Source organism: Paenibacillus lautus, from assembly GCF_050482385.1.
Taxonomy (GTDB): domain Bacteria; phylum Bacillota; class Bacilli; order Paenibacillales; family Paenibacillaceae; genus Paenibacillus_AQ; species Paenibacillus_AQ lautus_B.
The window spans coordinates 115,343-173,013 of the sequence record NZ_JBCNHV010000029.1 but is presented as its reverse complement, the minus strand read 5'-3'; the positions used below and the strand labels follow the sequence as shown (position 1 = coordinate 173,013).

50 protein-coding genes (2 of these 50 running past the window's edge) are annotated in these 57,671 nt (G+C 48.6%); 9 read left to right on the top strand and 41 right to left on the bottom strand.

Going from position 1 to position 57,671, the window contains the following annotated elements:
* Positions 1 to 606 carry the 3' portion of a polysaccharide deacetylase family protein gene (locus ABEW73_RS30515; protein ID WP_430165253.1) on the top strand. Its footprint begins 243 nt before the window's first position, so 606 of the gene's 849 nt are visible here — the last part of the coding sequence; its start codon lies beyond the left edge, outside the window; it ends in the stop codon at positions 604 to 606.
* Between the two features lie 92 nt (positions 607 to 698).
* Here the strand turns inward: ABEW73_RS30515 and ABEW73_RS30510 are convergent, their stop codons facing one another.
* The 3 genes from ABEW73_RS30510 to ABEW73_RS30500 form a co-directional block, all read right to left on the bottom strand.
* On the bottom strand, positions 699 to 1,430 hold the full coding sequence (locus ABEW73_RS30510; protein WP_430165256.1) for a 3D domain-containing protein: 732 nt from the start codon (positions 1,428 to 1,430) through the stop codon (positions 699 to 701).
* 184 nt (positions 1,431 to 1,614) lie between these two features.
* The gene (locus tag ABEW73_RS30505) at positions 1,615 to 2,337 is read right to left on the bottom strand and encodes an amino acid ABC transporter ATP-binding protein (protein ID WP_215154946.1); all 723 of its coding nucleotides are present in this window, start codon (positions 2,335 to 2,337) and stop codon (positions 1,615 to 1,617) included.
* Positions 2,324 to 3,766, bottom strand: coding sequence for an ABC transporter substrate-binding protein/permease (locus ABEW73_RS30500; protein ID WP_430165259.1), 1,443 nt, complete (start codon positions 3,764 to 3,766; stop codon positions 2,324 to 2,326). The genes ABEW73_RS30505 and ABEW73_RS30500 overlap by 14 nt, the downstream gene beginning before the upstream one ends.
* Positions 3,767 to 4,324: 558 nt before the next feature.
* On the opposite strand from ABEW73_RS30500, the gene ABEW73_RS30495 reads away from it, so the two are divergent.
* Positions 4,325 to 6,073, top strand: a complete 1,749-nt coding sequence (locus tag ABEW73_RS30495) for an alpha-glycosidase (RefSeq protein ID WP_430165262.1) — start codon at positions 4,325 to 4,327, stop codon at positions 6,071 to 6,073.
* Positions 6,074 to 6,227: 154 nt separating this feature from the next.
* Here the strand turns inward: ABEW73_RS30495 and glgA are convergent, their stop codons facing one another.
* Both glgA and glgB read right to left on the bottom strand, forming a co-directional pair.
* On the bottom strand, positions 6,228 to 7,667 hold the full coding sequence (gene glgA, locus ABEW73_RS30490; protein WP_430165265.1) for a glycogen synthase GlgA: 1,440 nt from the start codon (positions 7,665 to 7,667) through the stop codon (positions 6,228 to 6,230).
* A complete protein-coding gene (glgB, locus tag ABEW73_RS30485; protein ID WP_430165267.1) occupies positions 7,664 to 9,640 on the bottom strand; it encodes a 1,4-alpha-glucan branching protein GlgB in 1,977 nt (658 codons plus the stop codon). The genes glgA and glgB overlap by 4 nt, the downstream gene beginning before the upstream one ends.
* A gap of 224 nt (positions 9,641 to 9,864) precedes the next feature.
* Here glgB and ABEW73_RS30480 point away from each other — a divergent pair, with 224 nt between their 5' ends.
* Entirely contained in the window at positions 9,865 to 11,079 is a 1,215-nt protein-coding gene (locus ABEW73_RS30480; RefSeq protein WP_430165270.1) for a glucose-1-phosphate adenylyltransferase, read from the top strand.
* A gap of 152 nt (positions 11,080 to 11,231) precedes the next feature.
* Here the strand turns inward: ABEW73_RS30480 and ABEW73_RS30475 are convergent, their stop codons facing one another.
* The 6 genes from ABEW73_RS30475 to ABEW73_RS30450 all read right to left on the bottom strand — a co-directional run bounded on the left by ABEW73_RS30475 (position 11,232) and on the right by ABEW73_RS30450 (position 17,538).
* The gene (locus ABEW73_RS30475; RefSeq protein WP_430165273.1) at positions 11,232 to 11,762 is read right to left on the bottom strand and encodes a GNAT family N-acetyltransferase; all 531 of its coding nucleotides are present in this window, start codon (positions 11,760 to 11,762) and stop codon (positions 11,232 to 11,234) included.
* Positions 11,763 to 12,010: 248 nt separating this feature from the next.
* On the bottom strand, positions 12,011 to 13,465 hold the full coding sequence (locus tag ABEW73_RS30470; protein WP_430165276.1) for a sensor histidine kinase: 1,455 nt from the start codon (positions 13,463 to 13,465) through the stop codon (positions 12,011 to 12,013).
* Positions 13,462 to 14,160, bottom strand: a complete 699-nt coding sequence (locus ABEW73_RS30465; RefSeq protein WP_098743304.1) for a response regulator transcription factor — start codon at positions 14,158 to 14,160, stop codon at positions 13,462 to 13,464. The genes ABEW73_RS30470 and ABEW73_RS30465 overlap by 4 nt, the downstream gene beginning before the upstream one ends.
* Positions 14,161 to 14,163: 3 nt before the next feature.
* Complete coding sequence (locus ABEW73_RS30460) at positions 14,164 to 15,408, bottom strand: FG-GAP repeat domain-containing protein (protein ID WP_430165279.1); 1,245 nt, start codon at positions 15,406 to 15,408, stop codon at positions 14,164 to 14,166.
* Between the two features lie 145 nt (positions 15,409 to 15,553).
* Positions 15,554 to 16,273, bottom strand: coding sequence for a phosphonate ABC transporter ATP-binding protein (locus tag ABEW73_RS30455; protein WP_430165282.1), 720 nt, complete (start codon positions 16,271 to 16,273; stop codon positions 15,554 to 15,556).
* Between the two features lie 83 nt (positions 16,274 to 16,356).
* Entirely contained in the window at positions 16,357 to 17,538 is a 1,182-nt protein-coding gene (locus tag ABEW73_RS30450) for an MFS transporter (RefSeq protein WP_213644986.1), read from the bottom strand.
* A gap of 129 nt (positions 17,539 to 17,667) precedes the next feature.
* Here ABEW73_RS30450 and ABEW73_RS30445 point away from each other — a divergent pair, with 129 nt between their 5' ends.
* The gene (locus ABEW73_RS30445; RefSeq protein WP_430165286.1) at positions 17,668 to 18,585 is read left to right on the top strand and encodes an ArsR/SmtB family transcription factor; all 918 of its coding nucleotides are present in this window, start codon (positions 17,668 to 17,670) and stop codon (positions 18,583 to 18,585) included.
* Between the two features lie 16 nt (positions 18,586 to 18,601).
* On the top strand, positions 18,602 to 19,339 hold the full coding sequence (locus ABEW73_RS30440) for an HAD family hydrolase (RefSeq protein ID WP_430165288.1): 738 nt from the start codon (positions 18,602 to 18,604) through the stop codon (positions 19,337 to 19,339).
* Positions 19,340 to 19,408: 69 nt separating this feature from the next.
* Here ABEW73_RS30440 and ABEW73_RS30435 read toward each other — a convergent pair whose 3' ends face one another.
* The 8 genes from ABEW73_RS30435 to pdhA form a co-directional block, all read right to left on the bottom strand.
* A complete protein-coding gene (locus tag ABEW73_RS30435) occupies positions 19,409 to 21,700 on the bottom strand; it encodes a DNA topoisomerase 3 (protein WP_430165291.1) in 2,292 nt (763 codons plus the stop codon).
* Between the two features lie 116 nt (positions 21,701 to 21,816).
* Entirely contained in the window at positions 21,817 to 23,304 is a 1,488-nt protein-coding gene (locus tag ABEW73_RS30430) for a glutamate synthase subunit beta (protein WP_430165293.1), read from the bottom strand.
* Between the two features lie 311 nt (positions 23,305 to 23,615).
* Positions 23,616 to 24,104: a dihydrofolate reductase gene (locus ABEW73_RS30425; protein ID WP_430165295.1), complete on the bottom strand. Its 489-nt coding sequence runs from the start codon at positions 24,102 to 24,104 to the stop codon at positions 23,616 to 23,618.
* A 59-nt stretch (positions 24,105 to 24,163) separates the two neighbouring features.
* Positions 24,164 to 24,958, bottom strand: a complete 795-nt coding sequence (gene thyA / locus ABEW73_RS30420; RefSeq protein ID WP_430165298.1) for a thymidylate synthase — start codon at positions 24,956 to 24,958, stop codon at positions 24,164 to 24,166.
* 195 nt (positions 24,959 to 25,153) lie between these two features.
* The gene (gene lpdA, locus ABEW73_RS30415; protein ID WP_009589200.1) at positions 25,154 to 26,569 is read right to left on the bottom strand and encodes a dihydrolipoyl dehydrogenase; all 1,416 of its coding nucleotides are present in this window, start codon (positions 26,567 to 26,569) and stop codon (positions 25,154 to 25,156) included.
* 3 nt (positions 26,570 to 26,572) lie between these two features.
* Positions 26,573 to 27,892, bottom strand: a complete 1,320-nt coding sequence (locus tag ABEW73_RS30410) for a dihydrolipoamide acetyltransferase family protein (protein ID WP_430165301.1) — start codon at positions 27,890 to 27,892, stop codon at positions 26,573 to 26,575.
* Positions 27,893 to 27,921: 29 nt separating this feature from the next.
* Entirely contained in the window at positions 27,922 to 28,899 is a 978-nt protein-coding gene (locus ABEW73_RS30405) for an alpha-ketoacid dehydrogenase subunit beta (protein WP_009589183.1), read from the bottom strand.
* Between the two features lie 167 nt (positions 28,900 to 29,066).
* Positions 29,067 to 30,134, bottom strand: coding sequence for a pyruvate dehydrogenase (acetyl-transferring) E1 component subunit alpha (gene pdhA, locus ABEW73_RS30400; protein ID WP_076321344.1), 1,068 nt, complete (start codon positions 30,132 to 30,134; stop codon positions 29,067 to 29,069).
* A gap of 256 nt (positions 30,135 to 30,390) precedes the next feature.
* Between pdhA and ABEW73_RS30395 the strand changes: the two genes are divergently transcribed.
* Positions 30,391 to 31,119, top strand: coding sequence for an alpha/beta hydrolase (locus tag ABEW73_RS30395; RefSeq protein WP_430165304.1), 729 nt, complete (start codon positions 30,391 to 30,393; stop codon positions 31,117 to 31,119).
* Between the two features lie 304 nt (positions 31,120 to 31,423).
* Here ABEW73_RS30395 and ABEW73_RS30390 read toward each other — a convergent pair whose 3' ends face one another.
* Positions 31,424 to 31,888 carry a low molecular weight protein-tyrosine-phosphatase gene (locus ABEW73_RS30390; protein ID WP_430165307.1) on the bottom strand — a complete coding sequence of 155 codons (465 nt, stop codon included), beginning with the start codon at positions 31,886 to 31,888 and terminating at the stop codon, positions 31,424 to 31,426.
* Between the two features lie 85 nt (positions 31,889 to 31,973).
* Positions 31,974 to 32,621 (bottom strand): trimeric intracellular cation channel family protein, encoded by a 648-nt coding sequence (locus tag ABEW73_RS30385; protein ID WP_430165628.1) that lies wholly within the window; start codon positions 32,619 to 32,621, stop codon positions 31,974 to 31,976.
* A gap of 139 nt (positions 32,622 to 32,760) precedes the next feature.
* Between ABEW73_RS30385 and ABEW73_RS30380 the strand changes: the two genes are divergently transcribed.
* Positions 32,761 to 33,405, top strand: coding sequence for a thiamine diphosphokinase (locus tag ABEW73_RS30380; RefSeq protein WP_430165310.1), 645 nt, complete (start codon positions 32,761 to 32,763; stop codon positions 33,403 to 33,405).
* 268 nt (positions 33,406 to 33,673) lie between these two features.
* Positions 33,674 to 34,168 carry a C40 family peptidase gene (locus ABEW73_RS30375; protein WP_430165312.1) on the top strand — a complete coding sequence of 165 codons (495 nt, stop codon included), beginning with the start codon at positions 33,674 to 33,676 and terminating at the stop codon, positions 34,166 to 34,168.
* A 50-nt stretch (positions 34,169 to 34,218) separates the two neighbouring features.
* Here ABEW73_RS30375 and ABEW73_RS30370 read toward each other — a convergent pair whose 3' ends face one another.
* Entirely contained in the window at positions 34,219 to 34,941 is a 723-nt protein-coding gene (locus tag ABEW73_RS30370; RefSeq protein ID WP_430165314.1) for a response regulator transcription factor, read from the bottom strand.
* A gap of 220 nt (positions 34,942 to 35,161) precedes the next feature.
* Here ABEW73_RS30370 and ABEW73_RS30365 point away from each other — a divergent pair, with 220 nt between their 5' ends.
* Complete coding sequence (locus tag ABEW73_RS30365; RefSeq protein ID WP_430165317.1) at positions 35,162 to 38,512, top strand: discoidin domain-containing protein; 3,351 nt, start codon at positions 35,162 to 35,164, stop codon at positions 38,510 to 38,512.
* Positions 38,513 to 38,606: 94 nt separating this feature from the next.
* On the opposite strand, the gene ABEW73_RS30360 is transcribed toward ABEW73_RS30365, so the two are convergent.
* From ABEW73_RS30360 to mutM, 19 genes are all read right to left on the bottom strand, one after another.
* Positions 38,607 to 39,680: a ThiF family adenylyltransferase gene (locus tag ABEW73_RS30360; RefSeq protein ID WP_430165631.1), complete on the bottom strand. Its 1,074-nt coding sequence runs from the start codon at positions 39,678 to 39,680 to the stop codon at positions 38,607 to 38,609.
* 182 nt (positions 39,681 to 39,862) lie between these two features.
* Positions 39,863 to 40,672, bottom strand: a complete 810-nt coding sequence (locus ABEW73_RS30355) for an aminoglycoside phosphotransferase family protein (protein ID WP_430165320.1) — start codon at positions 40,670 to 40,672, stop codon at positions 39,863 to 39,865.
* 392 nt (positions 40,673 to 41,064) lie between these two features.
* Positions 41,065 to 42,618 carry an ABC-F family ATP-binding cassette domain-containing protein gene (locus ABEW73_RS30350; protein WP_076321167.1) on the bottom strand — a complete coding sequence of 518 codons (1,554 nt, stop codon included), beginning with the start codon at positions 42,616 to 42,618 and terminating at the stop codon, positions 41,065 to 41,067.
* A gap of 122 nt (positions 42,619 to 42,740) precedes the next feature.
* Entirely contained in the window at positions 42,741 to 43,736 is a 996-nt protein-coding gene (locus ABEW73_RS30345) for a hypothetical protein (protein ID WP_430165323.1), read from the bottom strand.
* Positions 43,723 to 44,277, bottom strand: a complete 555-nt coding sequence (locus ABEW73_RS30340) for a hypothetical protein (protein ID WP_098743283.1) — start codon at positions 44,275 to 44,277, stop codon at positions 43,723 to 43,725. Before ABEW73_RS30340 ends, ABEW73_RS30345 begins: the two co-directional genes overlap by 14 nt.
* A 5-nt stretch (positions 44,278 to 44,282) precedes the next feature.
* A complete protein-coding gene (locus ABEW73_RS30335) occupies positions 44,283 to 44,678 on the bottom strand; it encodes a hypothetical protein (protein WP_430165327.1) in 396 nt (131 codons plus the stop codon).
* A gap of 24 nt (positions 44,679 to 44,702) precedes the next feature.
* Positions 44,703 to 45,161 carry an ABC transporter permease gene (locus ABEW73_RS30330; RefSeq protein WP_430165330.1) on the bottom strand — a complete coding sequence of 153 codons (459 nt, stop codon included), beginning with the start codon at positions 45,159 to 45,161 and terminating at the stop codon, positions 44,703 to 44,705.
* 74 nt (positions 45,162 to 45,235) lie between these two features.
* Complete coding sequence (locus ABEW73_RS30325) at positions 45,236 to 47,308, bottom strand: hypothetical protein (RefSeq protein WP_430165332.1); 2,073 nt, start codon at positions 47,306 to 47,308, stop codon at positions 45,236 to 45,238.
* The gene (locus ABEW73_RS30320) at positions 47,298 to 49,208 is read right to left on the bottom strand and encodes an ATPase, T2SS/T4P/T4SS family (RefSeq protein ID WP_430165335.1); all 1,911 of its coding nucleotides are present in this window, start codon (positions 49,206 to 49,208) and stop codon (positions 47,298 to 47,300) included. Before ABEW73_RS30320 ends, ABEW73_RS30325 begins: the two co-directional genes overlap by 11 nt.
* Positions 49,195 to 50,064: a hypothetical protein gene (locus ABEW73_RS30315; RefSeq protein WP_430165338.1), complete on the bottom strand. Its 870-nt coding sequence runs from the start codon at positions 50,062 to 50,064 to the stop codon at positions 49,195 to 49,197. The genes ABEW73_RS30320 and ABEW73_RS30315 overlap by 14 nt, the downstream gene beginning before the upstream one ends.
* Positions 50,061 to 50,768 carry a hypothetical protein gene (locus tag ABEW73_RS30310; protein WP_430165341.1) on the bottom strand — a complete coding sequence of 236 codons (708 nt, stop codon included), beginning with the start codon at positions 50,766 to 50,768 and terminating at the stop codon, positions 50,061 to 50,063. Before ABEW73_RS30310 ends, ABEW73_RS30315 begins: the two co-directional genes overlap by 4 nt.
* A gap of 53 nt (positions 50,769 to 50,821) precedes the next feature.
* Complete coding sequence (locus tag ABEW73_RS30305) at positions 50,822 to 51,931, bottom strand: SAF domain-containing protein (protein ID WP_430165344.1); 1,110 nt, start codon at positions 51,929 to 51,931, stop codon at positions 50,822 to 50,824.
* Positions 51,932 to 51,959: 28 nt separating this feature from the next.
* Entirely contained in the window at positions 51,960 to 53,426 is a 1,467-nt protein-coding gene (locus tag ABEW73_RS30300; protein ID WP_430165347.1) for a serine/threonine protein kinase, read from the bottom strand.
* 159 nt (positions 53,427 to 53,585) lie between these two features.
* Positions 53,586 to 54,662 (bottom strand): SAM-dependent methyltransferase, encoded by a 1,077-nt coding sequence (locus ABEW73_RS30295; protein ID WP_430165350.1) that lies wholly within the window; start codon positions 54,660 to 54,662, stop codon positions 53,586 to 53,588.
* A 5-nt stretch (positions 54,663 to 54,667) separates the two neighbouring features.
* Positions 54,668 to 55,441 (bottom strand): ABC transporter ATP-binding protein, encoded by a 774-nt coding sequence (locus ABEW73_RS30290; RefSeq protein WP_430165353.1) that lies wholly within the window; start codon positions 55,439 to 55,441, stop codon positions 54,668 to 54,670.
* Entirely contained in the window at positions 55,438 to 55,785 is a 348-nt protein-coding gene (locus ABEW73_RS30285; protein ID WP_430165356.1) for a thioredoxin family protein, read from the bottom strand. Before ABEW73_RS30285 ends, ABEW73_RS30290 begins: the two co-directional genes overlap by 4 nt.
* A complete protein-coding gene (locus tag ABEW73_RS30280; protein ID WP_430165359.1) occupies positions 55,782 to 56,120 on the bottom strand; it encodes a cyclic-phosphate processing receiver domain-containing protein in 339 nt (112 codons plus the stop codon). The genes ABEW73_RS30285 and ABEW73_RS30280 overlap by 4 nt, the downstream gene beginning before the upstream one ends.
* Positions 56,121 to 56,137: 17 nt before the next feature.
* Complete coding sequence (locus ABEW73_RS30275; protein ID WP_430165362.1) at positions 56,138 to 56,986, bottom strand: deoxyribonuclease IV; 849 nt, start codon at positions 56,984 to 56,986, stop codon at positions 56,138 to 56,140.
* A protein-coding gene (gene mutM / locus ABEW73_RS30270; RefSeq protein WP_430165634.1) for a DNA-formamidopyrimidine glycosylase crosses the window boundary here: on the bottom strand, positions 56,976 to 57,671 show its 3' portion. The gene runs 123 nt beyond the window's last position; the window shows 696 of its 819 coding nt (coding positions 124-819); its start codon lies beyond the right edge, outside the window; it ends in the stop codon at positions 56,976 to 56,978. The genes ABEW73_RS30275 and mutM overlap by 11 nt, the downstream gene beginning before the upstream one ends.

The window sequence follows — 57,671 nt, the reverse complement described above, 5'->3', positions numbered from 1 at the left end:
AGCGGACCCCGGGTCAAACAGATCGCTCTGACCTTTGATGATGTTCCGGATCCCCGATTTACCGGAAAAGTACTCGACATCCTCAAGGAGTTTCAGGTAAAAGCCACATTCTTTGCCGTGGGGGAACGGGCCAAAAAACATCCCGATCTTACGAAACGAATCCATGAAGAAGGTCACGCCATTGGCAATCACTCGTTTAATCACGCACAGCTGAACAAGCTGAGCCTGGACAAATTCAAAGGCCAAATCGGACGTACCAACACGATCTTGAAATCCCTAACCGGAGTGGATCCTCGGCTAATTCGTCCGCCTTATGGCGATATTAATGAAGAACAGCTTCAGTGGGCACGCAAAAACGGATACAAAGTCGTGAATTGGAATGTCGACTCCCTCGATTGGAAAGGGCTGCGTAAGGAAGAGGTTAAAAGCAACATTTTATCAGCGGTCGGGCCAGGCTCGATCGTACTCCAACATGCCGGAGGTGGCGTGGGATCCAACCTAACCGGAACGATCGAAGCGCTCCCGGACATTATTACCGAGCTGAGGAGTAAGGGATATAGCTTCGTCACACTCCCGGACATGTTAGACGTGTCAGAGTCGAGATAGATCTGAATAACAAAAAAAGACGGCTGACTGGAGTTTGGATCCAGTCTAGCCGTCTTCCGTGTTAGAATTGTTATTCATGAGGATGGATTAAATTATTCGATAATGAACAATTTAATATCCTGAATGCCGAATTGATTCACGGATGATTTTGAACCTGGGATGAAAATATCAATCCTATTCCCTTTAATAGCCCCGCCAATATCACGAGCTTCTGCCACAAATGCCTTTTTCGGCAGCCCTGGATGCTCATGTCCTGTTACAAGCACCTTGGTACCGAGCGGAATGATCTTGGGATCGACAGCGATGGTACCGAGCTCAAGGGAATTTCCGAAGTAATCAACAGCGCCCCAACCACCGTTCTCGCTTGCTGCAGAAGAATAGGCAGTAGCCTTGACCGACAATGTTTTGCTGTAATTAAACGTCTTGCCCCATGCTTCCACCACGTTCTTTTCAGGGGAAACGCTCAAGCTGGGCGTAAATCCGGAGGTTCCTGAAGTGATAGGTGCAGCAGATGCCGTCGAGTTCATCGATACCGTCGATGGAATGGTGATTTTTAGCCCCTGGTATATATTCGTTGCCTTAATCGTAGGGTTAGCCTTCATCAGCTTGTCCATGTTTACACCGTACTGTTTAGATAAGAAGTAGAAGGTATCGCCATTCTTCGCGACATGCACTGCGCTTGCATGTGCCTGCAGTCCCCCTCCGGCGAAAGTCAGGCCGAGTACAACGGCGGTAGCGGTAAACCATTTTGCTGTTTTTCCAGCGATCTTATTATTTTTGTTAAGTCCATAATTTCTAGTCCATGATTTCATTTGTTGTAACATCTAAGATGCCTCCTTGTATGTAGCCTGGTAATTCGGATGTAATATGTCAACGAACATCAATATATCACAATTTTGTAACCTATACTGCAAGCAATTGTTACCAATAAACAAACAAAAACAGCGCCAATTCCTGAAAGGATCAGGTATGGCGCTGTTTTTGTTTGTTACAATGCAGATATAAAAGTTACAAAACCTTACTTAAAAACTCTTGCGTACGAGGATGAGTCGGATTGCCAAACAGTTGGTCCGGCGTGCCTTCCTCTACGATTTTACCACCATCCATGAACAGGATCCGATCCCCCACTTCCCGAGCGAAGCCCATCTCATGGGTGACGATGACCATTGTCATCCCGCCTTCGGCAAGTTTCTTCATTACTTCCAATACCTCCCCCACCATCTCAGGGTCCAGTGCGGAGGTTGGCTCGTCAAACAGCATGACATGCGGCTGCATCGCGAGTGCGCGGGCAATGGCAATTCTCTGCTTCTGTCCACCGGACAGTTGGGAAGGATATGCCTCCTTCTTGTCCTGCAGGCCAACCGACTTCAGCAGCTCGTCTGCAGTAGCCTCGGCTTCCTTTGCCGAGACACCCTTCACCTGAATAGGAGCAAGCGTAATATTATCGATGACCTTCTTGTGAGGAAACAAATTAAACTGCTGAAATACCATGCCCATTTTCTCACGGGTTGCATTGATATTGTGATTCTTGGCGGTGATCAGCTCACCCTCGAACGAAATTTCGCCGCTAGTCGGCACTTCAAGCAAATTGAGACATCGTAAAAAGGTACTTTTACCGGAGCCGCTCGGTCCGATGACAACCACTACTTCTCCTTTTGCAATCTCAATGTCAATGCCCTTCAATATTTCCAGCTTGCCAAACGATTTATGAAGATCCTTAACGGTTATCACTTGCACTCAACTTCCTTTCCCAGACACCCAGAAGCTTCGAAAGAACGAATGTCAGTATAAAGTAGATCATGGCCGCCACAAGCAGCGGATTCAATGCCGCAAAGGTACTGCCGCGCAAAATCTGGGCTTGATACATTATGTCCGCCACACCGATGAAGGAGACGATGGAGGATTCCTTGATGATGACAACAAACTCATTACCGATTGCAGGCAAAACGCCTTTTAACGCTTGCGGCAAAATAATGTGGCGCATCGCTTTGCCCTTGGTCATTCCGAGAGAGCGTGCAGCCTCCAATTGACCGCGGTCCACGCCTTGAATGCCGGCACGGAATATTTCAGCTAGATAGGCAGCGCTGTTGATAGAAAGCGCCAAAATACCTGACTGGATCGGTGAGAGTTTAATATCAAACGCCGCCAAGCTGTAATGGATAATAAACAACTGGACCAGCATCGGCGTGCCGCGGATGATCTCGATATAAGCGGAAGCCAAAAACTTAAGGATTTTTACACCCGACATCCGCATTAAAGCGATAATCAATCCGAGAATGAAACCGAAAAATACACCAAGAGCCGAAATAAGCAACGTAAACTGGATCCCCTTGGCGTAATAATCACGGTACTTCCAAAAGAATTCGAATGTGTTCAGGTTCTCTGCCTTACGACCGGCAGCCAGGTCACTGGCCTCGTCGACAAACTTCTGGATCTGGTTATTCTCCTTCAAGCGCTCGAGTGTAACATTAATGCTCTTGAGCAGCTCTTCGTTCCCTTTGCGCACCCCGATGGCATAAGCGTCATTCTCAGCCGTCGGTTTAGCGTCCGTGATCACCATGGTCGCTTCATTCATATTCGTCTTCGCAATTGGATACTCGGCGAGAACCACATCCACACGCTCGGATTCCAGCTGCAGCAGCAAGTCCGGGATTTTATCCAGTGATACCACATTGGCTTTCGGGATTGTCTTTGCAATGGACTCCTGAATGGAGCTCTTCTGAACCCCGATGCGAGCACCCTCCAGGCTTTCAAGCGTGTTGAACTTGAGTGCATCTTCCTTACGGACGACCACCGATTGTTCCGCAGCATAATAAGGCTCGGAGAAATCGATGCTCTTTCGACGCTCTTCCGTCGGATTCATGCCCGATATGACAAAATCCACACGTCCGCTCGTCAGCTCCGGCAAAAGCGCATCAAAGGAAGTGTCCTTAATAATGAGCTCGGCACCAAGATCCTTGGCGATTTCCTTCGCAATATCGATATCAAATCCGACGATGGTATCCACGCCATCTATCGTTTTATGGAACTCATAAGGTGCATAATCGGCACTCGTGCCGAGAATCACCGTTTTCTTCTCACCCTCCGCATGAACGATACTGCCAAAAGACAGCACGACCACCATGAACAGGGTCATCCACGCTGTAAATTTACGTTTCATATGTCTCGTTTCTCCCCTAACTGTTACGAATAAATTCAACCATAGAAAAAATGCAACTGAGTCATTATAAAACAGGATGCATGAATATGCAATGAAAATTCATGGGTTCTCATGATCAGCACCCTTATATTAAACCCTACATATTGCGTCTACCCCACTATTTTAATACAATGGTCAATTCAACATACCCGTAGGGATTATGTTACTCATGATTCTTTTAATCATTTAAACAAATAAATAAGAGGGGTGAATCGATTGAGAGTCCATATTGTGGAAATCACAGCGCTATTTTAACCATTACAGGCCGTTCAATTTTCCCTACATATAAATGTAAATACAGGACTTTAGTATCAACAGAAGTGATACGAGGATCTATAGTGAGCAATCTTCCGATGATGCATAATCTATCCGTCCCCTTCCCATCTTATAATTGCGCGTAACATGCGGTACTTGATATATAGGAAGGCTAACCGTGCGGTCTCTTTCACTCCATGATTCATGCAAGCCAGCAGTTGGTTATTAATTAGCTATAGCTTTACTCATATAGGAGGTGTAACCATGCTGTTAGAAGCACTGTATCATGTTCCAAGAGATAAATGGGCATATGCATATGATACGAAAACCATTCATCTTCGGATTCGAACCAAGAAAAACGACATTGATTCTGTTGTTGCCATGACTGGCGACAAATATGATTGGGACCGTACGTACTTCGAGATCACCATGGAAAAGGCCGCCTCGGATGACATGTTTGATTACTGGGAATGCGGAGTCAGGCCGAAATATAAAAGACTATCCTACGGCTTTCGGATTCATGCCGGAGATGAGACGGTTTATATGGTGGACAACGGAATCGGATGGGACTATCCTTATCCGCCTGCCGGTTACTTTGAATTCCCGTACATACATGAAGTCGATGTATTTAAAGTACCGGAATGGGCCAAAGAAGCCGTGTTTTATCAAATTATGACAGAGCGCTTTGCTAACGGAAACCCGGCCATCAATCCTGAAGAAACCAAAGCTTGGGGAGACAAGCCGGAGGTGGATAATTTCTTCGGCGGTGACCTGCAGGGCGTGCTGGATCATCTGGATGATCTCGTTGACCTGGGCATTAACGCCATTTATTTTACTCCGCTCTTCCTCTCCCCCTCCAATCATAAATATGACACGGTTGATTATAAACAAGTGGATCCGCACTTTGGCGATAATGAGTTGTTGAAAAAAGTAGTAGATGTTTGTCACGCTAAAGGCATTCGAGTGATTCTCGATGCGGTATTCAATCACTGCAGCGAGGAGTTCCCTCCCTTTCAGGACGTGCTGAAGCACGGCGAAAAATCGAGATATGCCGGATGGTTTCATGTGAACCAGTTTCCTTGCGAAGTCAAGGATGGGATTCCCAGCTACGACACTTTCGGCTTTTTCGGAAATATGCCGAAATTCAATACGGCCAATCCCGAGGTAAAAGCGTATCTGCTGGGTGTAGCCGAGTACTGGATCAAAGAGATCAATCTCGACGGCTGGCGTCTGGACGTTGCCAATGAAATCGACCATCATTTCTGGCGGGATTTCAGACAGGTTGTCAAGAAGGCCAACCCTGAGGCTTATATCGTAGGCGAGGTCTGGTCGGACTCCTTAATCTGGCTGCAAGGTGACCAGTTTGATTCCGTCATGAATTATCCTTTTGCCGATAAGGTGCTGGAGTTCTTCAACGGCAACATGGACGGGCTCACGTTCGCCAACCGTATCGGCTCGATCCTGATGCGTTATCCGCAGCAGACCAACGAAGTGGTCTTTAATCTGCTGTGCAGCCACGATACGCCGAGGCTGCTTACCCGTGTGGGAGAAGATATCCGGCGCATGAAACTCACCGTTGTATTCCTGTTTACATTCATGGGTACGCCGTGCATCTTTTATGGCGACGAAATCGGATTGACCGGTGACGGAGATCCCGATTGCCGCAAATGCATGGAATGGGATCCAAAGAAACGAAACCAAGAGCTGTATATGTTTTATCAGGGGATGATCGCGCTTCGGAAAAAGCATAAGGCGCTGAGACAGGGACGCTTCCGCTTCCTGCAAGCGAATCTCCATGATCCTTGCATTGTGTACGAGCGTGCGGACGAAACCATGCATTTTATCGTCTGGATGAACAACAGCAACTCGAAACGCACCATATCACATCCTATCGTCACGACCGATTGGATTGATGCCGAGACAAAAGAGCCCGTGAAGCCGGTAAACGGGACAATGCATATCGATTTAGATCCTTATGCATATCGAATTTTATGCCGGCGATTGAAACATTAGTAAACTCATCTTATGTGGTACAAACCCCCATATTTAGGAATATGAAGCTTCAGGCCAACTGGCACCATAACATCTAAGCGAGCTTTAACGAGCACAGGGGTACAAGGACAGCACATTATTTGGCTATCCTTGCACCCCTGTGTCTTGTTATGGTTCATGCATGAGATTGGGTGATTTGATGGTATATCTCCTGATATTCCTTTGCCGAAACGTTCCAGCTATAATCCCCGGCCAATGCGTTCCTAGTCACTTTACGCCAGTGTTCAGGCATGCGGTAAATCGAGGTCGCGCGCCGGATCGTGTTCATCATATCATGTGCATTGTAATCCTTGAAAGAGAATCCATTCCCTTCCCCCGTATACTCGTCGTATGCATGAACTGTATCATTCAGTCCGCCTGTTTCGCGGACAATCGGCACACTGCCGTAACGCATGGCGATGAGTTGGCTGATACCGCACGGTTCAAATTTGGAAGGCATCAGGAACAAATCGCTGCCAGCGTAGAAGCGCCGCGATAAGGGTTCATTGAACCGAATCTGGGCCGACATTTTATTGGGATACCGATTTGCCGCTTCCTTGAACCAATGCTCATACGACGGATCACCCGTTCCCAGAACGACAAATTGAATCTCATCATAGTAGAGCAGCTCATCCAGAATCCGGATGACCAGATCGAGCCCCTTCGAATCGACCAGCCGCGTCACCATCGACATCAACGGAATATGCGGTGCTACCGGAAGATTCAACTCTTCCTGCAAGGCAATTTTGTTCTGCGTTTTCTTATTCAGACCGCTCCGGTACTTCATCGCGATGTGTGGATCGGTCGCCGGGTTGTAGCTCTTAGTATCTATGCCATTCACAATGCCGCTCAATCTCGAGCCTTGGGCTGACAAAAGCCCGTCGAGTCCGTATCCGTAATAACCGGTCTGGATCTCCGAAGCATAAGTCGGGCTCACCGTCGTTACATGATCTGCATAGACGATTCCCGCTTTCATGAAATTCACGTTTCCGTAATATTCTACGCCCTCCGCTGTAAAATGACGGCTGTGGATCCCGAGCAGATCGACCAGCACCTCGTACGGATATACACCTTGATACAACAAATTGTGGATTGTGAATACGGTTCGAATGCCCGCATAGTAGGGATCATGGCGGTAGACATCTTCAAGGAGCAGCGGAATCATCGCCGCATGCCAATCATGGCAGTGAAGCACGTCCGGCTGAAAGTCGATTACCGGCAATATTTCGAGGACAGCGCGGTTGAAGAACGAAAAGCGTTCGCCATCGTCCATGTAGCCGTAAATACCGTCGCGGCCAAAATAATATTCATTGTCTACAAAATAAATCGTAATCCCGTCCTCAACCAGGGACTCGATGCCGCAATACTGCTCGCGCCAGCCTACCCGAACCCGGGTTTCCCCGACATGCGCCATGCGCTCCCGATAGTCGTCAGGAATGCCGCGATATTTGGGCAGAACCACCCGAACATCCTCGCCCATGGCGCGAAGGGATTTCGGCAAAGCAGCGATCACATCCGCCAATCCGCCTGTCTTGATGTACGGTCCACATTCTGAAGCTGCAAATAACAATTTCAATCCTGCTTCCCCCTTTGGATTCGTTTGGTTTTTCGCGCTGTCTTCTCTTTTACTGCTTCTACTTTCAGAGAAACGTCCTCTCGATCCTGCGACTTTCTGGAGCGCGGCTTTTTCTTTAACACCACCATGCCTAGTGGAGGCAGCTTGATCTCCAGGCTGTGGGTTTGACCATGCCAGGCCTTCTTCTCCGCTTTTAAGTCTTCGTCGTTGACCCGTCCGGAGCCGCCATAATCGGTGTGATCGGAATTCAATATTTCCACGTACTGTCCCGCTCTCGGTAAGCCGATCCGATATTGGTCATATGCCCGGGGCTGAAAATTAATGACGATAATCAATGTATCGCCAGGTTTTGTGCCCATTCTCATGTACGATAAGACACTCTGCTCATGATCATCGGCGCTAAGCCACTCAAAGCCTTCCCACCTGTGATCCTGCTCCCATAGCGCCTTCTCCTCTACATACATGCGGTTTAACGCTGCCGTATAAGCCAACTGCTTGCGGTGGCTTTCGTAGTCCAGCAGCAGCCAATCCAGCTGTTCCTCATCCTTCCATTCAATGAACTGGCCGAACTCTCCCCCCATAAACAGCAGCTTTTTGCCGGGCTGGGTGATCTGATATCCGAGTAAAATCCGGAGTCCCGCAAACTTTTGTTCATAGCTGCCCGGCATTTTATTAAGCAGTGATTTCTTCCCGTGGACTACTTCATCATGTGACAGCGGTAATGTAAAATTTTCTGAATAGGCATAACAAATGGGAAATGTTAGTAAATTATGATGGGTGGGCCGCTGATCGAATGCTTTCTCCACATAGGACAGCGTGTCATTCATCCAGCCCATATTCCATTTGTAATTAAACCCGAGACCCCCTTCGTGCACGGGTGCTGTAACTCCTGCCCATGCGCTGGATTCCTCGGCCATCATCAAGGCATTTGGGTAATATCGAAACACAGCTTTATTCAATTCCTGCAGAAAGGATATCGCTTCGAGATTTTCCAAGCCACCATGTTCATTAGGTCTATACTGACCTTCGCGCTTCTCAAAATCGAGCCGAATCATGCTTGTCACAGCGTCAACACGAAGACCATCAATATGATACATATCCATCCAAAATAAGGCATTGGAGATGAGGAATGAAATCACCTCAGGCTTGGCATAATCGAAAGACAGTGTTCCCCAGCCCGGTTTCTCTGCTTTTTGCGAATCTGCGTACTCATAAAGAGGAGCCCCGTCAAACAATCGAAGCCCGTGGGCATCCTTGGCAAAATGTGCGGGCACCCAGTCGAGCAGCACGCCGATACCAGCTTGATGCAGCTGATCAACAAGATACATGAAATCATGGGGACTTCCGTATCTGCTGGTCAGAGCAAAGAATCCGGTTCCCTGATACCCCCATGAAAGATCGTACGGATGCTCAGCCAAGGGCATGAATTCCACGTGGGTATAACTCATCTCCAACAAGTAGGGAATCAACTGGTCCGCCAGTTCGCGGTATGTATAGAACGAGCCGTCCTCTTTTTGCCGCCAGGTTCCAAAGTGCAATTCATATATGTTCATCGGCTTGGTGTAGGGGGATCTGTTCTTTCTTCTCCATGCAGCGTCATCCCAATGATATCCAGAGAGATCGGTCACAACCGATGCCGTTGCAGGTCGAACTTCGGCATGAAACGCGTAGGGATCCGCCTTCAAGAACGTTTCTCCATACGGTCCGGTGATATGATATTTGTAAAAAGTTCCAGTCTTCATCCCAGGGAAAAACCGACTCCAAATTCCCGAATCGGGTATCCTATATAACGTGTCCTGGGAACCGTCCCAGCCGTTCCAGTCTCCAGCAAGACCCACCTGCCTTGCATTTGGAGCCCAGACCGTAAAACGCACGCCTTCATCTCCATCTTCTGTAGCACGGTGTGCACCCATGCATTGGTAACTGTGATACCAGGTTCCTTCATGGAATAAATACAATTGTTCCGGAGTCATGTTTCCTTCCCTAACTGCTTGGTTCAATCATCGTCACCCGCTTTTTCTTAAAAATCCATATATTATTAGTGCTATTACCCCATTCTAACCATGTTGAAAATAAAAAATGTCCCTGAAAAATAATTTTGTAATTTTCATTTTACTTTTTCAATATAATCGTTTCAAACCCCGGGAATGTCGTTTATGTAATGTACAACGTGAAAATACATTGGGAGGGAAACGTGATGAAGAGAAAAGACTGTATTGCTATGCTTCTGGCCGGTGGAGAGGGTAAACGATTAGCTCCCCTTACGTCCAAGCTGGCAAAACCCGCCGTTCCATTTGGCGGACATTATCGTATAATCGATTTTCCTCTCAGCAATTGTGTGAACTCCGGAATCGATACGGTTGGAGTGTTAACACAATATGAGGCAGAATCATTACACGAACATATCGGTGAAGGTGAACCCTGGGGACTAACACATACAGGACGTGAAGGCATCGCTCTGCTTCCATCCAACAGCACACACCAAGATGGATACTTGGGTACAGCAGACGCCATTTATAAAAACATTCCATACATCGATGATCAAAATCCCGAACATGTCCTTATTCTATCCGGGGACCATATTTATCAAATGGATTATCGCGAAATGCTTGAAGCCCACATACAGCAAGCGGCACCTGCCACGATCTCCGTGATGGAAGTGCCCTGGGAAGACGCCAGCCGTTTTGGTGTCATGAGCGTTGACGACAATCTCAATATCATTGAATTTGCCGAAAAACCAGCAGAACCGCAAAGCAACCTCGCCTCGATGGGCATTTATTTGTTCCGTTGGGACTATTTGAAGCGGCACCTCATTGAGGATGCGGCTGATCCCAACTCCAGCCATGACTTCGGGAAGGATGTCATCCCTAAGATGCTGTCCGGAGAAGAGTCGCTGCTTGCATTCCGCTTCCAGGGCTACTGGCGCGATGTGGGCACCGTAGAAAGCCTCTGGGAAGCCCATATGGATGTGCTTAGCCAAAACGGGCTTGTTCTGGAAAGATCCGAGTGGCCCATGTATACCCGTACATGGAAGACCAAACTTTCGGCAGCGCGGAACCGCAATACGGAATACACAGACTGCTTGATTCATGACCAATGCACCTTCGAAGGAAAAGCCAAGAGCTCCGTTATATTCTGCGGTGCAGAGATCGGCAAATACTCCATCGTCAAGGACAGTGTGGTCATGCCGAATGTCAAAATCGGCAAGGGCGCTCATATCGAGCATGCCATTATCGGCGAGGGAGCGATCATCAAGGATGGAGCGATTGTAAAGGGATCTCCCGGCAACGTTGTGGTTGTTGGACCTTATGAGACCGTACTTCCGAAACCAACCATTCGTACCCAACCGTCCCGACTGCTTCAGGATGTATACGAAAAAGGACGCTTGCGGGCTAATGTCTCTTCATCCTAAACGAGTTCTTCAACAACATATTGACTCTGAGTTCAATTTCTTCAGACTTTTATACAAAAAAGCGATCCGTGACGGATCGCTTTTTCTCATGTATCGTGCCCTGCTGACTGTGTTTCAAGCGCATGCGACTTAGGTTTTATTAAAGTGTGAAATTATGAAATAAATCTCTTCTCATATAAATTCACGACACGACCACCCATATCCTGCTCAGCCACGAACTGAAATCCTTGGCGCTGATAAAATTGATTCAGCGTTGGCAGATGGGTTACGCAATCCAGTCTGAAACCCTGTTTACCCTTGGATATCAAATACGATTCCGCAAAGGAAATCATCTTGGTTCCAAGCTCCAGTCCCCGATAGGCGGCGCGTACGGTCAGCCGATGCAGATAACCATAGGCCGGATCATCCCGCTCTCCCCAATAAGCTGGATCTCCATACTGTAACGTGAACATGCCGACGGCCATGTCTTTATGCCATAGGATAAACACTTCACGCTCCTCCAGGTACTGCTCCATCAAGTCCAAGGAGAAGAGAGAAGGAATCCACTGCTTGCGCCTTTGCTGTTCCATCACCTCTGCCGCTTCCTTGAGCAGCGACAGCATCTCTCCTGCCTGTTCCGCCTCAGCCACTATTAATTCAAACAGACCTTGCTCAGTAGAAAACGTTGCTGCTGTGTGTCCCAATTCCGCACTCCCCCTTTTAACAACCCCACAAAGTGGAGTCTATGCTTCGATGCTTATTCCAAATACTTTGCGGGGACCCCAAAACACTGCCCCACAAAGTGGAGCCTATACCTCGATGCTTCATCCGAATACTTTGCGGGGACCCCAACCAATGCCGCAAAACATATAATTGCGAATACAGTACGCTTCGCTGAAAACTTAACAATTCTGTACTTTTGAGAAAAGCTTTGCCGGTAACCCGGCAAAGCTTATACGGTCGGTCCGGCTACGTCATCCTCACCGTTCTCTAATCCGCCGGCCATCGGTATTTTTCCTTCAGGCAACGGCAGCTTGACGATAACGGATGTTCCGTGCCCGAGCTCGCTTTCCATCTCCATCGTGCCCCCATGGAGCTCAATGAGCTGCTGCGTAATCGCAAGGCCCAGTCCCGTTCCCCCGTTAAGCGGATTAACCTGGAAGAACCGATCCTTTACCCGCCGAAGATGTTCGTCCGATATGCCAATACCGTGATCTTCCACGGTTACGATCACAAACTTGTCTTCCATAGCGAAGGACAGGTTGATCACGCCGTTCTCATGCGAGAATTTAATCGCATTATCCACAATGTTCAGAAACACCTGCTTCAAGCGGTTGGCATCCCCATAGACAATCGGTTTTTCATCGGTCTCCAGTTTGATCTGGATGCCCTTCTTCTCGGCCTTGGTCCACAGATTGAGCATAATCTCTTGCAGAAGCTCCCGTAAATTCACGATACCCTTCACAAGCTTCATCTCATTCTGCTGGAGCTTGGAGAAGTCGAGCAGCTCTTCAACAAGACCGATCAAGCGATCGGTTTCCTTGGAAATAATCTGCATCCCGATCTTCGTTTCTTCCGGATCATAGCCGCCGGAGTCGAGCGTTTCACTCCAGCCCTTAATGCTTGTGAGCGGAGTCCGCAGCTCATGTGAAATGGATGAAACAAAATCATCCTTCACCTGGTTGCTTCGTACAATTTCCTGCGCCATGTAGTTCAGGGTTGACGATAGCTCGCCAAGCTCGTATTTATAATCGCCTTTGATTCTCACGTTAAACTTGCCCTTGGCCATCTGCGCAGATACCGTGGTAATGTTGTTGAGCGGCTTTACGATGGAGTTGGCCAGTCCAATGCTGAAGGCAAGCACGAGCGCTAGCACGCCCCCCCCGATGCTGACGGCAAACAGCGTGATTTTCATCAGCTTGTCGTTAATGAACTCAAGCGAAGTCACATAGCGAAGAATGTACGTTTTCTCAAATCCGTTCGAAACGGTTTGAGATACAGCCATTACGATCTGCCCCGTACCTTGCTGCTTACCAATCCAATGGCCCGTATTGCCTGCAAGCGCTTGGGTGACATCACTGGTCTTGATGGTCTGCTCTATTTCGAAACCGGTGGATGTGGAGAGAACTTGACCACCCGGATTCAAAATTTGAAGCTCCGTTTTATACAATTCAAAATGGCGAACCATCTCGCTCAACTGGTTAGCGTTCTCCGTCGACGTCAATCGGAAGGGCTGATAAAAAGCGTTGGCGGTATTAATATGATTCACAATATGATTGTATACCGTATCGTAATAATACGATCGTAAAGCGAATAGAAATATAACCTCAATCAGCAGCAAGGCGATGAACACTACCAGGAAGTAGTGCAGCACGATTTGCCGCCGAATGCCTTTTTTGATGATCATTGTCCCTGACCCTTCCATTTATAGCCGTGTCCCCATACCGTCTGGAGGTATTCCGGCTCGGAAGGATTGCCTTCGATTTTTTGGCGCAGTCTCCGAATGTTCACGTCCACGATTTTGGGGTCACCCATATATTCTTTGCCCCATACGTGATCGAGCAGCACATCACGACTAAGCGGCGTGTTTTCTTTCTCCAGGAAAAACTGCACCAGCGAAAATTCTGTTGGCGTCAGCTCCACCGGCTGCCCGTTCTTCTTAAACTGCTTGGAGATCAGATCCAGCGTAAAGGGACCTGATTGAAACGATACCTTGGCGGCTCCCGCACGCTGGACATTCACCCTCCGCAGTAAAGACTGCAGCCTGGCGATTAACTCCGTCGGACTGAACGGTTTGCTTACGTGGTCGTCGGCACCAACGGAGAGGGCATACACTTTATCCTGCTCCTGAACTTTTGCGGTCAGGAAAATAATGCCGATCCGCTCGTTCGTTTCCCGAATTCTGCGGCATACTTCAAATCCGTCAATCCCCGGCACCATGACATCAAGCAAGGCGATATCGATATCTGGCGTCGTTTGCAGCAAACGAAGGGCTTCGTTGCCGTCCCCAGTCTCCAGAACGTCAAAGCCGTTTCGTTTCAGATTAATTACGATAAAACTGCGGATAGATTCTTCATCTTCTAATATGAGCACTTTACTCAAGGTCTAGTTCCCCTTTCTTTCGATAGGAGCCACATTATTACTGTTTGGCTTTTTATCTTTTTTACTCAATTTCAGATCGCCATGACTGCGATAAGCAATTACGCGGTTTTTCTCCTTCACCAGAATCTCCCAATCAGATTCGGCTTTCCCCCACTGGGCCTTTGAAAAGAATTTAATCTCGGCAACGGACTCTCCCGTGTCGGTCGTCACAAAATTCAAATAAGCATTTTTGTTGGATTCCGGCGTGATGGTAATCTTATTGTACATGTCTGGCGGAAAGTCCAGATAGAAGCGATTGTTCATATCGTAGTACCTTTGGAGCACGAATTGAAGCCCTTCTTTTTCGTTGGTCTCCCGTACCACTCCGTCCCACTGGAAGTACGTGGTGAAGAACGGGATCTCATCCAGTATAAGCCGATCTTCCCAGCCGCTCGGTCTCGTAAGAACACCAAACTCTAAAATACCGTCATCATTTACATCTTCGCTCTCTACAGGCAGTTCCTTGTAGGTAAGCAATTCATCCTGGAGGACATCAATAAACTGGTTATCCTCCATAATGATGAGCTTGGAATAAGAAGAGCTGGATACAACCGAAGCGTCCAAGATGATACCTTCTTTGTCCTTGGCCACTTTACCTGCGACAACATTGTAATAACTTTCGATATTCGGCCCCAGATCCAGCTTGTTCAGCTCGACAAAGGCGTCCTCGAATTTATCGTATTGATAGGTGCTGATATACGAGAGCTCTTTCTGCTGAAGATAGACAACCGTAATATCGTTGATCTTATCCCCGTTCATGTCTCCGATATTAAAATGAGTATATGGCAAAGCCGGTATTTTTTCGAGCGAATCCCCCGAGAATGAATACACAGCCAGCAGGTTCTGAAGATTCTCTTCTCCGCGGGAGAATCCGGCCACGATGTCAGCCTTGCCGTCATTCGTAAAATCAACGAAATCAAACGACTCCAATACCGTCCCTTCTCCGTCGAAATCAAGCTTCTTCACCCATGTATCGCCTTGCTGCTGCATGATCATACCATGGATTTTCACTTCATCGTCCGGCGTCTGATAGAAAACAACCGCCTCCATAATTCCGTCATTGTCCAGATCATGAATACGGATAGAACTGCTATCCACATCACTTCGCGGCCGGATAATGGAACCGGTTTCCAGCTTATTCTTCAGAAGCGCGGTTTGGATAGCGCCATTAAGCGTCGCTTTATCCGTCGGCAAATCCGGTTTCTTCATTAAAGAGACTGGGTCCTGCTGAATAAACGTACAGCCGCTTATGATAAATAGCAACAAACCTGCCAAGAGGACTTGCATCACTCTATATTTCAATAAGTATCAACTCATTTCTATACATTCACCTGGCGTCTTTGGTGATCAATAATTACAGTCTTAACTTCTCGCCATGGGTTAAACGTCTTCCGGTCACATCTACGGCCAGTTCTCCGCCGGATAGACCCATGATCCGGGTGCAATATTTCTCGGCCAGCTCCAAGGGTATAACGGTAAATACAGTTAAACGTTCTTCCTCGCACAAGGTTTTAAGTGTCTTCAATACGTGCTCGGCTGAGGCCGGATCAAGTCCCGTCACAGGCTCGTCCGCCAAAATGACCTTGGCACCATGAACAAGTGCGCGGGCAATCGCAATCCGCTGCTTCTCGCCGCCGCTTAACTCGCCGGCCTTTCGTTTAGCCTTGTCCAACAAACCAAGGTGCTCGATCGTATCCATAGCGCCCATATAATCATCAGAGCGGACCATCCCGGTTACCATCCGCCACAGCGGTGTTTGGCTGGATTGTCCGATCAATACATTCTTAAGTGCCGTTCGATTTACATTTAAGGACGGGTTCTGCTCAAGATAAGCCCATTCCCGGCGAATTCTCCGTTTTCCCGCAGGATTCATCATATCTTCGCCGTCAATCGTTAGTTTGCCGCCGTCCCATTTTTGCTGCATGGATAGACAGCTCATCAACAAGCTTTTCCCGCTTCCGCTAGCACCGATCAGACCGATCATTTCCCCGTGCTCCATCTGAAAAGTGATATCCTTTAACACCGGTGTGCGTTCAGGACCCATCGTTTTCTTCAGCCGATCCACTTTAATCATGTTATCGTCTCTCCCGTCAAGTGCATATTCCTACTCTCTAGTTTAGAAGAAAGCGAAAGCAATTGCCATGAGAACACATGTTTCTATTCTTGTGTTGATGTGGTTTTGACTTTAAACCATAATCCCGTACAGGCAAACAGAATATACAATCCACCAAGCAGTACGAAGATCCCTCCGTTCCACCCCGTTTCCATGATGGCACCCCCGGCATTCGGTCCTGCTATACTACCCGCATTAAAATGGAAGGAAGCCACGACGTTGGCCGCCGGCAGCAGCACTCTGGGAAGGATATCCGCGGCATAAGCCAAACCGAGGGAGAAGAAAGAACCCACCAGGCCACCGGCCAGCGTTAGTAATACTAGGGTTGCCCAGAAATTCGTTCCTGCTGCAGGAATGAGCAAGAAACAGCATCCGCCCACAATACCGGCGATCGTCAGCACCCGTTTGCGTCCGAATTTATCACTCCACATGCCGAGGGGAAGCTGCAGCACCAGACCGCCGATGCCGACAAAAGGAAGCAACGCCGAAATTTCGCCCAATGTAAACCCGCTTCTTAACCCATAGACCGGGAAGTTGCTGTTAATTCCCGCCTCCATATATCCGTAGAGAAACGCGGGAATCAACGCAAACCAAGCCAGGCGGTAGCTTTTGAGATAGCGTCCAGCTGGCTGCTGATCCCCATTCTCGCTTTTTTCCGGCTTCAAGTTCGGAAGTTTGAAGAGCACGACCAACAGGATGAACAAGAACAGCACAGCCAGAATTATAAATGGTACCGCCTCGCCATACTTCAGCAGCGGAATGCCCAGCGGCCCTATACTGAATCCTAAGCCGTAGGACATGCCGTAAAAGGATATGCTTCGCCCCCGGTTCTTAACCGTTGACATCATCAGCACCCAGAGCTGGGCGGCATAATGAAGCGCGCTGTCGCCAATACCGACGAGCACACGCAGTACAAACCAGACTGCCACGCTTGGAACTAACGGAAAAGCGACCAGCGACAGCATCACGAGCACAAGTCCCGAAATGATCAGTTTTTTGAAACCGACCCAGCCCAGAAGTCTTTCCGCAACGAGCGTCATGGCAAACGAGCCTACATATAAGGCCGCCGCGTTCAAACCGTTCATGGAGGATGAAATGCCCATCCGTTCCAAAAATATAGCCAGCACCGGCAATAACAGTCCCTGGCTTAAACCAGCCGCAACGACGACGGCGATTAAAATGAAATAATGAGTTCTCCCCTGACGGGGGGTTACAGCTTCTGTCACTGAAATATAGTCCTCCTCTAATGTGAAAAAACGATGAATTTAAACAGCCAGATGAACATTATAGTGGACAAGCCCAATCCATACAAGCCATAATAATAACAATGCCATCAATTGGGAGGGTATCCGTTAATGAAATATAAAGTTAGTATCGATGTATCTATGGTCTACGAGCTGCTGGGCAGCTTCATGATATATGCAACAAGGAAATGGACCGATAACCTGGATATCGGAAAACAGCTGATAACGGAGATGGACGAGCGTTTACCTCAGCCTGTTCGCGTCCAGTTCAGTCGAGCCCGTTCATGGCCACTCGCGGATTATGATGTGTTATACGCCTTGATCATGCTTCGGGGAGAACATCTTGAAATCCCGGATTTTCTAAATTGGATTGAAACTTCCGCCGTGGAAGAGCTGCATGACCTGCTTCAGCCTCACTTGCCCTCCCTCTCGCGGGATGAAACATCCAGAATTCGAGAAAACTACATACCGCTGATGAAGCTGTGGCACGAGCACTACTTCTCCAAAGTGGAGCCTGACCTATATCAGCTCCTGGAAGACGATGCCGAAGAGAAACGAATGCTCCTTCCGAAAATGGATGACGAAAATTTGATCGAATATGCCTCAAGCGGGGTTATACTCGACGATGTGCCTCAAGAGAACGTCGTTTTGTTCCCGGGCACGCATTTCCGGCCGATCAATACCTATTGCTTCTATGAGAACGTGCTCCTGCTGCAGTATCCTATCGATATCCCGGAAGAAGAGGAAGACGAGCCGCCCGTCGTCCTCCTCCGCATGACCGAGGCACTCGCCGATCCGAAACGCCTGCGTCTCCTGCGTTATATTGCAGATGAGCCGAAGGCCGTGTCCGAAATGGCGTCCGAGCTGGGTCAGCCCTATGAGGAATTGATGCACCACTTGATGATATTGAGGGCAGCAGGCTTGCTGCGCTCCCATCTGAAGTCCGAGAATAACGAAAGATTCAGCCTGCGGCCGGATGGGGCTGCCGAGCTTCAGATGTTCCTGGAGACTTACATTCGACTTTCATAGCAAGAAGGAGTAAACCATGAGTAAAACATCGCAACATATTATCTTCGACATGGATGACACATTAATACATTGCAACAAATACTTCAATCTGATTCTCGGCGATTACTTCGAGTGGATGACCGAATGGTTTCAACATGATGGCTTGACTACCGAAGAAGTCCGGGCCAAGCAGATGGAAATCGACGTAGCCGGCGTAGATAAGCTGGGATTTGCAAGTGCGAACTTCCCACAATCCTTAATCGATACGTATCATTATTTCGGCCGCATTCATGGAAGAGAAAGCTCGCGCAAGGAAGAAGAGCTTCTCTACGAGTTAGGGCTAAGTGTATATGAGCAAGAAATCGAAGCCTACCCCGGCATGGTCGAGACGCTCGAGAAGCTTCAGGAAGATGGGCACTGCCTCCACCTCTACACAGGAGGCGAGACCAGAATTCAGAAGCGTAAAATCAAACAGATGAAGTTGGCCGATTACTTCAATGACCGAATCTACATTCGCCAGCATAAAAATATTACGGCATTGGAAGAAATCCTCACGATGGGGACATTCTCCCGCTCCGATACATGGATGATCGGCAACTCGCTTCGCACGGATGTCGTTCCGGCGCTGACGGCAGGCATCAACAGCATCTATATCAAGCAGCAGCGCGAATGGCAATATAATCTGGTCGAGTTGAAGCAAGAGCCGCATAATGTGTTATATACCGTTTCGGCGCTGACCGAAGTTCCAGAGGTCATTGAAGATCACTTAGATTAATCAAAATAGACCGAGCCGATCAAGGAGGGGATCCCTGGTTGGCTCGGTTTTTTATTTAACTGTGCCGCCTCACGATTTCACGGCTTCACTTGAGTCCTCTGCCTGAACGGCAAGCTTTCCGTTCCCTTCAACAGCTAGGACAATCCTGCCTTTATACGTGCTGCCGTCCTCGTTTTTAAAGGATAATAGCTGGGTCTTGCCTTGAAGCAGCAAGGATTTCAGCATCGCATGCGAAACTTGTTTACCGGCAAATTCCTTCCAGATGACATAGTTGCAGCCGGTTTTGAAATTCGCGCAGCCATAGCCTTTGCGTCCTTCAATAATATGCCCTTCACATCCGGGTCTAGGGCATCGGCCTAATGAAGAGCGCACGGACGATGCTTCACTAGAAGTGGAGGTATCCGACTTCGGAGTCCGCTTAGCCGCACGTTCTTCCTTGTCACGTGGGGCCGCGGCAGCTTTTCCCGTGCTTCGCTTCCCTCTGCCTTTGGACTTGTCCTCATCCCCGCCAAATAATGATGAAGGTGCCTGACGCTGCGAGGATACCTTATTGATGATCGAAATGGTAAACTTCTGCACGTTTTGCATAAACACGTCAGCGGAAGCCTCGCCCTTGGATATTTGGTGAAGACGCCGTTCCCATTGACCTGTCATCTCAGGCGAAGCGAGTAATTCTACGCCAGCATGCCGGATCAACTCCACCGCCGTCCTTCCCTTTTGGGTAACGGTGATTCTTTTGCCCTGCATTGTAATATATCCGACCTTCTTCAAGCGTTCAATGGTCGCTGCCCGGGTTGCCGGCGTTCCCAGACCGCTGTCTTTCATCGCATCCCGAAGCGCTTCATCCTCAATGGATTTCCCGGCACTCTCCATCGCCTTCAGCAAGGTACCTTCCGTATAACTCTTTGGCGGCTGGGTTGCCTTTTCTTTCACTTCGGATTTTTTGCAGTGTACCGGCTCATCGGGAGATAGATCAAAGGAACGGTCGTTCCATTCCTGAGTTTCTTCTTCCTCGTCCTCTTTCCCCTTCTTGGAAGACTTGGCTTTCTTCTGCTCTTTGTCCTGGGCAATCAGCACCTTCCAGCCAAGCGACAGCAGTTCCTTGATGCCTGTCTTGAACGTTTCACCCTCTACCTCGGTGAGCACCGTATGCTGCTTATACATCGCCGGCGGGTAGAAATGCGACAGAAACCGGATGATGACCAGATCGTAAATATGCTGCTCTTCCTTGCTGAGTGTGCCCGGACGCTTTAACGTCGGCAAGATGGCGTGGTGATCCTCAACCCGCTGCGGATTACAAACCGCTTTATTGTTTATGTGCACCCGGCTAGGATCCGCTCCTTCAGCCATCGATGCATAGGGGGTCGATTTCAACATATGAAGTGCCTTATGCATGCCTTCGATGTTCTGTTCATTCACATAATTGGAGTTGGTACGCGGGTATGAAATCACCTTGTGACGCTCATACAACGCTTGCGCAAGATCCAGCGTTTTTTTGGCAGAATATCCGTATTTGGCATTGGCTTCACGCTGAAGCAGGGTCAAATCATACAATTTGAACGGATATTCTTTCGTTTCTTTGACTTCATATTTGGTGATGGCCCCATTCTTCCCATTGACCTTGGATGCGATCGTCTCTGCTTTCTCTTGGGAGGTCAGCCGCTCTCCCTGCCATGTTCCGGTATACTCCAGCTGCTCTTGTTTGAACACGGCCTTCACGTCGTAAAACGTTTGCGATTCGAAGGCTTCGATTTCCTTCTGCCGGTCATAGATCAGAGCCAGAACCGGCGTCTGGACCCGCCCAACCGACAGTAATGTCTGATGACGGGTCGTAAAGGCACGCGACGCATTCATACCGATCAACCAATCAGCTTCACTGCGTGCGCGCGCAGCTTGCGTTAAATTCTCGAATTCAACCCCATCCTTCAGCTCCGCGAAGCCACGGGCAATGCTTTCCGCCGTTAAATCCGAAATCCATAGTCTTTTTACAGGCTGTTTCAATTTTAATTGCTGTTGAATAAGAGCGAAAATATATTGTCCTTCTCGTCCCGCATCACATGCATTTACGATATGGCTGCAGCGCTTGGCGACCTCTCCAATGACCTTCAGCTGATCCTTGGTTTTCGGATTCGGGATGATTTTGAATTGCTCCGGAATGATAGGTAAGTCCCGTAAATTCCAGCGTTTGTATTTCGGATCATATGCATCCGGCTCCGCTAGCCCAACCAGATGTCCGATAGCCCAAGTTATGATATATTGCTCACCTTCAAGATATGTACGGTTATTCTTGGCCCTCGGCTCGATGACCGCAGCGATGTTCCGTCCCATATCCGGCTTTTCGGCAATGACCAACGTTTTCAAATGACATTCTCCTCCCCGATGAGTCACCATGGCGCGGTGGCTAACTCCAAAAAGGACTTCGCTCTCGCGAAGTCCTTTTTACTACTATTAGTATGATAGCATATTTAGGAGAAGGATTAAACCAGTACGGTCGCACCCATCAAATATTTGTCTACTTCGCGTGCCACCTCGCGGCCTTCGTTGATGGCCCATACCACGAGGCTTTGACCGCGGCGCATATCTCCGGCGGCAAATACTTTATCCACATTGGTCGTATATTTGCCATATGGCGCTTTCACATTGGAACGGCGATCCGTTTCAAGGCCCAACTGCTCGACCAGCGTATGCTCCGGTCCGTCAAAACCGATGGCAATGAACGCCATTTGAGCAGGAAATGCTTTTTCCGTGCCCGGAATCGGTTGATACACTTTACGGCCGGTTTCATCTACAATACGCTCGATTTGAACGGTATGAAGCTCTTTCAGATTGCCCTCTTCATCTCCGACAAATTTCGTAGTCATAATGGAGAATTCGCGTGGATCATTGCCAAACAGCGCTTTGGCTTCCTCGTGTGCGTAATCAAGTGTGTACACATTCGGGAACTGCGGCCAAGGGTTCGCAATCGGATCACGCTGCAGCGGGGCCTGTTTATGCGTACCGAACTGAGTGACGCTGCTGCAGCCGTGACGAAGCGCTGTCGCGACGCAGTCGGAGCCGGTATCGCCGCCGCCGATGACAATGACGTCCTTGTCTTTTGCCGACAAGTAGTTGCCGTCCTCAAGACCCGAATCCAGCAGGCTCTTGATGGTTCCGTTCAGATAGTCCATCGCGTAATGAATGCCCTTGAGGTCACTGCCCTCAATATTGAATTCACGCGGCTTTGTTGCACCGCCGCACAGTACGACAGCATCGTAGTCTTCCATCAGCTGCTTGGCAGGAATGTCCTTGCCGATCTCGGTGTTGACAACGAATTCGACGCCTTCAGCCGCGAGCAGATCTACACGGCGCTGAACAATGCCCTTGTCCAGCTTCATGGATGGGATCCCGTACGTCAGCAGGCCGCCGATGCGGTCGGCACGTTCATAGACGGTTACGGAATGGCCTGCTTTGTTCAGTTGAGCAGCTGCAGCCAGACCTGCCGGACCAGAACCGACAACGGCCACGCGACGTCCCGTGCGCTTTGCCGGCGGCTCGGGAACAACCCAGCCTTCCTCAAAACCTTTATCGATGATCGCTTGCTCGATGGATTTAATCGTGACCGGCTCCCCGATCAAACCGACGGTGCAGGAACCCTCACAAGGGGCAGGACATACGCGTCCGGTAAACTCAGGGAAGTTGTTTGTTTTATGGAGACGCTCCAAAGCTTCTCTCCACAAGCCCCGATATACAAGATTGTTCCATTCCGGAATCAGATTGTGAATCGGGCAACCCGAAGTGCCGCCGAGCATATCGATCCCTGTATGGCAGTATGGCGTACCGCAGTCCATGCAGCGTGCTCCCTGGGTCTGGAGCTCTTCTTCTTCTAAATGTTTATGAAACTCTTCCCAGTCTTTAACTCGTTCTGCCGGGCTCCGATCTGCCGGAAGCTGGCGCTGATATTCCATAAATCCTGTTGGTGTAGACATACTGCTTTACCCCCATCCGTTCTATCCATGCTGGTTACCATGTACAATTTATCATATCATAAATCATCCGACATCGATCTTCAGATGACCCAAGAAACAGGTTTCAGCCTGATTTATTTTTTCTATTTATGCTAAAAAAATTTTTATCAGAGCATGAACCCCCACGATTAGCGGCTAGTTAAGCAGCGATTTGAATAAACATTAAAAATATAGTAGCATTTCGCTTTTCACCTGTTAAATGGACTATATGCATGATCATTTGTACTATCCTACTATCAAAGTGTTGTCAACATGAATGGATTGGAGGATGTCTATTTTCGTTCAAAAGTAACAAACCGGTAGGCATACGGATTTTTCTCATCCGTTATGCCGGGAACTTCTTCAATTATCTTCCATTCATCCCAGTTCACTTCAGGAAAGAACGTATCCCCTTCAAAAGTCTCATCAATAAATGTGCAGTACAGACGATCCGCTTTCGGCAGCATCAATTCATAGATCTGCGATCCGCCGATCACCATCAGTTCTCCGTTCTCCGCGTAGGGAAGGGCTTTATCGATATCATGGATCACGATGCCTTGATCCTCTGTCAGCGTGAAGCTTTGGTCTCTCGTAAGCACGATGTTCTTTCGGTGAGGCAGCGGTTTACTGCCAAAGGATTCCCAGGTCTTGCGCCCCATCAGAATCGTTTTGTGCAAGGTCGTCTCCTTAAAAAAGGCCATATCCCGCGGCAAACGCCACGGCATCGTACCGTTCAGCCCGATCACCTGATCCTTGCCCATTGCCCATATCATGGATATCATGAACGCCAGTCTCTCCTTCCTATATATGTGATGTCACCGCAAACCCGCTCGAACTCTATTTATACAGCCACAGTCGCTTTAATGGTTGGATGATACTGGTATCCCTCAAATTCAAAGTCTTCGAATGTATAATCAAAGATGCTCTCCGGCTTGCGCTTGATGACCAGCTTCGGCAGCTCATAAGGCTCGCGTTCAAGCTGCGTTCTGACCTGTTCCATATGATTGGAATAGATATGGACATCGCCCCCGGACCAGATGAATTCACCCGGCTCCAGGCCGCACTGCTGGGCAACCATATGGGTGAGCAGCGCATAACTCGCAATGTTGAACGGCAGCCCGAGGAAGCTGTCCACCGAGCGCATGGTAAGCATACAGGATAGCCTCCCGCCCGCCACGTAGAATTGGAATACAAAATGGCATGGAGGCAGCTTCATGTTATCGATCTCTGCCACGTTCCAGGCACTGACGATATGCCGCCGGGAGTCGGGGTTGTTTTTAATCGAATCGATGACATTGGCAATCTGGTCGATATGGCGTCCATCCGGCGTTTCCCATGCTCGCCACTGCGAGCCATAAACCGGTCCCAAATTGCCTTCCTCATCCGCCCATTCGTCCCATATCCGCACACCGTTTTCTTTTAGATACCGGATGTTCGTTTCCCCGCTTAAGAACCACAGAAGCTCATGGATCACCGATTTCAGGTGAATCCGCTTGGTTGTCATCAGAGGGAAGCCTTTGGAAAGGTCAAAACGCAGTTGTCTTCCAAATACGGATAACGTTCCCGTCCCCGTTCGGTCCCCTTTCTCTACTCCATGATCAAGTATGTCTTGCAGCAGCTCCAAGTATTGTTTCATGTATAGTCACCTCACTAGAATCTCATATCCTCAGTCTACCATGTTCACGGAATGATTGGGATGCTTAAAATAACCCTGCCCGGAGAGACCGGATATCCGTTGGCATATCTACATAATAAAACAGGAGGCAGAAACCGCCTGCGCGTTCTCTGCCTCCTGGCTGAATATATAATGACTCGAAAATACGTCTTCGGATTAACGGGCAATGATGTGGATCGGATGACCCATAACCAATTCCGCAGCTTCCATTACGATTTCGCCAAGCGTCGGATGCGCATGGATCGTCAAGGCTACATCTTCAAGCGTAGCACCCATCTCAATCGCAAGACCGAGCTCTGCAATCAGGTTGGAAGCTTCCAGACCTACGATTTGCGCTCCGAGAATAAGTCCTGTTCCTTCTTCAGCCACGATCTTCACGAAGCCTTCCGGATGGTTCAAGGATACGGAACGTCCGTTACCTGCGTAAGGGAATTTGCCAGCTTTCACTTTATGGCCTTTTTCCTTCGCTTGAGCTTCGGTGTAACCTACGCTCGAGCATTCTGGATCTGTAAACACAACCGCTGGAATACATTTGTAATCCACAACGGAAGGCATTCCGGAAATGGCCTCAGCAGCCACTTTACCTTCATAGGAAGCTTTGTGTGCAAGCGCCAGACCAGACACGATATCCCCGATTGCGAAGATATGAGGAATGCTGGTGCGTCCTTGATGGTCAACTTTCACGAATCCGCGCTCATCCATATCGAGGCCGATCAGGTCCAGACCGAGCTCTCCGTCCGTGTTCGGACGACGGCCAACTGTAACCAGCAGGTAATCTGCTGTTACTTCTTTGGTTTCGCCATTCACGGAGTATTTCACGGTAACTTCTTTATCGTTTTGCTCAGCACTTTCAGCTTTAGCACCTGTGATAATTTCGATACCGGTTTTCTTCATGTTTTTCGTAACGAGGCTTGTCATGTCTTTGTCAAAGCCAGCCAGAACGCTGTCCAGACCTTCGATGATCGTTACTTTCGAACCGAATTTGGAGTACATTTGACCAAGCTCGGCACCGATGTAGCCGCCACCGATTACGATCATGCTCTTCGGTACTTCAGGCAGGTTCAATGCTTCGGTAGAAGACAAGATGCGTCCGCCAAACGGGAATGGCTTCAGTTCGATTGGACGGGAACCTGTAGCAATGATGCAGTTCTTGAAGCGGTAACGCGGAGATTCATGATCATTGAATACACGCGCTTCGTTTTCGTTGATGAACATGCACTCGCCGTTGAAAACTTCCACTTTGTTGCCTTTCAGCAAACCGGCTACGCCGCCCGTCATTTTTTTGACAACGCCGTTTTTGAATTCCTGTGTTTTCGCGAAATCAACCGTTACGTTCTCCACGGAAATACCGAATGCATCGGCATGCTTTGCGGATTCGAACTGATGAGCTGCAGCGATCAAAGCTTTGGAAGGAATACAACCACGGTTCAAGCAAACACCGCCGAGTTCCGATTTATCAACGATCAGAACCTTTTGACCCAGTTGGGCGGCACGAATCGCCGCCACATAACCACCAGGACCAGCACCAATGACTAGAGTATCAATATCTAAAGAAGCATCTCCAACTACCATTAGTTACACCTCCATAACAAGCAGCTCAGGGTTAGCGAGCAGTTGTTTAATATAGTTCATAAAGTTTTGAGCCGTTGCGCCATCGATGATACGGTGGTCAAAGCTCAAGGACAATGCCATAACAGGTGCTGCTACAATCTCGCCGTTCTTCACAACCGCTTTTTCGCTGATGCGGCCGGTACCGAGAATAGCAACCTCTGGGAAGTTAATGATTGGTGTAAAGAACATACCGCCTGCGGATCCGATGTTCGTGATGGAAATCGTGCTGCCCTTCATTTCGTTAGGAGACAGTTTACCTTCACGGCCGCGAGCAGCCAGGTCACGGATGCTGTCAGCGATCATCCAGATGCTCTTACGATCCGCATCTTTGATAACCGGTACGATCAGACCGTTGTCTGTATCTGTAGCGATACCGATGTTGTAGTATTTTTTGTACACGATTTCGTTCGCTTCTTCGTCGATCATCGCATTCAAAGCAGGGAATTGACGGCTAGCCGCAACGAGTGCTTTAACGATGAATGGCAGATACGTAACTTTCGTGCCTTTCTTCTCCGCGATCGGTTTCATGCGGGTACGGAACGCTACCAGCTCGGTTACGTCAACTTCGTCCATGATCGTAACGTGAGGAGCTGTGTAAGCCGATTTAACCATGGCGTTCGAGATCGCTTTACGAATACCTTTGAATGGTACGCGCTCTTCTTCTGCACGAGTGTCCACCGCTGCGGATGCTGCTGCAGGAGCTGCTTTCGTTTCGGAAGCCGCTTCTTGCGCTGGAGCTGCTGCTTGGCCTCCACCGTTTTTGAAGGCTTCAACATCTTCGCGAGTCACTTTACCGTTGTTGCCGGAGCCTTGCACTTGTGCAATGTCTACGCCTTGCTCGCGAGCGAATTTACGCACGCTAGGTGTAGCCAGAACATCACGGTTAGGTGCTGCTGGTGCTGCTGCTTCACCGTTTCCGCCTTGTTTAGCGTCAGCCGGAGCATTTTGAGCCGGTGAAGAAGTTGTATCTGCACTGCCTTTTGCTGCGTCAGCTTCTTGCGCCGACTGCTCTTCAGCAGGAGCTTCTTGCTCAGGAATGTCGCCTTCAGCATCGATGATAGCTACCACTTCACCGACACGGCACACTTGACCATCCTTGGCAAACACTTCTTGAACCGTACCGTTCACGGGACAAGGAACTTCTACGACCGCCTTGTCGTTTTGCACTTCCATGATGATGTCGTCGTCTGTTACTTTGTCACCTGGCTTGATATGCATTTTGATGATTTCACCTTCATGCAGACCTTCACCCAGCTCTGGAAAACGATATTCAAATTTTGCCAACTGAAAAACCTCCCTAGATATTGCTGCTATTAGAAATTCAATACTTTATTAACGGCATCCACGATACGTGCTGGAGTAGGCAACCAAGTGTCCTCGATTTGCGCGAATGGATACACCGTGTCCGGCGGAGTCACGCGAAGCACTGGAGCTTCCAAGTGCAGAATCGCTTTCTCGTTGATTTGAGCGATAACTTCTGCAGCTACGCCTGCCGATTTTTGTGCTTCTTGAACCACGATGGCACGGTTGGTTTTCTTAACCGAAGCCAGCACGGTATCGATGTCGATTGGAGAAATGGTGCGCAGGTCGATGATTTCTGCTTTGATTCCGTTCTTCTCAAGCTCGTCTGCCGCTTTCGTAGCAGTATGAACCATCAGGCCGTAAGCGATAATCGTAACGTCCGTTCCTTCGCGAACCACGTTAGCCTTGCCAAGCTCAACGGTGTAATCACCTTCAGGAACTTCAGCGCGGAACGCATGGTACAGGTTCAAGTGCTCCATGAAGAATACAGGGTCATTGTCGCGAATCGCTGCGATCATGAGTCCTTTTGCATCATAAGGATTGGAAGGTACTACAACTTTAATACCCGGGGTTTGCGTAATCAAACCTTCGAGTGCATCCGTATGCAGCTCAGCTGCTTTAACCCCGCCGCCGAATGGCGTACGGAATACGATTGGGGAGTTGTAACGTCCACCGGAACGGTAACGCATACGCGCTGCTTGAACGACGATTTGGTCAAGCGCCTCAAAGATAAATCCAACGAATTGAATTTCAGCGATCGGACGGAAGCCTTGAATACCGAGACCTACTGCCAAACCGCCGATAGCGGACTCAGCCAGCGGCGTATCGAATACGCGCTCTTCCCCGAATTCTTTTTGAAGGCCTTCCGTTACCCGGAAAACACCGCCGACATTACCTACGTCTTCACCGAAGATGACAACGTTAGGGTCACGGCTCAATTCAACGCGCATGGCGTCGCGAATCGCTTCTTTCATGTTCATTTGTGCCATTGCTTCATTTCCTCCTTAAGAAATACAGTTCACTAAAATTCCAGTGTTATGCCTTGCGGCTATATATCGATGTCAAAACGTAATTTAAAACAGACCTGATGCATGCAGCCATGACAAACCGGATGATTATCCAGGATCAACCTTCGACAATCATCGGCCCATCATTTTTATTGAAAATCGGCTTTCTGCTCTTCCAGATGCTTCGGTGTTTGTTCGAACATGCTGTCGATCAAACCAGGTACCGTCATTTTTTCCGTTTGTTCTGCTTTTTTAATTTGCTCGTTGACTTTCGCTTTCGCTTCTTCTCTCACGCGAGCTGTATCTTCCTCTGTCCAGAGGCCTTTTGCTTCCAGGTACTTCGCAAGACGTGCGATCGGATCCTTCTCGTTCCACTCGCCCTCTTCTTCCTTCGTACGATATTTCGTAGCGTCGTCAGACAGGGAATGCGGACGGAAACGGTATGTCACAGCTTCGATAAGCGTTGCGCCTTCGCCATTGCGGCCGCGTTCTGCAGCGTCACGAACGGCCTTGATCACAGCGAGAACATCCATGCCGTCAACTTTAACACCCTTGATACCAGCTGCTACAGCTTTATGTGCGATAGACAATGCTGCAGTTTGCTTGGAGAATGGAGTTGTGATCGCATAGCCGTTGTTTTGCACGAAGAAGATAACAGGCAGTTTGTACACGCCTGCATAGTTCAAACCTTCGTAGAAGTCGCCTTCGGAAGAACCACCGTCACCGGTATACGTAATAGCAACTTGTTTTTGCTTCTTCAATTTGTAACCCATAGCGATACCCATAGCATGCAAGATTTGCGCGCCAATGATGATCTGAGGCATCAATACGTTAACACCCTCCGGAATTTGTCCGCCATGCTGATGTCCGCGGGAATAGAGGAATGCTTGATAAAGTGGAAGTCCATGCCATACGATTTGCGGCATATCACGGTAGCCCGGGCAGACAAAGTCGTCTTTCTCAAGCGCGAATTCGCTACCTACCATCGTTGCTTCTTGACCGGATACTGGAGCATAGAAACCGAGACGCCCTTGACGGCCGAGATTTACGGCACGGTCGTCCCAAGTACGGGTAAATACCATACGGTACATAATTTCTTTCAGTTGATCATCTGACAATTCAGGCAAAAGATCTTTGTTTACGATTTTGCCATCCGGGGAAAGTACAGATAGAGTATCGACTTCCTCGGTATATACTTCATAAGGAACCTTGGTCATTTTTTTCACCTCAATAAATATTTGAATATCAAGTTCCGCTGTTATAGAATTATTATACACCTGTTTCACTCCATTCGTCAAAGAAATACGAGATAAAATTTCATATTTCTTAACGTTTGTATGTATAACAGACAATAGATAATACTATAACAGTATGACAAACATCATAGAACAGCAGCCAACTTAGACATGTCAGGGTAATTTTAACTTATTGTTTACCGCATTTCAAAAACTAACCCGAAAAAGGTGACGAATGATGACGAATGAACGTTTATTGAAGCGAACCATTGTAAAAGAAGTGATTGAAAGCAAGTTTCTGCAGGAGAATCGAACGCTGCGCATTTACCTTCCTCCCGGATACAATGAAATTCTCAGCTATCCTGTCGTTTACTGTCAGGATGGAGAGGAATTTTTCAATTTTGGTCGCATCGCGACTTGGGCCAACCAGCTCATTCTCGAAGAAGGCGTGGAGCCGTTCATCATTGTAGGCGTGGAAGTGAACACCAAAGTTCGCACCGAGGAGTACGCGCCATTCGGCAACCGTTTCGATGCTTATCTATCCTGCTTCGCCGAAGAGATTATTCCCTTCGTCGAACAAAAATATCCTGTGCGCAAAGAGCCTGCCGAAAGAGTACTCGCCGGCGACTCCCTTGGCGGAAGCGTCTCCGTGCATCTGGCCTTGCGTTACCCGCATCTCTTTACCCGAATCATCAGCTTGTCTGGCGCCTTCTATGAGAAGTCCCAGAATATGATTAGAGAAGAACGGGATTTGTCCTGGCTCGACATCTATATGATTGTAGGCTTGCAAGAAGACAACTATGCAACCGATACAGGTGTCTATAACTTCGTTGAACTGAATCGTTCAACAAAGGCATTGCTGGAAGAACGGGGTGCCACTATATCCTATTTTGAAAAAGACGGCCGTCACCTTTGGGGATTCTGGCAAAAAGAGCTCCCTGCTGCTCTTATGTACTTCCTGGATTAATCGATGGATTGGCAAAATCCATTGGTTATATAAATGACCTGTTACAGCAAAATTCATTGCCTGTCCCACCCGGGACTTCACGCGTTGCGCTTTAAAGCAGTTAGCAAAAAAGAATACCTTTGAAGCAATCGTTAGCACAAGTTATGCCACTCCTGTTGCTTCACTTCAAAAAAAGATGAACAACCGCGCATTTTTTATGGAATGTGCATTGTTCATCTTTTATGTTCAGCAGCCCGTTCTTCTTGGTATCGCTTTCAATGATTTTCGTCAAAAAAGCGGTGGACTCACCGCTTGTTCGAATCGATTATAGCTTTTCTTTCATGATTTTGTCCAGTAAGATGTCACACCCCGCATCAATTAGCCGATACACCTCATCAAAATTTCCAGTGAAATACGGATCCGGCACCTCGCGCAGCTTTTCATCGGGCAGCAAATCCATAAACTTCAGAATCGCAGCCTGTTCGCCGCCCGCTAACTTGCGCATATTTGCCACATTCGAATCATCCATGCCGATGACGTAATCAAACTTGACGAGGTCCTCGCTTACCACTTTGCGAGCAACCATTCCTTCGTAGCTGATTTGCCAGCTGTCCAGCAGCTTTCGGGTTCCTTCATGGGGAACGTTCCCGATATGCCAATCTCCTGTGCCGGCAGAATCCACGCTGATCTTTTCCTGCAGCCCACGCAGTACAATTTTATGTCGCAGCACCGCTTCCGCCATTGGCGAGCGGCAGATATTGCCCAAACATACAAACAAAACGGATACCATGGTCCTCTCTCCTTCACGCTATAATAAATCGTCATTTTACGAGAAATCCAACTAAATGAGTATTGTTGTTGCTCCCTACCTTCCATTAACCCGAACTGACTTTCTTTCCATTGGCTGCCGCAGGATGACCCTCGTGCAGCAACCTTCTGGGCAATCTCCATTTATAAAGCACGGACAGCATCCGGAATACGATCACCACAACAAACAAAGCCAGCAGTTCCCATGTCTTGGTGGCGACACCAAGGCCAATGGCGACTCCTGCTATCATGGCCCAGACCGCATAGATCTCATCCCGCAGCACCAGCGGTTTCCGCCCTGCCAATAAATCGCGGACCATTCCACCGCCGCTTCCGGTAAGCACAGCAGCCACAATCACCGCGCTCATGGGGTGATTCATTTGCGTAGCATATAAAGCCCCTTGAATCGCAAAGGCAGATAATCCGATCGCATCGAACAGCGCCTCCGTTTTCTTCCAATGCTGGATCAAACCGAGCGGCAGCACAAAGGCTACAAATACTGAAATCATCGCAAGCATGATTAAATCTCCCTGACTCCACAGGGTGGTAACCGGCACGCCGATCAGTACGTTTCTTATAATACCCCCGCCGAAAGCTGTGACTAAACCCAGAACCACAACCCCCAGAATATCGTATTCCTCTTCCATAGCTACAAAAGCTCCGGACATGGCAAACGCAATGGTGCCAATGATACTGAATACGTCAAACACATGCATGTCCAAAATTCAGTTCCCCCGCTCCCCGTCAATTTACATACTACATTGTAGCCGTGCCTATTAAAATTGTGCAAGCATGAAAACTGCTCTATACTAGAATACAATGACAATTCTCTCGAAAAAGGAGGAATTTATAATAATGAGCCATACTCGCGTCCTGATCTTTACAGGTGGGGAGTTGTCACCGCATTTCCTGGATGAGGTTCAAAATGGGGACTTCATTATAGGGGCTGATCGCGGAGCCCTCTACCTGATTGAACATGGGATCAAGCCGGATCTGTCCGTTGGAGACTTTGACTCCATTCCGCCCGGCCAGATGGATCGAATACGCTCTATGAGCGGTAAGGTGATCGACTGTGATCCGATCGATAAAAATTTGACCGACACCGAGCTGGCTTTCGAAATGGCACTGGAGCATTCCCCCAAATCCATCCTGATTCTAGGAGCTACGGGAACGCGCCTGGATCACACGCTGGCTAATATCCATATGCTGATTCGTGGACTCCAACATCATATTCCGTGTTCTATATTAGATGAGAACAATTTTATTACCCTGACGGGCTCCAGCTGCATGGTTGAGAACAAAGGGTTTACATATGTCTCCCTGCTGCCGCTGACTACGGAAGTTACCGGGATCCATCTCGAAGGATTTGAGTACCCGCTTCACGATGCCACATTGCGATTGGGGCAGTCTCTTGGAGTTAGCAATAAGCTGGCCGAGGACAAAGGGACGGTCCGGATTGAAGGCGGCCTGCTCCTTATTATTCAGAGTAAAGACCACTAATCATTACTATTTTGTCATCTTTGATGCAGCAATGTTAACAATCGAAATTATTGCCAAAAACCCTTGTATATCAAGGGTTTTTTCTTGTTTCCAAGCCATCTTTTTCATCTAATTCTTAATTTTTTGTAACTTTTAATGATATTTTAATAATACGCTTTCATTTCATGCGGCCCAAGGGTTTGCGCTGATTATCCAAAATATAGTCGGTTTCAAATCTGATATACTCGGTTCATCGCAAAAACAAAAACTGCTTGGAGGTAATAACAACATGAATCGACAACTTTGGATTAAGAAGGCCGTAGTAATCAGCTTGAGCGCAACTTTGGGTGTAGGAGCAGTTCTTACTGTTGCACCACCGGCTCCTGTAGAAGCAGCATCGGTAAGCACAGGAACTCAAGTCGTTAACTTTGGTAAACAATATATGGGAACACCTTATAAATTCGGAGCATCCACGTCCACGACAAGAGTGTTTGATTGCTCTTCCTTTATGAAGCATATCTTTAAAAAATACGGCGTAAATCTGCCACGCACATCCGCTGCCCAATCCAAAGTCGGTAAGGCTGTATCAAAATCGAACCTGAGAGCCGGCGATTTGATATTCTTCTCGAGCGGAAGCCGCGCAAATGGTAGAAACGTAACACACGTAGCCGTTTATATGGGCAACAACAAAATTTTGCACACTTACGGCAAGCCTGGCGTAACGATCTCCAGCCTGTCAGGCAACTGGAGCAAGACTTACCTGAAAGCCCGCCGCGTGCTGTAGTTCATTACTCCACTTTTCACTATCGAACGAAATCAAAGACCGTCTTCCACTCACGGAAGGCGGTCTTTTTTGCTTGCAGCATTGATTTCTTCCTGCGATAACAGTTTATATCCAGTCCCTCGAATCGTACGCAGCAGCTTTTGTTTGCGCCCTCTATCGATTTTCTCTCTTAGATGAAGAATATAGACATCCACCACGTTGGTACCCGTATGAAAATCAAAATCCCACACCTGTTTTAAAATCTCCTCACGCGTGCATACCTGCCCCTGTCTTCTAGCCAAGAACAACAGCAGATCATATTCGCGATGAGTCAGCTCCACCGGTTCATTTTCCCTGGATACACTGCGGCTTAGAGGATCGATCACCAAATCTCCAATTTGAATGGCTTCTTCCTGTTCCATGCGACTTGTCTGAAAAAGTTTCAACAGATTGGCAATCCGCGCCAACAGCTCTCTTGTATCTCTGTCATCAGGGATATAGTCGTGGGCACCTGCCTCCAATGCCTGAATGGCTTCATCAGAACCGTCATTTCCAATCACGATGATCGGGATCTGTTCCCTTTTGCCTGTCAGCCGCTCCACGAGATTGAATTGACTCATCCCCGGTAGTCTGCTGTCAATAAGCAGCAAGTCTGCGCTTGAGCGCTGCAAAATGGCGACTACTTCCGAATAATTCATGGCATGCGTTACCTCATAACCCGTCTGTTCTAATATCTCAATAACCGTCTGAGTCCGATCCTGATTGTCAGCCGCGATCAGTATTACTTTCTCCACGGGTTCTCCCCCGCTTTCAACACTTAATAATGTAAGTATGTCTGATTCATCCTACTTTCACTCCTGCTTTATCCCGAAAGATGCTGGAATCACCTACGATTTCCGTAGAATTACATCTTATCTCCGGAGTGACGCTATTTTTATAATGGGATATAAGAATAGGAAAGGGGGATATCTTCACTGCTCAGCTCATCAACAAATGATGGAGGAGGAAAATGACATGCGCAACAAACTCGTAGCATGGCCTCTTGTCGTAGCCATGCTGATATCCATTTTGTTCACAACCGCCGGACCTCCCGCTGTGGCTGCAGCCGCAGACGAAACAAACCTCTCCCTCGGCAAAGCCGTAACAGCAAGTGGTCAATCCCAAACCTACGAGCCAGCTAACGTTAACGATGGCAATCAAGGTTCGTACTGGGAAAGCACCAATCATGCCTTTCCGCAGTGGATTCAAGTCGATCTCGGTGCTGACACAAGCATCAACCGGATCGTCCTTAAACTACCTGCCACCTGGGAATCACGGACACAAACGTTAACCGTACAAGGCAGCTCAAACGGTTCGACATTCTCAAATATCGCGGATTCGGCCGATTATGAATTCAACCCGTCTACAGCAGGAAACTCGGTAACTATCCGTTTTGACGAAGCGAGCACGCGATATGTTCGCCTGACCGTAACCAGTAACACGACTTGGCCGGCAGCGCAGTTGTCTGAGTTTGAAATTTATGGACCATCGGTCTCTCCGCCAACACCTCCAACGGGTAACAATATCGCCAGCGGCAAACCGATTACCGCCTCCTCAAGCACCTTCACGTATGTAGCAACCCATGCTAACGACAGCGACATTCAAACCTACTGGGAAGGCGGAAGCAATCCAAGCTCCTTGACGCTCGACTTGGGAACCGATCACGATGTCACCTCCATCGTGCTGAAGCTGAATCCCTCTTCAGCGTGGAGTACGCGCACCCAAACCATACAAGTGCTTGGACATGACCAGAGCACAACCAATTTTAGTAATTTGGTATCGGCTCAGTCTTATACATTCAATCCCTCGTCCGGCAACTTTGTGACGATTCCAGTAACGGCGACCGTGAAACGTCTTCAATTGAACATAACGTCCAATTCCGGCGCACCGGCAGGGCAGATTGCGGAATTGGAAGTTTACGGCACACCCGCACAGAATCCGGACCTGACCATTACGGATATGTCCTGGACTCCTGCTTCCCCGATTGAAAACGATGACATTACACTGCGTGCTACAGTTAAAAACATTGGGGACTTGGAAGCTGGGGCTACGACGGTCAATTTTTACTTAAATGGTTCCAAAGCAGGTTCCTCCCCGGTTGGTCCGCTTGCGGCAGGAGCATCCACCACGGTAACGCTCCAAGCAGGAACCAAACCGGCTGCATCGTATTCCATCAGTGCCAAAGTGGATGAGGATAACAAAATCATAGAACAGAATAAAGGGAATAACAGCTATTCGCATGTGTCCCCTCTGGTTATTGCTCCCGTTGAAAGCTCCGATTTGGTGGGAACGGTACACTGGACACCCTCCACACCAGTCGCAGGGAATGCAGTGGCCTTTACCGTAAATCTTCAGAATCAAGGAAACAAGACCTCTGCAAGCGGCCCCCACGCGATTTCCGTTGCGCTGAAGAATCCGGCCGGTTCAACGATCCAAACCTTCACCGGAAGCTATCAAGGCGCGCTCGCTGCTGGTGCCTCCGCCAACGTCAATATTCCGGGCACATGGACAGCGGCAAATGGCAGCTATACGTTAACAACCACCGTGGCACCAGATGCTAATGAAGAACCGGTCAAACGGGAGAACAACGTCAGCCAGGCCAATCTCACCGTATATTCCTCCCGCGGCGCCAGCATGCCATATACACGTTATGATACGGATGATGCAATACGCGGCGGCGGTGCATTGCTGAAGACCGCTCCGACATTCGATCAAGCACTGACAGCATCAGAAGCATCCGGCCAACGTTATGTGGCTCTTCCCTCTAACGGGTCCAATCTGGAATGGACGGTTAGACAAGGTGAAGGTGGTGCCGGCGTAACCATGCGCTATACGATGCCGGATTCATCTAACGGCATGGGATTGACCGGCTCCCTCGACGTTTATGTGAACGGCACGAAGAAAAAGACCATTCCATTGACTTCCTACTACAGCTGGCAATATTTCTCCAGCGATCATCCTGCAGATGAGCCTGGTGGAGGACGCCCTCTCTTCCGGTTCGATGAAGTACACTGGAAGATGGATACGCCCCTCCAGCCGGGAGACAAAATTCGTATTCAGAAGTCCAATGCCGATAACCTGGAATATGGCGTTGATTTTATCGAAATCGAGCCGGTCCCTGCGGCAATCGCTCGTCCGGCAAATTCGGTATCCGTAACGGATTTTGGTGCAACCCCGAACGACGGCCAAGATGACCTATCGGCGTTTGAAGCTGCCGTACAGGCTGCCGCTTCATCAGGTAAAACCTTATACATTCCTGAAGGGACATTCCATTTGGGCAACATGTGGAAGATTGGATCAGTTGGCAATATGATTGATGACCTCAAAATCATGGGGGCAGGCATCTGGCATACGAACATTCAATTTACCAACCCGAATGCGGCTTCCGGCGGGATCTCGCTCCGGATCACGGGCCAGCTGGATTTCAGCCATATCTACCTCAACTCCAATCTGCGGTCACGTTATAATCAAAATGCAATCTACAAGGGATTTATGGATAACTTCGGCACCAACTCCAAAATTCACAATGTGTGGGTCGAGCATTTTGAGTGTGGGTTCTGGGTAGGCGATTATGCGCATACCCCAGCCATTATCGCGGAAGGACTGATTATTGAGAATAGCCGGATTCGCAATAACCTGGCGGATGGAGTCAATTTTGCCCAGGGGACCAGCCATTCGACTGTTCGCAACAGCAGCATTCGAAATAACGGCGACGATGGTCTCGCCGTCTGGACGAGTAACGTAAATGGCGCACCTGCGGGCGTTAACAACACCTTCTCTTATAACACCATCGAAAATAACTGGCGTGCAGCAGCCATCGCTTTCTTTGGGGGAAGCGGTCACAAGGCCACTCATAATCTGATTGTTGACACCGTAGGAGGATCCGGTATTCGAATGAATACGGTGTTCCCGGGATACCATTTCCAGAACAATACCGGCATTCTGTTCTCCGATACAACGATCATTGGGAGTGGAACCAGTAAAGACCTGTACAATGGGGAGCGCGGCGCAATCGATCTGGAAGCATCGAATGATGCAATCCGCAATGTCACGTTCACCAACATCGATATCCTGAACACCCAGCGCAGTGCCGTTCAGCTTGGTTATGGCGGCGGTTTTCAGAACATCGTATTTAACAACATCAATATCGACGGTACAGGACTTGATGGGATAACATCCTCGAGGTTCTCGAATCCTCATCCGGGTGCGGCGATTTACACATATACGGGTAATGGGTCGGCAACATTTAACAATCTAACAACGCAAAATATCGCACATCCTGATCTGTATTTCATTCAGAACGGCTTTCAATTGATCGTGCAATAATCCGGCTTCAATATCAAAAGGAGGAGTCCTGTGCGACTCCTCCTTTTGTGCGTTTACACATTGTTGATGGAACACTTTGCTATAGTCCTTGTAACTAACCACCAACGTATTGATTATACAGCGACCTGGCCTTGGCAATATCCGACGTGCCATGTACCAAGGTTCTACCGTCCCGGAATATAACCAAACGATGTGGATTCACCTGATAGATGATCATATACGGCGTTGCGGTTGCTTTTCCTTGATGGAGGCTGTTTAATCGATCGGCCATTTCATCCAGCTGAAGCTGCAGCGGTCTGGCTGGTCTGATCTGTACCGTATCCCTGCCGCACAACACTTCGCTTTTATCAGCATGTTCAGCCGTCAAATAAGGATATTCCGGATGCTCACCACATGTGAGGCAGTCCGATTTTTTCGCTCGGTCCACGCCAAACTCCACCCGTTCATTACGCCATAAATCAAATGACAGCATCTTTCTTCTAAGAGCATGTCGGTGTCCTGACAAAAGCTTCATCGCTTCCATCGTTTGGTGGGCAACGACCACCTGTACCGCTTGCGGAAGAATTCCGTTAATGTCGCAGGTGTCACCACCCAAGGGAATCGTTCCAAGCAGACAGTTCAAGCATGGCGTCTCTCCCGGCAAGAATGTGTAACTCATGCCTGAACTTCCCACGCAGCCTCCGTAAATCCACGGGATTCCATGCTTAAAACCGATGTCGTTAAGGATCAGCCGGGTCCCGAAATTATCGGTAGCATCCATCATCAAATCAACGCCTTGACAGAGTACCGACAGTTCCTGGGCACGTACATCCATAACGATACCATCTACGATACCATCCGAATTAATTTCGGATAACCGTTTAGCCGCTGCTACGGCCTTCGGCAATCGATCGACCGCATCCTGTTCGGTAAACAGCTGCTGACGCTGCAGATTGCTCCATTCCACGTAATCCCGATCCACGATCGTTACATGCCCGACACCTGCGCGAACCAAAGTTTCAGCTATAGCGCTTCCCAGCGCCCCAGCACCAAGAACGAGCACGTGACTGTCCCGGAGGCGGAGCTGGCCCTCTTTTCCAAATGGCGTAAAGCGCTCTTGCCTAGAATACCGATCCTCTCGTTCCCTATTCATGGTTACACCACGGTCCGGGGACCCCGAGGCTGCCATGAAGAGAGGCTGTGTACGATTTACTTCCTCCCTGTTATCGCTTAAACCAAACATGAATTTACCTCCGATCAATATCTGCAAATCTTCTAACAAAAGATGACGTTCACGAAGTTTTTTTGACGACGACCCATGATTGAAAATACCCATCCCACGAAGAGGATGGGCTGTTTAACTATTGCAACCTAATACAATCTAGTATTCAGCGCCTTCTCCAATATACCGCGATGACGCAAAATCCAGGCCGCACTCCGCGCCCTCCAGGCAATCCCCCATAGAAGGCCTTCCGTTTTCGGCGTGACTTGCAACTCGATCGCTTCCTCTGCCGTTTCTCGAACGACCACCTCAACAATCATCTCAAAGAGGGAGACCCTACTAGTTGGATCGAGGCCATATGCGTCAACCAATAGACGGAGCTGTCTTGCACGAACCTCTGCATTTGGCAAACCAACCCTTTCAGCTACATCATCATCATGCAGCTGCGGAAAGAGCCAACATACGCGGGCTAGTTCAACAAACGGATGTACAGGGCCAGCGTATTCCCAGTCAATTAATGCAATCGGCATTCCATCACGGGTAACCATATTCCAAGGTGCAATATCACCATGGCTGTACACAACCCCGTCGTCACCCAATTTACGCAGGAACCACGGCTTCCAGACAAACCCGGGTTGCAGTTTAAATGTAGCCGAAGCGTCATGAAGCTGCCGTAATAATTGTCCTACTTCGATGATGCCTTTGTCGCTCCATGGTCCGGGATGAACAAATTCGCCTTCGATATAACTTAACATCTCTTGGCCTTTCTCATTACATCCTGAACCTATAATATCCGGAATCGATGTGAACCCTGATTGCCTCAAATGCCTCAACAAAGAGTGTACAGCCGGAGTCCAAGCTCCGGCTGGGCGGTACACAATCTGGCCCCGCCGTACAACCGACTTTTCAGGAGAGAGCATGACGTCTTCTCCCTGATTTAAGTTATTTTCCGAATTCATTTTAGTACGACTCCCTTTCAGAAGGGAATTACGGGTTCATGGGGCTATGGATGCGAATCCCCTTCATATAATGATGCCCCGATGGATAAGTCCATGTCTTCCATCAACATCTCCTCCGTTCGTTTCAGGTTGTTTCTAGCATATCATAAATGCACTTATACCATAAAACATAAAGCACAAGGCATATACCATACGATATAGGATATACGATATACGATATACGATATACGATATAATCAAACCAATAAACCGTAACCGTTGCCCCATTTTGCGGATATACATAAGGAGGACAGGCAGCATCTGCCCATCCTCCTTATGGAATACGAATAAATTCATTCTAATCAGGGTTTCATATATCCTGGCAGAGAGCAGGATTGTGATCCTAATATGAATCAGGAATTCTGGTTGGACCAGTCTTCGACGTTCCAGATCTTGGTCACCCAATCCTCATAAAACTCAGGTTCGTGGGAAACCAGCAGGATTGTGCCTTTATATTCTTTCAAAGCACGTCTTAGTTCTTCCTTAGCCACAACATCAAGGTGGTTCGTCGGTTCGTCAAACAGAATCCAGTTGCTTTCGCGCATCAGAAGTTTACACAGACGGACCTTGGCTTGCTCTCCGCCGCTAAGTGCCTTCAATGGTCGGGTAATATGCTCGTTTTTGAGCCCGCAGCGAGCAAGCGCTGCACGAACCTCGTGCTGGTTCAAATGTGAGAATTCGTTCCACACATCATCAATCGGTGTAATATTCCCTGGACGTACTTCCTGCTCAAAATAAGCAGGCACCAGGAAATCCCCTTGATACGTCTTCCCGGAGAGCGCCGGGATTTTGCCTAATATGGTCTTCAGCAGCGTTGATTTACCTACGCCATTACAGCCAACAATGGCAATTTTCTCTCCTCGCTCGATCAGGATATTCATTTTGGGGAGCAATGGTCGATCATATCCGATCTCAAAGTCGATCCCCTCGAATACCGTTTTACCACTGGCACGGGATTCCTTGAAGTTAAACACGGGTTTAGCTGCTTCCTCGGGGCGGTCAATCCGCTCCATACGATCCAGCTGCTTCTCCCGGCTTTTCGCTCGGCCAGAGGTGGAGTAACGGGCCTTGTTCCGCTGAATGAAGTCTTCCTGTTTCTTGATGAATTCCTGCTGCTTCTCGTAAGCATCAATATGCTGGTTCTTATTGATATCGGCCATTTCCAGGAACTTCTCATAGTTCGCTGTATAGCGAGTTAATTTCGCAAATTCCAAATGATAGATCACATCCACCACCTGGTTCATAAATTCCGTATCATGAGATATCAAAATGAAAGCATATGGGTATTGCTTCAAATATTGAGTGAGCCAATCAATATGCTCAACATCCAGATAGTTGGTGGGCTCGTCCAACAACAGTACATTGGGCTTCTCCAGAAGAAGCTTCGCAAGCAATACTTTGGTACGCTGTCCCCCGCTTAATGTGGCTACATCGCGATCCAAGCCAATGACGGATAACCCAAGACCATTCGCCATCTCTTCAACCTTTACGTCCAACATGTAGAAATCCCCGATATCCAGCTGCTCCTGAATTTCACCCATTTGTTCGAGCAGCAGCTCCAACTCTTCGGGAGAAGCATCACTCATCTTATTGGTGATCTCCATCATTTCTTTTTCCAGCTCCAGCAGAGGCAGGAAGGCATCCTTCAACACATCGCGAACCGTTTTGCCAGGTGTCAGCTTGGTGTGCTGATCCAGGTATCCGTACCGGATCTTCGGTGTCCACTCCACCTTGCCGCTGTCTTTTAACAGCTGCCCGGTCAAAATATTCATTAGTGTTGATTTGCCTACGCCGTTTGCTCCAACCAAACCAACATGTTCGCCTGCCAACAAACGAAAGGATACATTCTTAAATAGAGTACGTTCCCCGAAATTATGCGATACGTTCTCTACAGTCAATAAACTCATGGCTATAGTAACTCCTGTCTGTATAAAATGAACTTATTTCATGTTAATTTAGCGAAATATAAACAGTCAAGAGTTTATTGTATCACATCCTGGAGTCCGGCAGAAACCATAACTTTCAGAGATTATAGAACACCGGGATTAGAACAGCTTTTCTCCTGATAACCGGCTGCCGCTGCCTCCTTGGCACTCGGAAACACTTCTTCCACGCGATAGTTGTATTGGCAGACATCACGATAATAATATTTGAGCCCCCTGTTATCCACCCCTCCGAAATAGACCGGAGCTTTAACGAGTCTGCCGCCTCCAAGGGCATAGTTATTATAATACTGATCGCCCAGGGGAATGCCTTGAATAAACGCCATCATACCGATATCATCCATCGTATTCACCCACTCTTCCTGGGATATCAACGGAAGCGCGAACGTATAGGATACTCCGTTTCGGAGCGCCACTTGGTTGTGCCGCTGTATGTAATAAGCAAGATGATCTTGAACGGTATTCACAATCGTGATCCGCCTGACTTGTTCAAACCTATCTTTATCTTCCAACAAAGCTACACCCGTCCTGCCAGTCAGATCCTCCCGAAAACCAGAGTGCCAGATGGAGGAACCTCCACCTGATTCATACACCTTAACGAAGGAATCCAAAGTAAACTGGATGCTGTTGCCCCTGCCATCATTCCAGGCATAAGGAATTTTGGGTGTCCATCTGTGCTCCATGAGCTCCTCCCCATACGCGTTGGTGAAGGTTTGCGACACATACATATAATACCCGTCATAATCCAGAACAACGATAGCAGGAATATACCACCACAGGGCAGCCTTCGCAGCGGGATCATCCGCTATTCCCATATTGATATACAGCGTCCGGGAAAAGGACTCCAGCGCTCGCTCTTTGTCCGCACGCATAAATTTCAAAGAATCATATGCCGACTCTTTGTCCTGGATCTCATTATCGTTCAGCATCATCCCGCCGTCTTGGACGGCTGTGCGCAGCGCAGCCGAATATTTCATCTCTACGTACCGGACATCCTCCAGACTCTCGGCACGCATGCCCAGGATGAGAAACATGGGGAAAAAGACGGCGGTGAATACGATGGCAAGATCAGTAATCTTCATTCAGAACCAAGCCTCCGTAAGGGAATGCGATTGCTGCTTTTCCACCTGAATTTGATCCAGTCAGCGCATCAAACATGATCAGTCCGGGGGTTCGATTCAGAGAACTGACACTTACTTGGAAGTGATCTCCGGCCGTTAAGCGGTATCGGCGCCTGTCATCGTGTTTATCAACATTCGACTCCGGGAACAAATATCCCATAACATCTTCCTGATAGTAAGCATCATATACGACGGAATAACGGTTCAGGAATGTTCCAGGATCTGAAGGATCCGCATATTCCGGGTGGTACTTCTTGTGATGGTGCTCCATCTCCACATTGTAAATGTTCCCGGTGGCTGCCAGCTCTTGCAGGAAGTCATTGTACATAATCGGAGTAATATACCCCTTCGTACGAACACTGTCCACGAATTTGGTGACGGATTGATAAACAACGAGTCGTGACAGATCATCCTGTCTTCTGGCCATCTCGCCTGCGGGAACCAAGTACAGCAGAAGAAGTGCCAGAAAGGCAGCAAACCATTTCGAAACCGAGTTTGACATTGTTGTTACCTCACTTTAACAAACTGGATGCTCTCCACATCTCCATCGATTCTCCGAACGTACTCCGTAGCATAACGGGCGTTCATATCAATGATCGAAAGATCCAGCTCCTCCGGATTACTTCCAGATCGGAATAGTGCTCCATCCACATACATATTGAAGCCGCCTGCTTGAACCTCTCGCAGCGTGAATAATACTTCGCTTCCCTTATAAATGAGCTTCCTGTTCTCGTTCGTCATCTCTACGGTGATCACACCGGCATGCTGCTCCTGAGTCATTTTACCCGCTGCTGATATACCGCCATCGACCATCGTCTGAATATGGAATGCATACAGGGCTGCGCCAAGAAATAATGCCACCCCTGCTGCCAATTCAAGTGCGCTTATCGTTTGTTCACGCAAGGCAAGTCACCTTTCCATTCATAACTATTGATCGAACTTGATGCCTCTGATCACGTTGGAATCATCCTTAACGATGGTGGCTTTAAATTTCCCGCTTGGATTGACGTACTCTGGGCTTTTCTCATCCATAACGTATTCGATATTCCCTTGTCTTGAATCCGGATTAGGAATCGAACCGTCCTTCTCCAACACATTGCCGTACCATTGACCTGCTTTATTTTTCCCTGTTGCTATGAAAACGCCAAATTGATCCTTGTCCTTATATTTGCGCAGTGCGTTTGTCACCTGAGAACCGCTGATGGTTGTTCCGTCATACACGGTAAATGCTGCCTGGGACAGCTCTGTCTGAATATCTGAAAAATTATTTTGAGCGGTTTTGGTTGCCTCCTGCGCCGAGATAAACAAAATAACAACAATGGTAATCAGAGCAATGGTCAGAAATATACCTGCTGCAACCTTTAAAGCGGATGATGCATTATTCATTGAAATCTCCCTCATTCTCTCAATTATTTTTTGATCCTATGAATCATGATTCCAGTTGAGCAATCCTCGTATCGTTATAAACGTTGAATTTGCTCATAATACGTCTCCATCTGGGAGAAACTCATGCCGATTAGCGGGATGACAAGATACATAAAGATCAACGCATACATCGGAGTAAAACCGATCATTCGCCCCCATGCGGCCTTCGTATCGATCATCGCTTCATACTCATGCTTGCGCTGCTCGAAACTGAATATCATTTCTCCATCGAGGTCATCAAAAACATCCTTGATCGGTACTTTATCTACCGCAAGCAGCAGCTTGTCCACCAGCCGCTGAAATTCAGGAAACCAGACGTCATCCTTCAGCTCCAGCAATGCCAACTGTGCGCCATGTTCGTAATGAAGCAAGCTTTTTTGAATGGGAATCTTAAAAATAACGGCAAACCGATTAAGCCATTCTAAGATGCCCTCAACCGAGATGCGCTCCATTCCGCGCAATATGGATATGACCGTCTGAAATTGATAAATTTCATGCCGCATTTCCATATTGCGTACTTTCCGGTGAAAATGCAGCAGCCATAATGGCGCCGCATATGCAGCCACACCTGCCAGAAAGGATAAGAGCAACTCCCACCATTTCAAATACTCGCTATCATAGCGCTGGAGTTTAGTCATAATTCGATCGGTTGTGATCTCAACTTGTTCCTTGGTCAATCCAATAGGGTCTGTCTCACTGACCATTTGTTTGATCTGATCATCGGTTACATCTGGCGACATACGCAATTGTTCAATAAGCAGCCGATCACGCTCAACCGTTTCTTCTGCCTGACGACGCTCGATCTCATTCATCTGGCCGAACAGGGAATGGTTCAGGAAAACGGGGACATACAGCAGATGATGTTTTGCCTGCACATGCAGGCCTGCTGCCAGCGATAACGCCAGGAAGAAAGCCAGGAGGAAGAACGTCACCCTTCTGATATAGAGCCACTCGAACTTGATTCTCGCGTTACTTTCCTTTAGTAATCGTACCTGCCTGTCATATTTCACCGTACCGGGTGTCGGAGCCATCACCTTCACAAGCCAGCGCATAACAGGAATTCGGTACATCCTTTCTTCCAAGGTCATCTTCTGAACCTCTGCGCGGTAATCCGTTTCTCGATTTTGCTGGAGCTTCTGAAGCAAGATATAAGAAATGAGAATAATGACATAAATCGATATCTTGGTCACAAAACCGAGCTTACTCATATAAAACTCATCCATCGACGGAAAACTGCTTCTGGCCCAGCGTTCAATCGGTTTGGTGAAAAAGACCGGTGCCAACGCAATCACATTCAAACCCTTCATTAAATAATCCAGCTTGTCTCTGCGCAATATTTCCAACTGGATCTCCTTCGTTAATCCGCTTAGTCCATGCAGATAGATAGAGCCTTGTTTTCTCGCATGATCGCCAAACTCCATGACCAGATGTGAAATACCCGCAAATGCTTTAAGATATCGGTTCGGCGCTACCTCATAATATCTCTCCAGCTCGTCATCAGGATCGTTGGATACCAAGGCATTGTAGATCCGATGGGCATGCATAGAGATTTCATGTCCAGAAGTCTCCGCCCCCTCGTACAAAGCTTCCTCTACCATTCCATGCTGCTGATAGTGGTGGCGGACGGAGGAGAACAATTCAACCGATTGGATAAGTATTTTTCGTTCCAGTCGGTTAATGAACATCTCAACGAGCATATTGTTAATAACCGCTGCTGCGAGAATAACAATGATAATAAACCCCAAGTCCGGATGACTCCATATAAGAAGCATGGCGGTTAACCCGATCGTACCGGTAATCGCTAGGGCTAGCCTCACTGTTTCAAACCGGAGTGATATTTCGTCGTACGGATGCAGGATCGCGATCCGCTGTCTGATCCGTTTAAGATAGGCTTTGATTAGCGGGAGCTTCATTCCATACATATAGGCCAATTGAAACCATTGCCGGTACATCCCCCGCAATGATCTTACCTCGCCCGCATCCACCTTGACGGAAGTTACCTCACGATACCCTCGTCTCCTGTTCATCCACGACATGATACCGAATGTGATGGAAAACAGAGCCAGAGATATGATTAATATCAGTGTTAACACATCTTTAGAGGTCACTTTGTTCCCCCCAACCCGAAGCCAGAAACACTCTGAATTCTTCGGCATCTTCCGGATGCATCTGCTCCGTCATTTCACGAACACTGCTTTCGGATAACTTGGCGGCAGCGATATAGGCACCGTCCCGGTATTCAATCACATTACGGGAAACGAAATAACTTACTTCGTTCAATCTCCGCATATGTTCTGCACTTAGCTGAAAATACTCCTCCATGCTGCTCTTCCAGCGGTTTTCTGAAGTTCCCTCGAATGGTGGCAGGGATCCCTTCTCAACCGGGATGCACTCGGTAATACGCTCTATGTAACGGTTACCGTAAGCGTCTCTTCGTAGATGAATATCAAAGTTGATCACGCTGACCACCTGCTGCTCCGCAATATGCTCTTGCCTGAAAACGCCGCTCTTGAGCAAGGAGTTGCGCAAGGATTGTACAAGGTCTTTGAATGTCTTGGCATGATGGGTAAACACGGTAAACAAACTTGCCACTTGAGACATCTGTATCATCCATGAAGCTACCTCGTCACTGGCAACCTCACCAAGAATATTAACGGTACCGTCCGTTTTCTTCTGCAGATCCAGACCGGCCTGCCCACTAATATGCTCGGTTTCTCTGAAGCTGAGAATATTCCGGCGGCTGTAAATTTTCCTTAAATGCAGCTCAAAGGCCATCTCCTGAACCCGAAGAGTATAAGACGCATAAATATGACCCACCATCGCCATGAGCAGCGTTGTTTTTCCGGAACCCTGAGCACCGGTGATTGCCGTAATCCGGCTGCCTTTCATTAAATACCTCAACAAACCGATAACCAATTCCGAGCCGTCTCCCGTAATTAACTGATCCAGCGAAGCCTTGGGCAGATCAAACTTGCGGACAAAGAACGCCCAGGACTCGGCAAATGGGGGCCGAACCACAACGACCCTGGAGCCATCCTTCATCTCATTCACTTTATAACCGCTGGCTTCTGAAAGCTGCCCGGGATGATTGTATTTGTATATGTTTTGACATACCCTCTTAAGTTCTAGCATCGAACCAAACGATAAAAAAGCTAGATGCAGCGACACCCCTCGATAAAAAATCCACACACTCTCACAGCCTGTTGCAGGCGATTCGGTATGGGAAAAACTTAACCCCAAGAACTCATCCTGGGAGTGGAAAATATCCTGCCCGCTGTCACGATTAACAGGAATGCCACTAACGCCGCCACTGATCCCGTCGATCCGTTGATCCCTGATTTCATCCACAACGGAAAAGCCTTTGTACTGCTGATAAATGCGCTGGACGACGATGTCAAGCTTCTCCGGAAACAAGAGCGTACGCTGCTCCGACTCATAGATATATGCGATGTCCTCCGCGGTAACCGCATAGACGCTGCCCTCTCCATAACCTGGAATCACGCGCGGCCCTGCAAGATCATACGTCTCAAGTAGTACAGATAAAGCATCCTCTCCGTGCCTCTGCTTATACAGATATAATATGATCTCAAATTGATCCTGGGCTGTTAACTCGGTCAGATTTTCGAACGGAATGGCTGCATGAATGTTGGATTCGTTCAAACCTAGATCTCTGACCAGCAGCTGCTTTAAAAAATCCTTTACATATGCTTTATCCAGCACATCTCCGGATACGCAGCCCTTGAGGGCACTCCTCAATTCGCTTCGCTTGTTCAGCCTGCGGCGATACTCCTCTTCGTGCAGCCCTAAATCAGACAACTGGCTGTGCGTCAGCTGATGGAGGCTTTCTTTAACAAACGCAGTCATAGCTTCAAGAGAATAGGGGTCTGATCCCCGCGAAATCGTAGCAGCCGGTTTTCGGGTATCCAAATAACGCAGATATACAAACAGCAATACAAACAAAATCATGACGATAATCCATATCGTATTCAAGGAATTACCCAAGAGCATGCAGGCCTCCCGCTTTCGAACCGCCGGAAGGAAGGCCAAGGTATTCAGCCGCATCATCCGCCAGATTACGAACCGCATTATACAGAGAGCTCATGCGTTTCAGGTCAGCGCCTCCCCGACTTCGCTGCATATAGGGCATAACTGAACGCATATTCCATGCATCTGTCATCCCGGAACAATACGGAACACCAAGTACCGTCGTCTTGATGCCAAAGCGGCGCTTGATATTTTGCAGTGTACAATGGCTATCCCGATCATATTTGCCGACGATATATAAGCATGCCTTGTCCTTCACTTCAGGAGGTAACCTCTCCTGTTCAAGCGCACTCTCCAGGACATGCAAATTCTGATTCAAACCAACCACGATTAGGTCTGCCGCTCGAAGTATTGCACGATCTGCCACTCTAGGAACTCCATTGCCTGCATCGGCAACCGTGACGTCGTAACTTCGCTTGGAGGACTCCATCACGCTGGTCATAAGTTCCGCCTGTTTCCCGTCCTCCGCATTTCTTGCCGCATGTATAGCATTGGCAGTCATCGGTTTTGGTCCACATAAAAGATCGAGCCGATCAGACAGAAGCGGCAAGGTATAATTGCGCACATTCTCCGGGCTCAGTCGCCCGCTTGCACGAAGACGTTCCAAGGCATCCATTCCGGTATCTTGAAATGCCGTCATATAATCTAATGATTCCTGTTTATAGGTAAAGGCTTGCTCCACTCGTTCCCCTGCATGTCCACCATGGGCGAGCAGCACTTTGACCTGATATTCAAGCGCCAATACGATAGGTAAGCTCGAGGCCAACATCGTACTGCCACTGCCGCTCTTCAAGGGACTCCATACAGCAATCAGACTCATGCATGCCTCCTTCCTGCTTGCCGAAGCGCCCGGCGAATATGCCGCTGCTCCATTTCCGTTAAAAGGCGGAGAAGTTCGGTAAGCGATCGTTTATACTGTCTGGACAATGGCTTGATGCCCAATCTTCCTGCATGTTCATTTTTTATTTTCAAGGCGAAAAACAATTCATCCCACGGCATTTTCACGGGTGGACCCAGCCATTGAATCCGGCTGTCTTCCAGATAGCCTTCAATATAGGTTTCATCCATCAAATCTTCAATGACCTGAACATATACCCGATGGAAAGGCGGTAGCGGATCATCTGTTCTTGAAGCTCTCAGTTCATCAAGCAAAGCCGTACTCTTGCGCAGGCCTGTTACCTCGAACCCGCTAACCCAAACATGGGCATCTGCTGTATCCCACTGAATCTTGTCCAGGAACTCCGATTTCTCCACGTCCATGACGATATAGTCATATTTCTTCTCGTCAGTTTCCTCCAGATAGTCCATCAGCGACGTATAGTTATTAAATCCGGTTGCCACGTCGAATCCGGCAAACTCCATAACCGGCAGCTTCGGATGCATCACGCCTATGCAATGTTTGTACTTCGCATCAATCGCACCATCCACGAGCAGTACTCTGTTGTCTCCATTGGCTAATATTTTGCACATGTAGAGGAGCATGTCGCTCTTATCACAGATGCCTGTAAATATCCATGTCTTCACTTTGATTACACTCCTTCACTTACCATCTGTTCTTCAGGGTTTGCCTTGTCTTACTAAGGACTTGAGAATATCAACTCCGCTTCTGGTGATTCCTTATCACTGCTATTCTGGGATTCTGGCGAGCCGGAAGATCCCAAAATCTGCTCTGCTTCTGAATCCCGCTCTTCACGGAGCGGAGTCTCTATATTGGTCTCATCGTCAGAACGGATGTCAGCGGTATTCCATTCCGTATCCGTTGAAGATTTCGCTTGGGGGCTTATGTTGGACGCAGAACTCCAGGAGTCCGGACTCCTTGCACCGCTAGCGAAGATCGAATTAGGATGCATATCGGATACCTGAGCCTGCTGATTCGGCTGAAGCTTCTTTAAATCCTCTTCCAGCGTGCTTCGCAACGTTACCTCGAAAAACTTCTCAGCTTTCTTCACAATATTCGGGTTGCTTGCAATCAGCTTCGTAACTTCAGCGTTCGGAGGATAGTTAGGAATTGCTCTATCTTGCAGCTCCGGCTCTACATAGGTGAGTGCATATAGCGTTGCATCATGCAGATAAGCATCCACCAAAGCGCTGGAGAGCAATAAAATCTCCTGTTCGCTTAATGTCGTCCAAAACGCTGGATTTTGAAGCTTGTCGATCTTCTTCTTCGATAAAATGATGTAATCCTGTCCGGTCGGAAACTGAACCCTTACATCAATTACATCCCCTTGGCGTAAATTGCTTGGCAAATATACGGACTTCATCTCCCGATGACGGAGATCAGACGGTGTCGGCTCTTCTTCAAAGAGCATCGAGCGGGTAATCGGTGTTCCCTGCAGCAGCTCGATCTTGGCCCCCTTCCCTGCGATCTCTTCCTTGACCGAGAACAGATTGCCGGAAGAACCGTCATCAGGCAGACGCACTTCCTTAATATCCTTCGCATCGATGAAATGACCAGGCGGAATATCTTTCAACGGGACCCATGCAACCTTCATTGAATTTAGCTGCTGCAGCTGCGTCTCTTCAAGTTCCGTGATTCGCTGCTCGTATTTCGTACGCTCTACACTCTGCTGCTCTTTATAACCGTGCACATAATACATCATTGTGCCAGCACATACGGCACCCGTTACGGCTGCGCCGGCAAGTCCAGCAAATATCAGTTTGCGGCTGCGCCTCCTGATAATCGGCATTGCTTCATCTCCTTCAGTTCATATGCAGTTAATTCTTTAGAAACCTGAATCTTCGCTTCCTTTCTGCCGGCGGCAAATAGTCCTGAAATAACTGTGCAAATGCCTCCCGACTGCTGTCCGGTACTTCAAAAGGGTCCAATTGCAGGGGCAAAGAATACACTTTATTCGTCCCTAGCGTTCTTCTCATCTCTTGAATCGTTTCTTCTCCTGCGAGAGGCAGTGCATAGATCCTGGCCGGCTGTGGGTGTCTGGACAGCATCCGGGCCAACGTCACTAAGTCATGCTGTCGCCACTCCGCTCCTGATCCGATAACGACAGGCAGATCGGCCCGAAGGAACTCCTCAAGCCGTTCGCTGTCCCGGTATGCTCCCAAATCCAACACAACCGCATCGTAGCTGCCTCCGAGCAGCGAAATAACTTCCGTTCTGGCCGTTTGCCGCCAAAAGTGAATCCCGTTGATTTCGAATTTTCGGATAGCCCCAAGCTTCCCGCCCTCGGCAATTTCCTGAATCCGGGTAAAGGCTGTGGATTTTGCGCTCATTTCCACGATCGCTACCTTCCCGTACCTTGAAGCCAAGTAATGACCAAATGCAATACAGCTATGCGTTGTTCCTACACCGGACGATGCCCCCAATACGGCCGTTACAAGCGTCCCGGCTAGCGTGTTGGACTGAACACCCGCTATATTCGCAGTAATCGACTGCTGCCTGTTAAGTGCTGAACGAACCTCTACCGTGGATTGATATCGGTGCTCCGGAGCATACTGCAGCAGCTTTCGGATAACGGGCACAAGCTCTCTTGGTAAATCGCCACGAATATGACGCTCCACGCCCGTTATCCATTCACTGAATTTGCCGCTAGTTGAGAGATAAAGCAGAAGCGCGCCAAGCCCATACAGGTCCGATCTCGCATCGCTTTGCCTTCCTCCGTATTGCTCCGGCGCTGCAAATCCAACCGTGCCTAGCTTGACCGTATCCTCGCGACCCTCCTGTTTATAACTTCTCGCGATTCCAAAATCGATGAGTCTAACCTCCAACTGATCGGTCAGCATAATGTTCGATGGCTTTAAATCTCGGAATATAACCTGAGGTTCGTGATGATGGAGATACTCCAGAACATCCAGCAGTTGCTCGGTCAGTTCCATAATGAAGTCCGGATTCACATTTCCCCGATATCCCCGGAAGTACTTCTCCAATGTCATGCCCTGAATATAATCCATAACTAAATAGGTGTAGCCGGTATCCTGAACATGAAAAAAATCGACAATACGGGGCAGCCGCGGGTGACTGAGTTTAATCAGAAGCTGTGCCTCATCCTGAACGGCGCGCTGCATACCGGGTTCAGACAAGCTCTCTTTCACTGCCCATTTCTTCCCGGGCAGCTTCAGATCCTCGGCTAGATATACGCAGCTCATGCCCCCTTCACCAATTACGCGGTCAATCACGTAACGCTCGCCCAACACTTCCCCATGTACCAATCTGCAAGGCTGATTCATGTCAATGCCCTCTCCTCTGACTTACAAGCACAACAAAAAAAGGAAAGCACTCCGCCCATCACTGAACTGTGATGAATAGCGGGATGCTTTCCCTAATGTTGTCGTTGGTTAATTTTGGAATCATTATAGAACAAGTTACATTCACTTGTAAAGACTTTTTTAATACTTAATCATATACAGCGTAATTTCGTCCCGATTATGGAACAGCTGCTTCGCTCCCTGAATCTGCATTCTGGACTCTTCAAACACCGACATGATTTCTTTCACCAGCGCCATCGGTTTCTTAGTCAGCAGCTTCACCGTAATGACAGCAGTACCACCCGTTTGAAGACTGTGCAGCAGCCCGGTCACCATTCTGGCCATTTGTTTAGGACTCCAGCTCATATCACACACCAACAAGTCAAACTCAGAATCTCTAAACGATACGTCCGCTGCATTCTTGTGAATCACGCGGAGGTTTTTGTGACCATCGAGTGATGGATGCATTTTAGCCGGATCAACTGCCGTAACTTGCAGGCCGCGCTCCAATAGAAAGGATGTCCATCCGCCAGGCGCTGCTCCGATATCGACAGCCTTGCGGAAGGAATCAAACGGAATCCCGAACTGTTTCTCCGCCTCAAGGAGCTTGAATTTGGCTCTTGAGATTTGTCCCTCTTCCCGTTGAAAGCGGACGGCGCCTCCGTTCCAATCCGACAGGTTGTCCTCCGGCCGCGACACGCCAACATACCAGACGCTGTCAGCAGCGAATAGTGAAATAATCCACTCCGGTGCCTGGACCGTGTATTCAATTTCTAGCGCAGCCAAGCGATGCAGTAATTCATCTCGAAGCGCCGCCGGGTTTTCCTTCCACGAGCTGTTCTCCGTCTTTCGGATCTGGATGGATACACGGCTGCTGCCGATCTCCTCCTGCTTCGTGACATGCTCAACGACCGCATGCAATGCTTCGGCAGCGGTATCGGCTGTTACCTCCAGATGTACCGGAAACAAATGCCGCAGAAAAATTGGCGGGGAAGACGTAATTAGCCGCTTCGCCTCATCTTCGGAACTGCCGAGTGTCGCTAAAAACACCTCGCCCGGCATCATCATCGTGCTCTTTAAACTGCCAAACATCCGGCGCAGCTCTTCTTGGGCGTAAGGAGCAAAACCATGGTTTGCCGTGCATATCCACTTACTGTGAAAATCCCGGTGATTTTGATTCTGTTCCTCATGCCCTTGCATAACATTTAATTCGTCCAAACGGATTAACCTCCAGAAATAACTTTGATCCAGGGACGTCCGCCATCCCATTCCAGCTGAGCGTCGATATCATAAGTTTGTTTGATAAGTTCATGGTTTAATACTTCTTCTTTTGTTCCCGCACCCGTTAACCGGCCGTCTTTCATGAGCGCCACATGAGTAAATAAAGGGACAATCTCCTCGATATGATGCGTGACGTACACAACCGTAATTTCGCGCTGCCTAAGGTTGTCAATCTCCTGCAGCATCTTCTCCCGTTCATACAAATCCAGGCCGGCACAAGGCTCATCCATAATCAGAATCTTCGGATCGGCCATGAGAGAGCGTGCCAACATCACCTTTTTCCGTTCTCCCTGGGACAATGTCCCTAGAGGCTGCTCCGCCAGATGGCCGAAATTCATTTCGTTCAGCAGGGAATAGGCTAGATTCCTGACCTCTTCCGGAATATCCTGGTAGAAGCGCAGAAAGGCATAAGCCCCTGTTGCCACAACCTCCCAGACTGGGTCGCTCAGGGTCAATTTCTCTAATAATGACTGGCTAATATAGCCAAGGGACTTCCGGACCTCCCGAACGTCGCATTGTCCATAAACATGACCCAGGACCTCAACACGCCCACGGGAAGGAAACATATATCCTGTCATCATTTCCAGCAGCGTCGTTTTGCCTGATCCGTTCCTGCCCAAAATGGCCCAGTTCTGTCCCGGCTTCATCTCGATATTAACATCATCCAGAATATGACGGCTCCCTCTGACGAGCGACACATGCTGTAGCGAAATCACGGCCTCACACTCCTAATAAAACTTACGATATCCTGCACGGAACCCATCCGGTACAGCACCTCCGGCGCGGCGAGAGGACTGGACTGAATAGCCAGCAATGCAGGAACGCTGCGAATTTGATACGGTTCCACAATGCCCGGTAGAAAGTTCACATCGGCTTCGAGCAGCTGTACATCCGGCACCACATGTTCCACAATGTCGATCATCTTACGCGCAGCGGCACATGTGCCGCATAATGGCGTATGTAAAAATACGATGACAGGCTCCGCATTCGCATCTCGTTTTGTCAGGCGCTCGTGCCATTCAAGCCTCTCCGTCAATTCACGCTGTGTAACCTCAATCATCTTGAACCCTGGGCAACTTCCCGCAGAACGGATTCCGGCATCGGTCCATTGTGAACCTGGACGCTTTCCGGCATGTGCTCATAGAGCAGCTCATACATTTTTCTTCTGCCCGACGGGCTTGAGGTATGCAAGTATATTTCCCTGGCCTGCAGGTTTTCGGCGATCATGGCTGCAACCACGTCGCCGCCGTTCATCTGGCCGTGCCCCAATTCAAAATCAAGCGACAGAACATCCACTTCGCATTCACGGAGCATCAACAAGCACTCTTCCCCGCTTCGAGCCAGCGCAAATCCTTTCGGATTGGGGCGCCAGTCGTCTAAATATAGATGAATCATTTTACTCTCTCCCTTAATCAGGACCAGGACAGCACCTTGGCGATGTCTTCCCGATGCGTGCCGTCAGCCCCTTTTTCACTTTCCAGGACAAATGCCTTGCCCGCAAGTTCCGGTGCCAGAACCAAACGCTTCAAGGCTTCTGTGCCTATCATACCTTGTCCGATGCGGGCGTGGCGATCTTTTCTTGAACCCGCCCCATATTTTGAATCGTTCAGATGAACGGCAACGGTGGCTTCCCAATAGGCTAGCGACTTGCCCTTGGCAAGGAGTTCATCTGTATTCGAAATGTCCCAGCCTCCGGCAGCAAACAAGTGGCAGGTATCCAGGCAAAAGCCTATTTTTTCCGGATAATCGGCAAGCTGTCTAACCTTCACACTTTCTTCAAGCGTCATCCCCATGGTCCCATGGTCGCCCGCCTGATTCTCGATCAGCAGTTTGGCCCTTCCCGTCCAGGAAGACAACACATCATTCATACAGCGAATAATATTCTGATACCCTTCAAGGATATCCTGGCTCTTGAGATGCCCAAAATGAACCACGATACCCAGCGACCCGCAAGCCTCGGCAATCATGAGATCATTCTTTATGGAATCTACGGTCAACTGGTAAAACTCTTCTCCCCGGGTTAAGCCAACCGCCATATTCGTCGGATATGGTGTGTGCGCGATCGAAACGAGTCCTTGTTCCTGACAAAACTTTGAGCATGCGGCGGCATTGCGGACATCCGGCGTCTTCAAATGAAGACTGCGCGGATTTTTCGGGAAATACTGATATGCGAGTGAACCGATGCCGGCTGCATGCTGGGCTGCTGCGAGAAATCCGCCCCGTGTGCTGACATGACTTCCAATCCGGACTTTAGACTTCATGCTGACAATTCGGACAAAAGAACACTTTGCGCGAGGTATGCTCTGCCTTCACGATCGGCGTGCCGCAGCGAACACAGGGCTCTCCTTCGCGATCGTAAACTTTACACTCGTCGTTATAAGCTCCCGTCAGGGTATCCCCTTCCTGAAACGGCATTTCCATATATCCGCCGCCATCCGTCGCCTCGTGCATCACTTTAACGGCACTCTCGTATAACTGCTCTAAAGACTGCTCCGATAGATCCTGAATTTTGGACAGCGGGTGGATGCGGGCCTCAAAGGCGATCTCATCCGCATAACAGTTGCCAATTCCGGCGACAACCTGCTGATTAACCAGCGTTGTTTTTAAAGCGCCCCGCCGTTTTCCGATCCGTTCAACGAAGCGCGCTTTGGTCATTCGCCGATCCAGAAGTTCAGGACCAAGCTCTTTAAGCGCATTTTCCGTTTCTCTGGCTGTTAAGAAATGCAAGTAACCCAGACGCAGACCGATAAAATACAGCACCTGTTCACCAAATGTGATCTCGACCTGGGTCGACCTGGAGGGACGCTCCTCGTCCCTATGCCCTAAATACAAAATGCCGCCCAGCATGAGGTGAAGCAGCAATCTGCCTCCGTTATGCAGATGGAATATGAGGTGTTTGCCTCTACGTTCCACAAAAATGACCTTGCTTCCCTTTAACTCGGAAGT

Bases quoted from the DNA above. Each gene is read 5' to 3' on its own strand.
- ABEW73_RS30510 (WP_430165256.1), bottom strand. From the start codon at position 1,430: ATGTTACAACAAATGAAATCATGGACTAGAAATTATGGACTTAACAAA.
- ABEW73_RS30500 (WP_430165259.1), bottom strand. From the start codon at position 3,766: ATGAAACGTAAATTTACAGCGTGGATGACCCTGTTCATGGTGGTCGTG.
- ABEW73_RS30495 (WP_430165262.1), top strand. From the start codon at position 4,325: ATGCTGTTAGAAGCACTGTATCATGTTCCAAGAGATAAATGGGCATAT.
- glgB (WP_430165267.1), bottom strand. From the start codon at position 9,640: ATGACTCCGGAACAATTGTATTTATTCCATGAAGGAACCTGGTATCAC.
- ABEW73_RS30480 (WP_430165270.1), top strand. From the start codon at position 9,865: ATGAAGAGAAAAGACTGTATTGCTATGCTTCTGGCCGGTGGAGAGGGT.
- ABEW73_RS30470 (WP_430165276.1), bottom strand. From the start codon at position 13,465: ATGATCATCAAAAAAGGCATTCGGCGGCAAATCGTGCTGCACTACTTC.
- ABEW73_RS30460 (WP_430165279.1), bottom strand. From the start codon at position 15,408: ATGAAGAAACCGGATTTGCCGACGGATAAAGCGACGCTTAATGGCGCT.
- ABEW73_RS30455 (WP_430165282.1), bottom strand. From the start codon at position 16,273: ATGATTAAAGTGGATCGGCTGAAGAAAACGATGGGTCCTGAACGCACA.
- ABEW73_RS30445 (WP_430165286.1), top strand. From the start codon at position 17,668: ATGAAATATAAAGTTAGTATCGATGTATCTATGGTCTACGAGCTGCTG.
- ABEW73_RS30440 (WP_430165288.1), top strand. From the start codon at position 18,602: ATGAGTAAAACATCGCAACATATTATCTTCGACATGGATGACACATTA.
- ABEW73_RS30430 (WP_430165293.1), bottom strand. From the start codon at position 23,304: ATGTCTACACCAACAGGATTTATGGAATATCAGCGCCAGCTTCCGGCA.
- ABEW73_RS30425 (WP_430165295.1), bottom strand. From the start codon at position 24,104: ATGATATCCATGATATGGGCAATGGGCAAGGATCAGGTGATCGGGCTG.
- thyA (WP_430165298.1), bottom strand. From the start codon at position 24,958: ATGAAACAATACTTGGAGCTGCTGCAAGACATACTTGATCATGGAGTA.
- lpdA (WP_009589200.1), bottom strand. From the start codon at position 26,569: ATGGTAGTTGGAGATGCTTCTTTAGATATTGATACTCTAGTCATTGGT.
- ABEW73_RS30405 (WP_009589183.1), bottom strand. From the start codon at position 28,899: ATGGCACAAATGAACATGAAAGAAGCGATTCGCGACGCCATGCGCGTT.
- pdhA (WP_076321344.1), bottom strand. From the start codon at position 30,134: ATGACCAAGGTTCCTTATGAAGTATATACCGAGGAAGTCGATACTCTA.
- ABEW73_RS30395 (WP_430165304.1), top strand. From the start codon at position 30,391: ATGACGAATGAACGTTTATTGAAGCGAACCATTGTAAAAGAAGTGATT.
- ABEW73_RS30390 (WP_430165307.1), bottom strand. From the start codon at position 31,888: ATGGTATCCGTTTTGTTTGTATGTTTGGGCAATATCTGCCGCTCGCCA.
- ABEW73_RS30385 (WP_430165628.1), bottom strand. From the start codon at position 32,621: ATGCATGTGTTTGACGTATTCAGTATCATTGGCACCATTGCGTTTGCC.
- ABEW73_RS30380 (WP_430165310.1), top strand. From the start codon at position 32,761: ATGAGCCATACTCGCGTCCTGATCTTTACAGGTGGGGAGTTGTCACCG.
- ABEW73_RS30375 (WP_430165312.1), top strand. From the start codon at position 33,674: ATGAATCGACAACTTTGGATTAAGAAGGCCGTAGTAATCAGCTTGAGC.
- ABEW73_RS30365 (WP_430165317.1), top strand. From the start codon at position 35,162: ATGCGCAACAAACTCGTAGCATGGCCTCTTGTCGTAGCCATGCTGATA.
- ABEW73_RS30360 (WP_430165631.1), bottom strand. From the start codon at position 39,680: ATGGCAGCCTCGGGGTCCCCGGACCGTGGTGTAACCATGAATAGGGAA.
- ABEW73_RS30355 (WP_430165320.1), bottom strand. From the start codon at position 40,672: ATGAATTCGGAAAATAACTTAAATCAGGGAGAAGACGTCATGCTCTCT.
- ABEW73_RS30350 (WP_076321167.1), bottom strand. From the start codon at position 42,618: ATGAGTTTATTGACTGTAGAGAACGTATCGCATAATTTCGGGGAACGT.
- ABEW73_RS30345 (WP_430165323.1), bottom strand. From the start codon at position 43,736: ATGAAGATTACTGATCTTGCCATCGTATTCACCGCCGTCTTTTTCCCC.
- ABEW73_RS30340 (WP_098743283.1), bottom strand. From the start codon at position 44,277: ATGTCAAACTCGGTTTCGAAATGGTTTGCTGCCTTTCTGGCACTTCTT.
- ABEW73_RS30330 (WP_430165330.1), bottom strand. From the start codon at position 45,161: ATGAATAATGCATCATCCGCTTTAAAGGTTGCAGCAGGTATATTTCTG.
- ABEW73_RS30320 (WP_430165335.1), bottom strand. From the start codon at position 49,208: ATGCTCTTGGGTAATTCCTTGAATACGATATGGATTATCGTCATGATT.
- ABEW73_RS30315 (WP_430165338.1), bottom strand. From the start codon at position 50,064: ATGAGTCTGATTGCTGTATGGAGTCCCTTGAAGAGCGGCAGTGGCAGT.
- ABEW73_RS30305 (WP_430165344.1), bottom strand. From the start codon at position 51,931: ATGCCGATTATCAGGAGGCGCAGCCGCAAACTGATATTTGCTGGACTT.
- ABEW73_RS30300 (WP_430165347.1), bottom strand. From the start codon at position 53,426: ATGAATCAGCCTTGCAGATTGGTACATGGGGAAGTGTTGGGCGAGCGT.
- ABEW73_RS30285 (WP_430165356.1), bottom strand. From the start codon at position 55,785: ATGATTGAGGTTACACAGCGTGAATTGACGGAGAGGCTTGAATGGCAC.
- ABEW73_RS30280 (WP_430165359.1), bottom strand. From the start codon at position 56,120: ATGATTCATCTATATTTAGACGACTGGCGCCCCAATCCGAAAGGATTT.
- ABEW73_RS30275 (WP_430165362.1), bottom strand. From the start codon at position 56,986: ATGAAGTCTAAAGTCCGGATTGGAAGTCATGTCAGCACACGGGGCGGA.